At 70.0% G+C, this 55195-nt stretch carries 58 protein-coding genes and 2 pseudogenes; 43 read left to right on the forward strand and 17 right to left on the reverse strand.

The features are described from left to right. Positions 1-936, forward strand: a pseudogene (locus AB0O24_RS04515) (hypothetical protein); the annotation flags it as partial. 17 nt (positions 937-953) lie between these two features. Here AB0O24_RS04515 and AB0O24_RS04520 read toward each other — a convergent pair. The 4 genes from AB0O24_RS04520 to AB0O24_RS04535 all read right to left on the reverse strand — a co-directional run bounded on the left by AB0O24_RS04520 (position 954) and on the right by AB0O24_RS04535 (position 4803). After that, positions 954-1994 (reverse strand): zinc-dependent alcohol dehydrogenase family protein, encoded by a 1041-nt coding sequence (locus AB0O24_RS04520; RefSeq protein ID WP_275796056.1) that lies wholly within the window; start codon positions 1992-1994, stop codon positions 954-956. A gap of 345 nt (positions 1995-2339) precedes the next feature. After that, positions 2340-3719 (reverse strand): adenylosuccinate lyase, encoded by a 1380-nt coding sequence (gene purB, locus AB0O24_RS04525; protein ID WP_307384131.1) that lies wholly within the window; start codon positions 3717-3719, stop codon positions 2340-2342. Positions 3720-3746: 27 nt separating this feature from the next. Beyond that, on the reverse strand, positions 3747-4253 hold the full coding sequence (locus AB0O24_RS04530) for a low molecular weight protein-tyrosine-phosphatase (RefSeq protein ID WP_275799944.1): 507 nt from the start codon (positions 4251-4253) through the stop codon (positions 3747-3749). Between the two features lie 145 nt (positions 4254-4398). Beyond that, positions 4399-4803, reverse strand: coding sequence for a phage holin family protein (locus AB0O24_RS04535; RefSeq protein WP_275799945.1), 405 nt, complete (start codon positions 4801-4803; stop codon positions 4399-4401). Between the two features lie 99 nt (positions 4804-4902). Here AB0O24_RS04535 and AB0O24_RS04540 point away from each other — a divergent pair, with 99 nt between their 5' ends. From AB0O24_RS04540 to AB0O24_RS04565, 6 genes are all read left to right on the forward strand, one after another. After that, positions 4903-5979 carry a histidinol-phosphate transaminase gene (locus tag AB0O24_RS04540; RefSeq protein ID WP_275799946.1) on the forward strand — a complete coding sequence of 359 codons (1077 nt, stop codon included), beginning with the start codon at positions 4903-4905 and terminating at the stop codon, positions 5977-5979. 273 nt (positions 5980-6252) lie between these two features. Further along, positions 6253-7383: a thiamine pyrophosphate-dependent enzyme gene (locus AB0O24_RS04545; protein WP_275800276.1), complete on the forward strand. Its 1131-nt coding sequence runs from the start codon at positions 6253-6255 to the stop codon at positions 7381-7383. Between the two features lie 8 nt (positions 7384-7391). Next, positions 7392-8357 (forward strand): alpha-ketoacid dehydrogenase subunit beta, encoded by a 966-nt coding sequence (locus tag AB0O24_RS04550; protein ID WP_081318543.1) that lies wholly within the window; start codon positions 7392-7394, stop codon positions 8355-8357. Positions 8358-8447: 90 nt separating this feature from the next. Then, on the forward strand, positions 8448-9776 hold the full coding sequence (locus AB0O24_RS04555) for a dihydrolipoamide acetyltransferase family protein (protein WP_275800275.1): 1329 nt from the start codon (positions 8448-8450) through the stop codon (positions 9774-9776). 149 nt (positions 9777-9925) lie between these two features. Continuing rightward, complete coding sequence (locus tag AB0O24_RS04560; RefSeq protein ID WP_275800273.1) at positions 9926-10267, forward strand: helix-turn-helix transcriptional regulator; 342 nt, start codon at positions 9926-9928, stop codon at positions 10265-10267. Then, the gene (locus AB0O24_RS04565) at positions 10257-11486 is read left to right on the forward strand and encodes a HipA domain-containing protein (protein WP_275800272.1); all 1230 of its coding nucleotides are present in this window, start codon (positions 10257-10259) and stop codon (positions 11484-11486) included. Before AB0O24_RS04560 ends, AB0O24_RS04565 begins: the two co-directional genes overlap by 11 nt. Positions 11487-11606: 120 nt before the next feature. On the opposite strand, the gene AB0O24_RS04570 is transcribed toward AB0O24_RS04565, so the two are convergent. Next, complete coding sequence (locus AB0O24_RS04570) at positions 11607-11933, reverse strand: hypothetical protein (protein ID WP_275800271.1); 327 nt, start codon at positions 11931-11933, stop codon at positions 11607-11609. 13 nt (positions 11934-11946) lie between these two features. On the opposite strand from AB0O24_RS04570, the pseudogene AB0O24_RS04575 reads away from it, so the two are divergent. The 15 genes and pseudogenes from AB0O24_RS04575 to rpsN all read left to right on the forward strand — a co-directional run. After that, positions 11947-12186, forward strand: a pseudogene (locus AB0O24_RS04575) (2-oxo acid dehydrogenase subunit E2); the annotation flags it as partial. Between the two features lie 302 nt (positions 12187-12488). Then, positions 12489-13391: a MetQ/NlpA family ABC transporter substrate-binding protein gene (locus AB0O24_RS04580; protein ID WP_275800270.1), complete on the forward strand. Its 903-nt coding sequence runs from the start codon at positions 12489-12491 to the stop codon at positions 13389-13391. Next, positions 13388-14416 (forward strand): methionine ABC transporter ATP-binding protein, encoded by a 1029-nt coding sequence (locus AB0O24_RS04585; protein WP_275800269.1) that lies wholly within the window; start codon positions 13388-13390, stop codon positions 14414-14416. Before AB0O24_RS04580 ends, AB0O24_RS04585 begins: the two co-directional genes overlap by 4 nt. After that, positions 14413-15072: a methionine ABC transporter permease gene (locus AB0O24_RS04590; protein ID WP_275800268.1), complete on the forward strand. Its 660-nt coding sequence runs from the start codon at positions 14413-14415 to the stop codon at positions 15070-15072. Before AB0O24_RS04585 ends, AB0O24_RS04590 begins: the two co-directional genes overlap by 4 nt. Positions 15073-15342: 270 nt before the next feature. After that, positions 15343-16359: a zinc ABC transporter substrate-binding protein gene (locus AB0O24_RS04595; protein ID WP_275800267.1), complete on the forward strand. Its 1017-nt coding sequence runs from the start codon at positions 15343-15345 to the stop codon at positions 16357-16359. Continuing rightward, positions 16356-17171, forward strand: coding sequence for a metal ABC transporter ATP-binding protein (locus AB0O24_RS04600; protein WP_363372887.1), 816 nt, complete (start codon positions 16356-16358; stop codon positions 17169-17171). Before AB0O24_RS04595 ends, AB0O24_RS04600 begins: the two co-directional genes overlap by 4 nt. Further along, the gene (locus AB0O24_RS04605; protein ID WP_275801651.1) at positions 17168-18028 is read left to right on the forward strand and encodes a metal ABC transporter permease; all 861 of its coding nucleotides are present in this window, start codon (positions 17168-17170) and stop codon (positions 18026-18028) included. The genes AB0O24_RS04600 and AB0O24_RS04605 overlap by 4 nt, the downstream gene beginning before the upstream one ends. Positions 18029-18070: 42 nt before the next feature. Further along, complete coding sequence (locus AB0O24_RS04610) at positions 18071-18484, forward strand: transcriptional repressor (RefSeq protein WP_275801652.1); 414 nt, start codon at positions 18071-18073, stop codon at positions 18482-18484. After that, positions 18471-19499: a permease gene (locus AB0O24_RS04615; protein ID WP_058627182.1), complete on the forward strand. Its 1029-nt coding sequence runs from the start codon at positions 18471-18473 to the stop codon at positions 19497-19499. The genes AB0O24_RS04610 and AB0O24_RS04615 overlap by 14 nt, the downstream gene beginning before the upstream one ends. After that, positions 19492-20349 (forward strand): DUF1980 domain-containing protein, encoded by an 858-nt coding sequence (locus tag AB0O24_RS04620; RefSeq protein ID WP_275801653.1) that lies wholly within the window; start codon positions 19492-19494, stop codon positions 20347-20349. The genes AB0O24_RS04615 and AB0O24_RS04620 overlap by 8 nt, the downstream gene beginning before the upstream one ends. Further along, complete coding sequence (locus AB0O24_RS04625) at positions 20339-21769, forward strand: hypothetical protein (protein WP_275801654.1); 1431 nt, start codon at positions 20339-20341, stop codon at positions 21767-21769. The genes AB0O24_RS04620 and AB0O24_RS04625 overlap by 11 nt, the downstream gene beginning before the upstream one ends. After that, positions 21766-22440 (forward strand): DNA-3-methyladenine glycosylase, encoded by a 675-nt coding sequence (locus AB0O24_RS04630; protein ID WP_275801655.1) that lies wholly within the window; start codon positions 21766-21768, stop codon positions 22438-22440. The genes AB0O24_RS04625 and AB0O24_RS04630 overlap by 4 nt, the downstream gene beginning before the upstream one ends. A 327-nt stretch (positions 22441-22767) precedes the next feature. Beyond that, positions 22768-23004, forward strand: coding sequence for a 50S ribosomal protein L28 (gene rpmB / locus AB0O24_RS04635; RefSeq protein WP_013584774.1), 237 nt, complete (start codon positions 22768-22770; stop codon positions 23002-23004). Further along, positions 23004-23174, forward strand: a complete 171-nt coding sequence (gene rpmG, locus AB0O24_RS04640) for a 50S ribosomal protein L33 (protein WP_013584775.1) — start codon at positions 23004-23006, stop codon at positions 23172-23174. The genes rpmB and rpmG overlap by 1 nt, the downstream gene beginning before the upstream one ends. Positions 23175-23178: 4 nt before the next feature. Continuing rightward, positions 23179-23484 carry a 30S ribosomal protein S14 gene (rpsN, locus tag AB0O24_RS04645; RefSeq protein ID WP_022878196.1) on the forward strand — a complete coding sequence of 102 codons (306 nt, stop codon included), beginning with the start codon at positions 23179-23181 and terminating at the stop codon, positions 23482-23484. Between the two features lie 57 nt (positions 23485-23541). Here the strand turns inward: rpsN and AB0O24_RS04650 are convergent, their stop codons facing one another. Then, on the reverse strand, positions 23542-24984 hold the full coding sequence (locus AB0O24_RS04650) for a LuxR family transcriptional regulator (RefSeq protein WP_275801656.1): 1443 nt from the start codon (positions 24982-24984) through the stop codon (positions 23542-23544). Positions 24985-25388: 404 nt separating this feature from the next. Between AB0O24_RS04650 and AB0O24_RS04655 the strand changes: the two genes are divergently transcribed. Both AB0O24_RS04655 and AB0O24_RS04660 read left to right on the forward strand, forming a co-directional pair. Further along, entirely contained in the window at positions 25389-25676 is a 288-nt protein-coding gene (locus AB0O24_RS04655) for an HU family DNA-binding protein (RefSeq protein ID WP_013584778.1), read from the forward strand. A 192-nt stretch (positions 25677-25868) separates the two neighbouring features. After that, positions 25869-27863 carry a cytochrome c oxidase assembly protein gene (locus AB0O24_RS04660; protein ID WP_363372892.1) on the forward strand — a complete coding sequence of 665 codons (1995 nt, stop codon included), beginning with the start codon at positions 25869-25871 and terminating at the stop codon, positions 27861-27863. 32 nt (positions 27864-27895) lie between these two features. On the opposite strand, the gene AB0O24_RS04665 is transcribed toward AB0O24_RS04660, so the two are convergent. Next, on the reverse strand, positions 27896-28975 hold the full coding sequence (locus AB0O24_RS04665; protein ID WP_363372894.1) for a hypothetical protein: 1080 nt from the start codon (positions 28973-28975) through the stop codon (positions 27896-27898). Between the two features lie 9 nt (positions 28976-28984). Beyond that, positions 28985-29836, reverse strand: coding sequence for an NAD(P)/FAD-dependent oxidoreductase (locus AB0O24_RS04670; RefSeq protein ID WP_363372897.1), 852 nt, complete (start codon positions 29834-29836; stop codon positions 28985-28987). Positions 29837-30079: 243 nt separating this feature from the next. Between AB0O24_RS04670 and AB0O24_RS04675 the strand changes: the two genes are divergently transcribed. Genes AB0O24_RS04675 through AB0O24_RS04685 form a run of 3 tightly spaced genes read left to right on the forward strand, consistent with a single transcriptional unit; the run spans position 30080 to position 32910 of the window. After that, the gene (locus tag AB0O24_RS04675) at positions 30080-31075 is read left to right on the forward strand and encodes an Abi family protein (protein WP_275801660.1); all 996 of its coding nucleotides are present in this window, start codon (positions 30080-30082) and stop codon (positions 31073-31075) included. Next, positions 31072-31518: a MerR family transcriptional regulator gene (locus AB0O24_RS04680; protein ID WP_363372900.1), complete on the forward strand. Its 447-nt coding sequence runs from the start codon at positions 31072-31074 to the stop codon at positions 31516-31518. The genes AB0O24_RS04675 and AB0O24_RS04680 overlap by 4 nt, the downstream gene beginning before the upstream one ends. 9 nt (positions 31519-31527) lie before the next feature. Beyond that, positions 31528-32910 (forward strand): DEAD/DEAH box helicase, encoded by a 1383-nt coding sequence (locus AB0O24_RS04685; protein ID WP_058595975.1) that lies wholly within the window; start codon positions 31528-31530, stop codon positions 32908-32910. Here AB0O24_RS04685 and AB0O24_RS04690 read toward each other — a convergent pair. Continuing rightward, a complete protein-coding gene (locus AB0O24_RS04690; protein WP_275801662.1) occupies positions 32898-33554 on the reverse strand; it encodes a biliverdin-producing heme oxygenase in 657 nt (218 codons plus the stop codon). The genes AB0O24_RS04685 and AB0O24_RS04690 overlap by 13 nt on opposite strands. A gap of 206 nt (positions 33555-33760) precedes the next feature. On the opposite strand from AB0O24_RS04690, the gene AB0O24_RS04695 reads away from it, so the two are divergent. The 5 genes from AB0O24_RS04695 (at position 33761) to AB0O24_RS04715 (ending at position 39082) form a co-directional block, all read left to right on the forward strand. Further along, entirely contained in the window at positions 33761-35032 is a 1272-nt protein-coding gene (locus AB0O24_RS04695) for a serine hydrolase domain-containing protein (protein ID WP_363372903.1), read from the forward strand. Positions 35033-35039: 7 nt separating this feature from the next. Further along, complete coding sequence (locus tag AB0O24_RS04700; RefSeq protein WP_363372906.1) at positions 35040-35948, forward strand: EamA family transporter; 909 nt, start codon at positions 35040-35042, stop codon at positions 35946-35948. Positions 35949-36049: 101 nt separating this feature from the next. Further along, a complete protein-coding gene (locus AB0O24_RS04705; RefSeq protein WP_363372909.1) occupies positions 36050-36391 on the forward strand; it encodes a DUF3140 domain-containing protein in 342 nt (113 codons plus the stop codon). A gap of 96 nt (positions 36392-36487) precedes the next feature. Then, positions 36488-37486, forward strand: a complete 999-nt coding sequence (corA, locus tag AB0O24_RS04710; protein WP_275801666.1) for a magnesium/cobalt transporter CorA — start codon at positions 36488-36490, stop codon at positions 37484-37486. Between the two features lie 114 nt (positions 37487-37600). Further along, a complete protein-coding gene (locus tag AB0O24_RS04715) occupies positions 37601-39082 on the forward strand; it encodes an amino acid permease (RefSeq protein WP_363373170.1) in 1482 nt (493 codons plus the stop codon). A gap of 190 nt (positions 39083-39272) precedes the next feature. Here AB0O24_RS04715 and AB0O24_RS04720 read toward each other — a convergent pair whose 3' ends face one another. Both AB0O24_RS04720 and AB0O24_RS04725 read right to left on the reverse strand, forming a co-directional pair. Further along, on the reverse strand, positions 39273-40448 hold the full coding sequence (locus tag AB0O24_RS04720; protein ID WP_275801667.1) for a 4-hydroxybenzoate 3-monooxygenase: 1176 nt from the start codon (positions 40446-40448) through the stop codon (positions 39273-39275). A 200-nt stretch (positions 40449-40648) separates the two neighbouring features. Next, on the reverse strand, positions 40649-41401 hold the full coding sequence (locus AB0O24_RS04725) for an IclR family transcriptional regulator (RefSeq protein WP_275801668.1): 753 nt from the start codon (positions 41399-41401) through the stop codon (positions 40649-40651). Positions 41402-41491: 90 nt separating this feature from the next. Between AB0O24_RS04725 and pcaH the strand changes: the two genes are divergently transcribed. The 6 genes from pcaH (at position 41492) to AB0O24_RS04755 (ending at position 46437) form a co-directional block, all read left to right on the forward strand. Continuing rightward, positions 41492-42301: a protocatechuate 3,4-dioxygenase subunit beta gene (gene pcaH, locus AB0O24_RS04730; RefSeq protein WP_363372914.1), complete on the forward strand. Its 810-nt coding sequence runs from the start codon at positions 41492-41494 to the stop codon at positions 42299-42301. Positions 42302-42371: 70 nt separating this feature from the next. Next, on the forward strand, positions 42372-42932 hold the full coding sequence (gene pcaG / locus AB0O24_RS04735; RefSeq protein WP_275801670.1) for a protocatechuate 3,4-dioxygenase subunit alpha: 561 nt from the start codon (positions 42372-42374) through the stop codon (positions 42930-42932). Positions 42933-42939: 7 nt separating this feature from the next. Then, on the forward strand, positions 42940-44310 hold the full coding sequence (locus AB0O24_RS04740; RefSeq protein ID WP_363372917.1) for a lyase family protein: 1371 nt from the start codon (positions 42940-42942) through the stop codon (positions 44308-44310). Continuing rightward, a complete protein-coding gene (locus AB0O24_RS04745) occupies positions 44307-45089 on the forward strand; it encodes an alpha/beta fold hydrolase (RefSeq protein ID WP_275801672.1) in 783 nt (260 codons plus the stop codon). The genes AB0O24_RS04740 and AB0O24_RS04745 overlap by 4 nt, the downstream gene beginning before the upstream one ends. Continuing rightward, the gene (pcaC, locus tag AB0O24_RS04750; protein WP_363372921.1) at positions 45089-45469 is read left to right on the forward strand and encodes a 4-carboxymuconolactone decarboxylase; all 381 of its coding nucleotides are present in this window, start codon (positions 45089-45091) and stop codon (positions 45467-45469) included. The genes AB0O24_RS04745 and pcaC overlap by 1 nt, the downstream gene beginning before the upstream one ends. Positions 45470-45999: 530 nt before the next feature. After that, positions 46000-46437, forward strand: a complete 438-nt coding sequence (locus tag AB0O24_RS04755) for a GNAT family N-acetyltransferase (protein WP_363372924.1) — start codon at positions 46000-46002, stop codon at positions 46435-46437. A gap of 76 nt (positions 46438-46513) precedes the next feature. Here AB0O24_RS04755 and AB0O24_RS04760 read toward each other — a convergent pair whose 3' ends face one another. Then, on the reverse strand, positions 46514-47830 hold the full coding sequence (locus AB0O24_RS04760; protein ID WP_363372927.1) for a cytochrome P450: 1317 nt from the start codon (positions 47828-47830) through the stop codon (positions 46514-46516). 392 nt (positions 47831-48222) lie between these two features. Here AB0O24_RS04760 and AB0O24_RS04765 point away from each other — a divergent pair, with 392 nt between their 5' ends. The 3 genes from AB0O24_RS04765 (at position 48223) to AB0O24_RS04775 (ending at position 49447) form a co-directional block, all read left to right on the forward strand. Further along, positions 48223-48612: an ester cyclase gene (locus tag AB0O24_RS04765; protein ID WP_275801677.1), complete on the forward strand. Its 390-nt coding sequence runs from the start codon at positions 48223-48225 to the stop codon at positions 48610-48612. 101 nt (positions 48613-48713) lie between these two features. Next, positions 48714-49010 (forward strand): hypothetical protein, encoded by a 297-nt coding sequence (locus AB0O24_RS04770; protein ID WP_275801678.1) that lies wholly within the window; start codon positions 48714-48716, stop codon positions 49008-49010. Beyond that, positions 49010-49447, forward strand: coding sequence for a BLUF domain-containing protein (locus tag AB0O24_RS04775; RefSeq protein WP_275801679.1), 438 nt, complete (start codon positions 49010-49012; stop codon positions 49445-49447). The genes AB0O24_RS04770 and AB0O24_RS04775 overlap by 1 nt, the downstream gene beginning before the upstream one ends. A 1-nt stretch (position 49448) precedes the next feature. Here AB0O24_RS04775 and AB0O24_RS04780 read toward each other — a convergent pair whose 3' ends face one another. Then, on the reverse strand, positions 49449-50537 hold the full coding sequence (locus AB0O24_RS04780; protein WP_363372932.1) for a Gfo/Idh/MocA family oxidoreductase: 1089 nt from the start codon (positions 50535-50537) through the stop codon (positions 49449-49451). Beyond that, positions 50510-51217 carry a ThuA domain-containing protein gene (locus AB0O24_RS04785; RefSeq protein WP_363372935.1) on the reverse strand — a complete coding sequence of 236 codons (708 nt, stop codon included), beginning with the start codon at positions 51215-51217 and terminating at the stop codon, positions 50510-50512. The genes AB0O24_RS04780 and AB0O24_RS04785 overlap by 28 nt, the downstream gene beginning before the upstream one ends. A 99-nt stretch (positions 51218-51316) precedes the next feature. Here AB0O24_RS04785 and AB0O24_RS04790 point away from each other — a divergent pair, with 99 nt between their 5' ends. Further along, positions 51317-52303 carry a LacI family DNA-binding transcriptional regulator gene (locus AB0O24_RS04790; protein WP_363372938.1) on the forward strand — a complete coding sequence of 329 codons (987 nt, stop codon included), beginning with the start codon at positions 51317-51319 and terminating at the stop codon, positions 52301-52303. A gap of 212 nt (positions 52304-52515) precedes the next feature. Next, positions 52516-53148, forward strand: coding sequence for a Pr6Pr family membrane protein (locus AB0O24_RS04795; RefSeq protein WP_363372941.1), 633 nt, complete (start codon positions 52516-52518; stop codon positions 53146-53148). Between the two features lie 169 nt (positions 53149-53317). On the opposite strand, the gene AB0O24_RS04800 is transcribed toward AB0O24_RS04795, so the two are convergent. The 3 genes from AB0O24_RS04800 to AB0O24_RS04810 form a co-directional block, all read right to left on the reverse strand. After that, on the reverse strand, positions 53318-53893 hold the full coding sequence (locus tag AB0O24_RS04800; RefSeq protein WP_363372944.1) for a YdeI/OmpD-associated family protein: 576 nt from the start codon (positions 53891-53893) through the stop codon (positions 53318-53320). A 169-nt stretch (positions 53894-54062) separates the two neighbouring features. Continuing rightward, positions 54063-54293: a hypothetical protein gene (locus AB0O24_RS04805; protein ID WP_275801685.1), complete on the reverse strand. Its 231-nt coding sequence runs from the start codon at positions 54291-54293 to the stop codon at positions 54063-54065. A gap of 2 nt (positions 54294-54295) precedes the next feature. Then, positions 54296-54913 (reverse strand): hypothetical protein, encoded by a 618-nt coding sequence (locus AB0O24_RS04810; protein WP_363372947.1) that lies wholly within the window; start codon positions 54911-54913, stop codon positions 54296-54298. Positions 54914-55195 lie beyond the last annotated feature (282 nt).

Below are 55195 nucleotides of genomic sequence, written 5' to 3' on the forward strand. Positions count from 1 at the left end.
AACAACGGTGTCAAGGTGCTGTTGTCGAATGGGTCGGGATTCTCGAGTTCCACGTGGTTGACTGGTTACGGTAAGCCGGACTGGGCGGGTGTCGGCGACTTCAACGGTGATGGGAAGTCGGATCTCGCCTGGTACGAGGCGTGGAACAACAACGGTGTCAAGGTGCTGTTGTCGAATGGGTCGGGATTCTCGAGTTCCACGTGGTTGACTGGTTACGGTAAGCCGGACTGGGCGGGTGTCGGTGACTTCAACGGTGATGGGAAGTCTGATCTCGCCTGGTATGAGGCGTGGAACCATAACGGCGCGGCCCAAGTATTGCTGTCGACGTCGACGGGTTTCTCGGGGGCGGAGTGGCTGAAGGGCTACGGGAAGCCCGATTGGGCGAATGGCGCAGCGGTCGTTTCGTCTTCAGCTGATCCACGGGTCCAGGGCAGGCCAGCTATCGGTACTACTCTGACGGTCGCGTCGTCCGGCTGGTACCCGGGCACCGTGTCGCTGCGGTACCAGTGGCTACGGAACGGCCAGAGTATCCCGGGCGCGACGGCGGCGAGCTACCCGGTGGTGGACGCGGACGCACAGAAGTCGATCTCGGTCACCGTCACGGCGGAGTCGCCGGGATTGATAGCCGTCTCTCGCACGAGTGCGCCCGTCTCGGTGCCCGCACGGACATTCGCATCCACACCGACTCCGACCATCTCGGGAACGGTGAAGGTCGGCGCAACCCTCTCTGCGAAGACGGGGACGTGGTCTCCGAGGGCCTCGTTCGCATATCAGTGGTTGCGAGACGGCAAGACTGTCCGCGGCGCGACGTCGAAGTCGTACACGCTTGTGGCAGCGGACGCCGGATCCAGGATCACGGTCCGCGTCACGGGGACACGTACTGGCTACGCCGCCGTGACGAAGACGAGCGCAGCGACCTCGATCGTCAAGCGATGACCGCTGGGTCGCGCGGGTCAGTCCCGCCGCGGATCGATCATCGTCATGCCCGCCGGTGAGGCCGTGTCCATGCCGGGGAGCAGGGTCGCCGCCTCGCGCAGCCCGATGACGCGCTCGATCAGGTCGTGCGGGCGCAGCGCACCGCTCTCGATCAGCGAGAGCATCTCGGGATAGTCGACCGCTGCCATGCCGTGGCTGCCCAGGAGGTCGAGCTCCCACGCGATGACGCGCGCCATCGGCATCGGGGTCATCCCGTCGGCCGTGGGCAGCAGCCCGATCTGCACGTGGCGTCCCCGCCGGCGCAGGCTCAGCACCGCGTCGCGCGAGGTCTGAGCGCTGCCGACCGCGTCGACGGCGACGTGGCTCCCGCCGCCGGTGATCTCGTGCACCACGGCGGCGATGTCGGACCCGTCGGCGAGAAGCGTGTGCTCGGCGCCGAGGCGAGCGGCCGCCTCGAGAGCCGCGGGCGTGCGATCGACGACGATCACGCGCGCGCCGAGGGCGACCCCGATCATCACCGCGCTGAGGCCCACCCCGCCGGCCCCGACGACCGTGATCCACTCGCCCGCCTGTACGCGGGCGCGGCCGGTCAGGGCGCGGTACGCCGTGGCGAAGCGGCATCCGAGCGCCGCAGCCGCCTCGAAAGAGACGCCGTCGGGGATCCGCACGACGTTCGTGTCGGCCGCGCGCAGGACGACCCGCTCGGCGAACGAGCCCCACTGCGTGAACCCGGGCTGCTGCTGGTCGGGGCACACCTGCGCGTCGCCCGCGAGGCACCACTCGCACGCCCCGCAGCCCATCACGAACGGCACGGTGACGCGGTCGCCGACGCTCCACCGCTGAACGCCCGCGCCGACCTCGACGATGACGCCCGCCAGCTCGTGCCCGGGAACGTGGGGGAGCGAGACGTCGTCATGCCCGACCCACGCGTGCCAGTCGCTCTTGCAGAGCCCGGTCGCGTGCACCTCGACCACGACCCCGCCGTCCGGAGCGGTCGGGGCCTCGACGTCGCGCACCTCGAGGGGTGCGGCCAGGGCGTCCATGATCATCGCGCGCATGGCATCCATTCTTCCGCCCTCGCTCGGGGCGGCCGCCTTCTGTGGCCGTGACCGTGTGGCGGCGTGCGAAACTCCTGAAAAGTCACGGCCCGTGAGGCTCGGCCCGCAGAAGTCCGCGGGCCTGCGCGCACCGCCGGTCGATCTCTCAGGAGTTTCGCACCGGCCGGGGCGGTGGCAGGGTCGTCGCCGGGCTGTGTGTCTTGAGGGACGGGCGGCCGTGCGCGGCGTGCAGACCTCCTGAGAAGCGGCCCGCGACGGCCCCGCGGCTCGCCAGTTGCCGGTCCACGCCCCGGTTTCTCAGGAGTTTCGCACCGAGGCGCGCCTCGGCGCGATGCGCCGGTCGAGTCAGAGAGAGTCGACCACCCGCGACGCCAGGCCCGCGTAGGCGGCGGGGGTCAGGGCGAGCAGGCGCTCCTTCGCGGCATCCCCGATGTCGAGGCCGCGCACGAACTCGGCCAGCTCGGGGGCGCCGACGCGGCGACCGCGCGTGAGGTCCTTCAGCAGCGCGTACGGGTCGGTGATCGTCGAGCGACCGGCGGCGATCTCGGCGCGCACCACGGTCTGGATCGCCTCGGCGAGCACCTCCCAGTTCACGTCGAGGTCGGCCAGCAGCACGTCCTCGGCGAGCGAGATCTCGGTGAGGCCGCGCTGCAGGTTGTCGAGCGCGAGCAGCGAGTGGCCGAACGCGACGCCGATGTTGCGTTGCGTCGTCGAGTCGGTCAGGTCGCGCTGCATCCGGCTCGTCACGAGGGTGGATGCCAGGGTGCTGAACAGTCCACCGGCGATCTCGAGGTTCGCCTCGGCGTTCTCGAAGCGGATCGGGTTGATCTTGTGCGGCATCGTCGACGAGCCGGTGGCTCCCGCGACGGGGATCTGCGTGAAGTACCCGAGCGAGATGTAGGTCCAGATGTCGGTGGCGAGGTTGTGCAGGATGCCACCCGCGTGGCGCGCGCGGTCGTAGAGCTCGACCTGCCAGTCGTGCGACTCGATCTGCGTCGTGACGGGGTTGAACCCGAGACCGAGCGACTCGATGAACTCGCGGGTCAGGGCGGGCCAGTCGACGTCGGGCTCGGCGGCGACGTGCGCCGACCAGGTGCCGGTCGCGCCGGAGAACTTCGCGAGGTACTCCCCGGCATCCAGCTGACGGATGACGCGCTCGAGGCGCCACGCGAACACGCCGATCTCTTTGCCCATCGTCGTGGGCGTCGCGGGCTGGCCGTGCGTGCGCGAGAGCATCGCGGCGTCGCGGTGCTTCACCGCGAGCTCGGCGAGGGCCACGGTGACGGCGCGGAGCTTTGGCAGCCACACACGCTCGACGGCCCGCTTCACGGTCAGGGCGTAGGCGGTGGAGTTGATGTCTTCGCTCGTGCACGCGAAGTGCGTGAGCTCGGCCAGGGCGGTGAGTCCGAGGCTGTCGAGGCGGTCGCGCACGAGGTACTCGACGGCCTTGACGTCGTGGCGCGTCACCGCCTCTTTCTCTTTGAGCCAGGCGATCTCGTCGGCGCCGAACTCCTCGTACAGGGCACGGAGCTTCGCCCGGTCGGCGTCGGACACCGGCGAGGTACCGAACAGCGAACGGTCGGTGAGGGCCAGGAGCCACTCGACCTCGACCTCGACGCGGGCGCGGTTCAGGCCCGCCTCCGACAGATAGTCGCCGATTTCTGCGACGGTGCCGAAGTACCGGCCGTCGAGCGGGCTGAGGGGCTGCGGAGGCAGAGCGGACACGGGTCTCCCGGGGGTCGCGCGAAGGGGTCAGCCCGCGGAACGGATGGCGGGCTCGAGCTGCCGGAACAGGGCGCGGCAGGCACTCTCGATCATACCGAGCACCTCGTCGAACATCGGGGGGCCGGCGTAGTACGGGTCGGGGACGTCGAGGGTCTCGGCATCCGGAACGAACGACTGCAGCAGGGCGATCTTGTCGGCGGCGTCGTCGTCGCGGGCCCAGCCGCGCAGGACGCGTTCGTGGCTGCGGTCGAGCGCGACGACCAGGTCGTTGCGCTCGAAATCGGCGTACTGGAACTGCCGCGCGCGATGCGCCGCGCCGTCGTACCCCAGACGCTCCAGAGCTGCGAGGGTGCGGTGGTCGGCGCGTTCGCCGACGTGCCAGTCGCCGGTACCGGCCGACGACGAGGCGACACGCGGGCCGAGGCCCGAGGAATCGGCGAGATGACGGAAGACCACATCGGCCATGGGGGAGCGACAGATGTTGCCGCTGCACACGAACACGACGCGGAAGGGCGCGTCGGCACTCGCGGTCATCCCTCCATCATGGCGCTGAAGCGCCGCGACCGCACGCGCCGATTCCTCCGGGGGAGGCTGAGCTCGTCGAAGCCTCCGGGGGATTCGCGTCCCGGTCCCTTCGACGGGCTCAGGGACCTCGGCGGTGCGAGGCGGACTCACCGCGTCAGCGTCGTGAACGTTCGTCTCGACGCGGACGCAGGATGCCGCCGAGCACGGCGTTGATGATGCCGATCAGCAGTGCCGCCACGACCGTCAACCAGAACTCGCCCGTGCGCAGACCCCAGTTCCAGTTCGCGGTGATGACGGCGGTCAGCCACAGCAGGAAGCCGTTGATCACGAGCGAGATGAGCCCGAGCGTGAGGATGTACAGCGGGATCGCGACGATCTTGACGACGGTCCCGACGATCGTGTTCACCAGGGCGAAGATGAGCCCCACGAGCAGCAGGGTGAGGGCGACCTGCAGCCACTCTCCGGGCGCGAAGGGGATCAGCCGCACCTGCAGGGCGGGCAGCAGCGTGACGATCCAGATGGCGAAGGCGTTGACGGCGACGCGGACGACGAAGCGCATGCCCCCACCCTGGCACGGGGCGTCACCTCTCGTCAGGGGCTTGCGGCGGATGCCACGGGGGACTGACGCGCGACAGGCCCCCGCGATTAGGCTCGCGGGGTGAGTGAAGAGCCGGTCCTCCCCCGAATCCGCCCCGAGATCGCCGCCCTGCCGGCGTACCGTCAGGGCCGTCAGGCCAGCGCCGACGCGTTCAAGCTGTCGAGCAACGAGAACCCCTTCGACCCGCTCCCCGGTGTTCTCGAGGCCATCCAGGGGGCGTCCGGCATCAACCGGTATCCGGATGCCACGGCCGCCCGCCTCCGCGAACGTCTCGCCGCGCGCCACGGCGTCTCGCCCGACGACGTGCACATCGGTGCCGGTAGCGTGTCTCTGCTCGCGCAGCTGCTTCTCGCGACCTCGGGACCGGGCGACGAGGTCGTTTACGCCTGGCGCTCGTTCGAGGCCTACCCCTCGCTCGTCGCCGTCGCCGGAGCCACGAGCGTGCAGGTGCCCTTGACCGAGGACTTCCGCCACGACCTGCCCGCGATGGCCGCGGCCATCACCGAGCGCACGCGCCTGGTCATCGTGTGCAGCCCGAACAACCCCACGGGCCCCACCGTCACCCACGACGACTTCGCCGCGTTCGTCGAGGCCGTGCCCGCCGATGTGCTGATCGTGCTCGACGAGGCGTACGCCGAGTTCGTGACCGACCCCTCCTCGGTCGAGGGCGACCGCGTGCGCGCGATCATCGCCCGACCGAACATCGTCGTGCTCCGCACCTTCAGCAAGGCCTACGGTCTGGCGGGCCTCCGCGTCGGCTACGCGATCGGGCACACGCGGGTTCTCGACGCCGCGCGCAGCACCGCGATCCCGCTGTCGGTCACGGCCGCGGCCGAAGAGGCCGCGCTCGCGAGCCTCGCCGCCGAGTCCGAGCTCCTGGAGCGCGTCCGCGTCATCGCCGAGCGCCGCGACCGTCTCGTCGCCCGCCTCCGCGATGCCGGGTGGCCGGTGCCCGACGCCCAGGGCAACTTCGTGTGGCTCCCCGCGGGAGACCGCGCGCTCGAGGTCGCCACGGCGTTCGAGGAGGCCGGTCTCGTGGTGCGTCCCTTCGCCGGCGACGGCGTGCGGATCTCGATCGGCGAAGAGGAGTCGCTCGACCGCATCGTCGAGGTGGCAGCCGCCACGGCTCCGCGCTGACCCCCCGGCGGCACAGGTCCCTGAGCTTGTCGAAGGGCCCGGTACCCGCGGTGCTCCGGTGGCTTCGACAAGCTCAGCCACCTCGCGGAAGGTCCGCGTCCCCGAGCTCGTAGAGGCGACGCGGGGGCTCCGGCGGTCCGCGGGAGGTCCCTGAGCTTGTCGAAGGGACCGGGCCCACGACCGCGCCGCTTTGTGGATGATGGATGCCGAATCCCGGCATCCATTGTTCACCTCATGCGGTCCCCGGCATAGGGCGAGCATTAGCGTGGGAGCATGACCCCGCTCGACGACCCCGCTCTCGTGCGCGTTCTGGCAGCCGACGGCACGATGGCGCCCACGCCCGCGGCCGAGCGCTACCTGCCGCTCATCGACGCGCTGACCGACGCCGAAATCGAGACGTTCTACCGCGACATGGTCTCGATCCGCGCGTTCGACGTGCAGGCCACCAACCTGCAGCGCCAGGGCCAGCTCGCCCTGTGGCCGCCGTCCTTCGGTCAGGAGGCCGCCCAGGTCGGCTCCGCGCGTGCGGCTCGCACGCAGGACCACATCTTCCCCTCGTACCGCGAGCACGTGGTCACCCGCATCCGTGGCGTCGACCCGCTCGACATCATCCGACTGATGCGCGGCCTCACGCACGGCGGCTGGGATCCGTCCGACCCCAAGAACGGCAACACCCACATCTACACGCTCGTGCTCGGTGCGCAGACGCTGCACGCGACGGGCCTCGGCATGGGGCTGGTGTTCGACGGAAAGTGCGGCACCGGAGACCCCGAGCGCGACGAAGCGGTCATCGTCTACTACGGCGACGGCGCGTCCAGCCAGGGCGACGTGCACGAGGCCATGGTCTTCGCCGCGAGCTTCCAGACCCCCGAGGTCTTCTTCCTCCAGAACAACCAGTGGGCCATCTCCGTCCCGGTCGCCACGCAGTCGCGCTCGCCGCTGTACAAGCGCGGTGAGGGATACGGCATCCCGAGCGTCCAGGTCGACGGCAACGACGTGCTCGCCAGCTACGCCGTGTCGAAGCTCGCCCTCGACGAGGCCCGTGCCGGCGGCGGCCCCCGCGCGATCGAGGCGATGACGTACCGCATGGGCGCGCACACCACGAGCGACGACCCGACCAAGTACCGGACCTCCGACGAGGAGCAGTCGTGGGGCCGTCGCGATCCGATCGCCCGCATGCGCGCGTTCCTCGAGGCCCGCGGTGCGTCGCAGCAGTTCTTCGACGACGCGGATGCCGAGGGTGCCGCGCTCGCCGACGACGTGCGTGTGCGCACGAACGAGCTCGGCACGATCCCCCGCGCGCACATGTTCGAGAGCGTGTACTCCGAGGCGCACGCGCTGATCCAGGAGGAGCAGCGCTGGCTCGACGACTACGAGGCGTCGATGGAAGGGGGCGCGCAGTGACCGAGAACATGCCGATCAGCCGCGCGCTGAACGCGGGTCTCCGCCGCGCGCTCGAGACCGACGACCGCGTCCTGCTCATGGGCGAGGACATCGGCCCGCTCGGCGGCGTCTTCCGCGTGACCGAGGGTCTGCAGAAGGACTTCGGACCCCGCCGCGTCATCGACTCGCCCCTCGCCGAGTCCGGCATCGTCGGGACCGCGATCGGCCTCGCGATGGGCGGGTTCAAGCCCGTGCTCGAGATCCAGTTCGACGGCTTCGTCTTCCCGGCCTTCGACCAGATCACCTCGCAGCTCGCGAAGATCACGAACCGTCACGAGGGTGGCGTGCGCATGCCCGTCGTCATCCGCATCCCGTACGGCGGGCACATCGGCGCGGTCGAGCACCACCAGGAGAGCCCCGAGGCGTACTTCACGCACACGGCCGGTCTGCGCGTGGTCAGCCCCTCGAACGCGAACGACGCGTACTGGATGATGCAGCAGGCCATCGCCTCGCCCGATCCGGTCATCTTCCTCGAGCCGAAGGCGAAGTACTGGCAGAAGGGCGAGGTCGACCTCGACGCCCCCGCCCTGCCGCTGCACGCGAGCCGCATCGTCCGGCGCGGCACCGACGTGACCCTCGTGGGCCACGGCGCCATGGTCACGACCCTCCTGCAGGCGGCCGCGCTCGCCGAGAGCGAGGGCACGAGCTGCGAGGTCATCGACCTGCGTTCGCTGTCTCCCGTCGACTACGGTCCTCTGCTCGATTCGATCCGCCGCACGGGCCGCATGGTCTACGCGCAAGAGGCGCCGGGCTTCACCTCGCTCGGTTCCGAGATCGCCGCGACCGTGATGGAGAAGGCGTTCTTCGCGCTCGAGGCGCCCGTGCTGCGCGTGTCGGGCTTCGATGTGCCCTTCCCGCCCGCGAAGCTCGAGGGCACCTACCTGCCCGACGCCGACCGCATCCTCGAGGCCGTCGACCGGTCTCTCGCTTACTGACACCCTCCCGGCCGTGAGGCCCTCCCGCCGCCGGATCATTCCGTTGCGGCACCGCCGGTGGCAAGCTGGCTCCCGAGCAAAGGACACACCGTGACCGAGCAGACCTTCGTTCTCCCCGACGTCGGAGAGGGCCTCACCGAGGCCGAGATCGTGCAGTGGCGCGTCGCCCCCGGCGACACCGTCGCGGTCAACGACGTGATCGTCGAGATCGAGACGGCGAAGTCGCTCGTCGAGTTGCCCTCGCCCTACGCGGGCACGGTCGGCGAGCTCCTCGCCTCCGAGGGGGCCACGGTCGAGGTCGGTGCCCCGATCATCACGATCGGATCGACGGATGCCGGCACCCCGACGCCCGCGGAGCCCGTCACCGTTCCCGAGCCCAGCGACCCCGGCGGGGCCGTGCTCGTGGGATACGGCACGGGTGGCGCGGTGTCGTCACGCCGGCGCAAGCCCGCCGAACGTCCGGTGAAGGCATCCGTCGGAGTGGTCGCCAAGCCCCCGATCCGCAAGCTCGCGCGCGACCTCGGCGTCGACCTCTCGGCCGTGACGCCGAGCGGTCCCGCCGGCGAGGTGACGCGCGACGACGTCGTGAAGCACGCCGAGCAGGCGAGCGTCTTCCGCAACATCGAGACGCCCGCGTGGGGAGAGGTGCGTGAGGAGACGATCCCGGTCCCCGCTCCCGCGGCGCCCGCGCCCGTGGCATCCGTCCCCGCCGCCGATGCCCGCGAGGAGTCGATCCCCGTCCGCGGCGTCCGCAAAGCCACCGCGAACGCGATGACCTCGAGCGCGTACTCGGCCCCGCACGTGTCGGTGTGGGTCGATGTCGACGCCTCGCGCACGATGGAGCTCGTCAAGCGTCTCAAGGCCTCGCCAGACTTCGCCGACGTGAAGATCTCGCCGCTGCTGATCATGGCCCGCGCGGTGATCTGGGCTCTGCGCCGCACGCCGATGATCAACGCCGCCTGGGTCGACACCGAGGACGGCGCGCAGATCTCGGTGCGCCACTACGTCAACCTCGGCATCGCTGCCGCCACCCCCCGCGGCCTCCTCGTGCCGAACATCAAGGACGCGCAGGCGATGAACACCCGCGAGCTCGCGAAGGCGCTCGAGAACCTCACCCTGACGGCCCGCGAAGGCAAGACGAGCCCCGCCGATCAGGTCGGCGGCACCTTCACGATCACGAACATCGGCGTGTTCGGAGTGGATGCCGGCACCCCGATCCTCAACCCCGGCGAGGCCGGCATCATCGCCCTCGGCGCGATCCGACAGAAGCCGTGGGTCGTCGACGGCGAGGTACGCCCCCGCTGGGTGACCACGGTGTCGGGCTCGTTCGATCACCGCGTGGTCGACGGCGACGGGATCTCGCGGTTCATCGCGGATGTGGCATCCGTTCTGGAGGAGCCGGCGCTGCTGCTCGACTGAGGCTCGGATCGGGCCGGGCCCCGGCAGTTCCTCCGCGTCGAGCACGGCGTGGCCCGGTCGCGTGATGTGCAAACGAGACTGGAATCTGATCTGGTCCTACAATAAAGTTCGTATTAAAGCGTTTAATACTCACTTTAATGAGGTCAGTCATGGCGAAGCGCACGGTTCCCCTTCGACCACACGTGCGAGACGCGCTGGCGGTGTGGGGCCAGGTGATCCGTCAGGGGCGGATCGACCGCGGGTGGAGCCTCGCCGAATTGGCTGCGCGTGCCAATGTCTCCGACCGCACTGTCGCTGCGGCGGAGGCGGGGAGCCCGGGGACCGCCGTCGGGACGATGGTCGATCTCGCCGACCTCGTGGGCATTCCGCTCTTCGGTCTCGAGGACCGCGCGGAGATCGCCTTACGACGCCGTCGCGGCGAGGAGATGCTGGCGCTGCTCCCGCAACGCGTGCGGAGGCCGCTCAACGAGGTCGCGGACGATGACTTCTGACGAGTTGTACGTGTGGACATGGCTTCCGGGTCACGCCGATCCCGTCGTCGCCGGTCGCATCGAGCAGGATGGTCCGCTCCTGCGGTTCATCTACGGCGCGAACTACCGGAGGCGACCCGATGCGATCAGTCTTTACGCCCCGGAACTTCCGCTCGTTCCTGGTCTGCAGGATCCGCGGGAAGGCCTGACCATCGCCGGTGTCCTTCGCGACGGCAGCCCCGATCGGTGGGGGCGCGGCGTCATCGAGCGTCGGCGCGGGGTCGCACCGAACTCGTTGTCGGAACTCGACTACATGATCGATTCGAGCTCCAACCGGTTCGGGGCACTCGACTTCCAGCGGTCGCGTGAGGAGTACGTTCCGCGCGATGATTCCGCCACCCTCGATGAGCTGCACGACGCTGCTCAGCGCCTCGACCACGGCGAAGACCTCTCCCCGTCGCTGGATGCTGCCCTCATTCACGGGACGAGCCTCGGCGGTGCACGCCCCAAGGCATCACTCACCGACGAAAACGGCGAGGAGTGGCTCGCCAAGTTCTCTTCGTCTGACGATCGGGTTTTCTCGGTCGTGAACGCGGAGGCTGCGATGTTGGAACTCGCTCGTCGGGCCGGATTGGACGTGCCCGCCACCAAGGTGGTCCGGTCCCTGGGTAAGGAGGTGCTTCTCGTCAAGCGGTTCGATCGCGACGGGCACGGCGGCCGACGCCACGTGGTGTCCGGGCTCACCATGGCGCAGACGGATGAGATGTATGCGCGTTATGTCTCGTATCCGCAGATTCTCGACGTCTTGCGTGAGTACGCGACGGATGCGACGCGACCGGGTCCGGAACTCTTCCGTCGTATCGCGTTCAACATCGCCATCAGCAACAACGACGATCACGCCCGCAACCATGCGGCGTTTTGGGACGGCAGTCATCTCGAGCTCACACCCGTGTATGACCTGGCGCCGGGAAACAGGTCCGGCGACTCGTTCGCTCAGGCGATGGCTTACGGGCGAGGGGATGACGCTGCGCGGGTCTCGAACTTCGGCGCGCTGATCGCTGAGTCGGAGATCTACGGTCTGCGTGCGCATGAGGCGCGCGACATCGTGGACGGACTGGTCGAGAGGATCCGGGCTAACTGGGCGGATGCCGCTGACGCGGCGCGTTTGACCCGTGCTGACCGCGAGTCCCTCGAAGCGCGGCAGCTGCTGCCGCGAGCCGCGTTCTTCGATCTCGGGTGAGCGCTTCGGCTATGGATCAGGAGGGCTGAGAACCGCCATCCCTCCCTCGGAGTACTCGACGCCGCTCCCACGTCCGCCCTGGACGTTTTGTCGCAGCTGGGCTGATCCTTGGTGTGTCTTTCACTGTCGACTGTTTCCTGCGGATGGTTCTCTCCAGGTCCGCGATCTTGTGAGCGACCGCATCGACGTACTTGCCCACCCGTTGCGGACTGTCATGAAGACGGAGGTACCGCCGGTTCCCCCTCCGCGAAGCGCGGAGGGCCGGAACTCGTAGTCGACGACGACGTACGGACGGGTGAGAGCGATGTTCGACTCGGCGAGCAGCCTATTTGAAGCGCTCAGTTGTCGGAGCTGGCCGGCGGCGATAACTCGTGCGATCACGGCGGCGACCGCGGCGACCACGGTACCCACGCCTTGAACGGTTGCCCAGAACACCGTGTCGGTCATTCTCCGTTCTATCAACATCGGCGTCTTCGGAGTGGATGCCGGCACCCCGATCATCAACCCCGGTGAGGCCGGCATCATCGCCCTGGGTGCCATCCGGCAGAAGCCGTGGCTCGTCGACGGCGAGGTGCGCTCGCGCTGGGTGACCACGGTGTCGGGCTCGTTCGATCACCGCGTGGCCGACGGCGACGGGATCTCGCGGTTCATCGCCGACGTGGCGTCCGTCTTGGAGGAGCCCGCGCTGCTGCTCGACTGAGTTCTCCTCGAGCCGTCGGGGGATGCCGTGTCGCGGCGTGCCCGAGATCACACGATCGTGTTGAGATCACGCGTTCGCGCGCGGCCGGTGCGCGTGCGCTCGTGCGGATCGTGCGATCTCGGCGGGGGCGAGGTGCTCGCCGGGCAGCGGGATACCCGCGCACGGCCACTCGGACCGTTCCATCGGCCTCGGCCTGCCACAGGGGCGGCCGGGGTGCCGATTCGATTACCCCGGATGACGACTGGTTACGGGTCCTAACGGTTCGACTTTGGTATCCGTCCTGCGCTTGTTTACGTAGAGCTATGACTTCACGCACCACCTCACGCCTGGCCACGATCCTCGGCGCTTCCACCGCAGCCCTTCTCCTCGCCCTCACCGGGTGCGCCGGAGGAGCGGCATCCGGAGACGACTCGTCCCGCATCGTCCTCGGTGCCGACGACGGAAATGAGGCGCACTGGACGGTGCTGAAGCAGAAGCTCGCCGACGAGGGCATCGACCTCGAGGTGCGCACGATCAACGACGGCGTGCAGCTCAACCAGGGCGTGCAGGACGGCGAGCTCGACGTGAACCTCTTCCAGCACCTCATCTACCTGTCGCAGTTCAACGTCGAGAACAACGGCACGCTCGTGCCGGTCGGCGCCACCGCCGTGTATCCGCTCGCTCTGTACTCGGAGCAGTACAAAGACGTCAAAGACCTGCCCGAGGGTGCGAAGGTCGCGATCCCGAACAACCCGACCAACCTCGCCCGGGGCCTCCTCAACCTGCAGACGGCGGGGCTGCTCACGCTCAAGGACGGCGGGACCGCCCTGTCGACCCCGGCCGACATCGTCACCTCCAAGGTCGAGCTGCTGCCCGTCGACACGAACCAGACCGTCACCGCGCTCAAGGACGGCAGCGCCCAGGCCGCGATCGTCAACAACACGCAGGCGCAGAAGGGCGGGCTCGGTGACGAGCTCATCATCTTCAAGGAAGACCTGAACAACCCGCAGCTCGCGCCCTACATCAACGCCTTCGTCACACGCGACGACAAGAAGGACGACCCGCGCTGGGCGAAGCTCGTCGAGGCGTACCACTCGCCCGAGGTCGAGGCCGCGGTCACCGAGCTCAACCAGGGCAACCTGCAGTTCAAGGCCGACTGGACCGCCGCGCAGCTGCAGGACGAGCTGACGAGCCTCGAAGACGCCCTCAAGGCCCAGAAGGGATGACGTCGGTCATCGAGCTGCGGGGCGTCACGAAGAGCTTCCGCACCGATCGCCGCTCCTCCACGACCGCCGTCGACGACGTCTCGGTGAGCGTGGAGGAGGGGTCGATCGTCGGCGTCATCGGCTACTCCGGCGCCGGCAAGTCCACTCTGGTGCGCCTGCTGAACGGCCTCGAGAAGCCCACCTCGGGAACCGTCGAGGTGCTGGGGGTGAACGTGGGGGATGCCAGCGAGGCGACGCTGCGCGACCTGCGGCGCCGCGTCGGCATGATCTTCCAGCAGTTCAACCTGTTCTCCTCGCGCACGGTCGCGGCCAATGTCGCCTACCCGCTCAAGGTCGCGGGGTGGAAGAAGGCCGACCGCGACAAGCGCGTCGCCGAGCTGCTCGACTTCGTCGGCATCGGCGACAAGGCGAAGCAGTACCCCCGGCGCCTGTCGGGCGGGCAGAAGCAGCGCGTCGGCATCGCGCGCGCGATCGCGACGAATCCGCGGATCCTCCTCGCCGACGAGGCGACGAGCGCCCTCGATCCGCAGACCACGGCCGAGATGCTCGACCTGCTGCGCGAGATCAACCGGCGCCTGGGCATCACGATCGTGGTCATCACGCACCAGATCTCGATCGTGCACGAGCTGTGCGACCAGGTCATCGTCATGGACGGCGGACGCGTGGTCGACAGCGGCGACACGTACCGCGTCTTCGCGCACCCGCGGGCGGAGCTGACCAAACGCTTCGTCGCCGCGGTGACGCAGGGCGTGCCGTCGGGCGAGGCGCTGGCGGCGCTCGCCGCGGGCGGCGGAGACCTGATCAGCGTCGAGGTCAACGAGTTCACCAGCGAAGACGTGTCCGAGGTGTTCCACCGCCACGGCGCGCGCCACTCCGTGGTCTACGGCGGCGTCACCGACGTGCTCGGCAAGCAGCTCGGCACCCTGACCTACCGCGTGCACACCGACAGCCTGGATGCCATCGTCACCGAGCTCCGCTCCCACACCGACGTCGTGGTGCCGAACGCCGAGGAGGCCCGCGCATGAACAAGTGGGACACCCTGACGCCGGTGCTGCTGCAGTCGATCGGCGAGACCGTCTACATGGTCGCGGTGTCGCTGCTCATCTCGGGCATCGCGGGACTCGCCATCGGCGCCCTGCTCTACGCCACCCGCCCCGGCAACCTGTTCGAGAACCGTGTCGTCTTCTTCGTCGCGAACCTCGTGATCAACCTCATCCGCCCCATCCCGTTCATCATCTTCCTCACCGCCGTGGCCCCGGTCACGCGCGCGGTGACGGGGACGACCCTGGGGACGGATGCCGCGATCGTGCCGATCACGATCATGGCGACCGTCGTGATCGCCCGCGTCGTCGAGCAGAACCTCGTCGCGGTCGATCCCGGCACCGTCGAGGCCGCGCGGGCCGTGGGCGCGCGCCGCATCGGCGTGCTCTTCGGCGTGGTGATCCCCGAGGCGCTCGCGCCGCTCATCCTCGGCTACACGTTCATGTTCATCGCCGTCGTCGACATGTCGGCGATGGCGGGCTACATCGGCGGCGGCGGACTCGGCAACTTCGCGATCATCTACGGCTACCAGCAGTTCAACGCTCAAGCGACGTGGGTCACGGTCGCGATCATCGTGGTGATCGTGCAGGCGGGTCAGCTGGTCGGCAACGCGCTCGCGCACCGCATCCTGCGGCGTTGAACCGAGCCGGGTCGTGCCCGCTTGCACGTCTCGGTCCGCCCGCGAGCGGGGTGCCCGGCGCGCCCGTGCCGTCGTGCGGATCTTGCCCCCCATAAACGCTCTCCGCTCACGGAAACGCGTGCACAGCGTGTTTCTGTGAGCGGAGAGCGTTTATAGGGGTGTGCGAGCGGCCGCGGCAGCGCTGGCCCGCCCGGCGCCTCATCCTGGGAAGCTCTTATGGCCTCCGAGCTGAGTTTGAGAACGGTTATCACTCGCTTTAGAGTGGATGCCATGACCCGACGCCTGCTCGCCCCCCTCGCCCTCGGCGCGGCCTCCGTGCTCGCCCTCGCCGGCTGCGCCGGCGCGTCTCCCTCGGCCGGCTCGACCGCGAGTGCCGACGGCAAGGTGACCGTCGTGGCATCCACCGACGTCTACGGCTCGATCGCCGAGGCGGTCGGCGGCGACTTCGTCGACGTGACCTCGATCATCACCTCGCCGACGCAGGACCCGCACGAGTACGAGGCGAGCGCGCAAGACCAGCTGACGCTGAAGAACGCCGGCCTCGTGATCGAGAACGGCGCGGGATACGACTCCTTCATGGAGGGCCTCATCCAGGCGAGCGGCACCGCGGCGCCCGTCATCACCGCGGTCGAGTTCAACCACGACTACCCCGGCGCCGAGTCGCACGATGACGCGAGCCCAGCCCCGAGCGAGAGCGCCGACGACCACGCGCACGCCGAGGGCGAGACCCACGCCGAAGACGACGGCCACGACCACATCGAGGGCTTCAACGAGCACGTCTGGTACGACCCGCACACGGTCGAAGGCCTCACCGAGGCGATCGCCGAGGAGCTCGGCAAGCTGTCGCCCGAGCACTCGGCGGACTTCACCGCCAACGCCGAGGCCTTCACCCAGCAGATCGCCGGTCTCGAGGACTCGCTCGACGCGATCAAGGCGAAGGATGCCGGAGCGAAGATCTTCGTGACCGAGCCGGTGCCCGTGTACCTGACCACGGCGGCCGGTCTCGACAACGCCACGCCGAACGAATTCAGCGAGTCGGTCGAAGAGGGGCAGGACGTGCCGCCCGCGACCCTGCTCGAGTCGCTGCAGCTCCTCGACTCCGGCCAGATCAAGGTCATGATCGTGAACCCGCAGACCGGTGGCGCCGAGGTCACGAAGGTCCAGGACGAAGCCAAGGCCAAGAACATCCCCGTGATCGAGTTCACGGAAACGCTCCCCGAGGGTCAGACTTACATCTCGTGGATGCAGAGCAACATCACGGCCCTGAGCGACGCGCTCGCGGCGTGAGCGCAGCGGCACCGCTGCGCATCCGCGGCGCCGCCCTCGAGAGAGGCGGCCGTGAGCTGTGGGCCGGGCTCGACCTCGAGGTCGAGCCCGGCGAGCTCGTCGCCGTGCTCGGGCCGAGCGGCTCGGGCAAGACCACGCTGCTTCGCGCGATCCTCGGCCTCGAGCGGTTGAGCGAGGGATCCATCGAGGCGCTCGGCGAACCGGTGCGCCGCGCCGGAAACCGCCGCATCGGCTACATCCCGCAGCAGCGACCCCTGCCGCGCGAGACGCCTCTGCGCGGGCGCGACATCGTGGGTCTCGGGGTCGACGGCCATCGCTTCGGCCTGCCGCTCTCGCGCAAGAAGGACCGCGCGCGCATCGACGAACTCCTCGACGCCGTGGGAGCCACCGCCTTCGGCGACCGCCCCGTCGGTCTGCTGTCGGGCGGCGAGCAGCAGCGACTCCGCGTGGGCCAGGCGCTCGCCGATGATCCCGCTCTCCTGCTCTGCGACGAGCCGCTCACCAGCCTCGACCTCGCGAACCAACAGGCCGTCGTCCGCCTCATCGACCGGCACCGCCGCGAGCGCGATGCCGCCGTGCTGCTGGTCACCCACGACATCAACCCTGTGCTCTCGCGCGTCGATCGCATCCTCTACATCGCGAACGGCCGCTTCACCCTCGGCACCCCCGACGAGGTGCTCACCACCGAGACCCTGTCGGCCCTCTACGGTGCCCCCGTCTTCGTGGTGCGCGCCGGCGGGCAGCTCATCGTCGTCGGAGCTCCGGATGCCGATGAGGCCCACCACCATCACCACGACGAGGACGACGCATGAACTGGTCGGACGTCGGCAACGCCCTCTTCGGCGGGGTAAGCCAGTACGGCGAGATCCTCGAGCTGGTGCAGAACTCCGTCTACGCGGGGGCCGTCCTCGGCCTCGTCGGCGGACTCATCGGGGTCTTCGTCATGCAGCGCGACATGGCCTTCGCCGTCCACGGCATCAGCGAGCTCTCGTTCGCGGGGGCGGCCGTCGCTCTGCTGATCGGCGTCGATGTGGTCTCCGGCTCGATCGTCGGCTCTCTGATCGCCGCGGCGCTGATCGGCGTGCTGGGTGCCCGTGCGCGCGACCGGAACTCGATCATCGGCGTGCTCATGCCGTTCGGCCTGGGTGTCGGCATCCTGTGCCTGTCGCTCTACAACGGACGCAGCGCCACGCGGTTCAGCCTGCTGACCGGGCAGATCGTCTCCGTCCAGAGCGGACAGCTCGGGTGGCTCGTGGCGATCGGGGCGATCGTGCTGGTCGCGCTGCTGCTGGTCTGGCGTCCGTTGCGCTTCGATTCCCTCGACCCGCAGTCCGCTGCCGCCCGCGGGGTGAACACCACCGCAGTGTCGTTGGTGTTCATGCTGCTGCTCGGGCTCATCGTCGCCGTCGCCGTGCACATCATCGGCGCCCTGCTCGTGATGGCGTTGCTCGTCACCCCGGCCGCTGCCGCGATGCGCGTGTCGTCCGGCCCCCTCTCGGTGCCGCTGCTGGCAGCGCTGTTCGGCTTCGTGTCCGCGGTGGGCGGCGTCCTCCTCGCGGTGGCGGGAACCCTGCCGGTGAGCCCCTACATCACGACCATCTCGTTCGCGATCTACCTCGTGTGCCGGGTCATCGGCGCGCGCCGCGATCGCACCACCAGGGCCGTGTAGGCGCCCAGCCGATTCACCGACGACCTGGCTAAACTCGGGGCCATGGTCCAGCGCAACACGTGGCAGCGAGAGCGGGTGCGCGAAGCCCTCGCCGGTGCGGGAGGCTTCGTCAGCGCCCAGACGCTGCACGCGACGCTGCGCGACGAGAACACCGGCATCGGCCTGGCCACCGTGTACCGGGCGCTCGCCGGACTCGCGGCCCAGGGCGACGCCGACTCGCTGCAGAGCCCCGAGGGCGAGAACCTCTTCCGCGCGTGCGAGACCCGCGGACACCACCACCACCTGATCTGCCGCTCGTGCGGCGTCGCGGTCGAGATCGAGGCCGACGCCGTCGAGGAGTGGGCCCAGCGCACCGCCGCGCAGCACGGCTTCACCGAGGCCGAGCACGTGGTCGACATCTTCGGCATCTGCGCCGACTGCGCGCAGGCGCGCGCCCGCGAGCGTGGCGACGACTAGTCGCACCGCGACGCCGTCGCCGCAGCGCACCGGCGCCTCCCGCACCCTCGTCGCCCTCGGCCTGGGTGTCGTGGTCATCGCGGCGCTGTTCCTCATCGACGCGTTCGCACCGACTTTCTTCGCGCAGCCGCTGCCCACGCGCGCGCAGGACGGGCTGACCCTCGCCCTCAGCGTGCTGATCGAGTCGCTGCCCTTCGTCGTGCTCGGCGTGGTGCTGTCGATCATCGTGCAGGTGTGGGTACCGCCAGGGACGATCGAGAGATGGATGCCGCGCGCGCCGTGGGCGCGCCGAGCGGTGCTGTCGCTGCTGGGCATGTTCATCCCCGTCTGTGAGTGCGGCAACGTGCCCTTCGCGCGGGGGCTGCTCATGCGCGGCTTCGGCGTTTCCGACACCCTGACGTTCCTCGTCGCCGCTCCGATCGTGAACCCGATCGTGATCATCAGCACGCACGCGGCGTTCGGCTTCAGCGACGGCATCCTCGTCGCGCGCCTGATCGGCGGGTTCCTCGTCGCGAACCTGATCGGCTGGCTGTACAGCCGGCATCCCGATCCCGACAAGCTGCTCACCGAGCGCTTCCTCGAAACGTGCGAGATCGTCGTGCAGGAGCGCGGCGACCGCGGGAGGCGCACGCTCGCGCAGTTCGTCGTCGAGCTGCGGTCGGTGATGCCGGCCCTCATCATCGGCTCGTTGCTGGCGGGCGCGGTCCAGGTGCTCGTCCCCCGGAGCGCTCTGCTGGCGATCGGTTCCGACCCGGCCCTGTCGATCGCCGCGATGATGGCGCTGGCGATCGTCGTGTCGTTGTGCTCGAACGTCGACGCGTTCTTCGCGCTGTCATTCGCCTCGACGTTCACACCGGGCTCGATCGTGGCCTTCCTCGTCGTGGGGCCGATCATCGACCTCAAGATGATGGCGCTGCTGCGCACCACCTTCTCGACGCGCGTCCTGGTGGGGATGACGGTGGTCGTCGTGCTCTTCGCGTTCTCGCTCGGAACGGTGGTGAATCTCCTTGTCTAAGACCGGTGCCCTCGCGACACGCTGGCTGGGAGTGGGTCTCACGGCCTGCCTGTCGATCACGACGATCACGCTGTGGCTCACGGGGCGGATGTCGCTCTACATCAACCCCGACTCCGCCTGGTTCGCCGTCGGGATGTCGGTCGTCGCGCTGATCGGCGCGATCGCGTCGTTCGCCCTCCCGCTCGGGGCCGAGGCCGATCACGGGCACGACCACGAGCACGGTCACGCTCCCGCGGCCGCCTCGGCGCGCCGCGAAGCCTTCGCCCACGCCGACCACGAGCACTCCGACCCGGCCGACGCCCACGACCACGCCGCGCACGAGCACCTCGCGGCCCGTCCACGCCTGACGCCGGCGGGAATCGCCGCGTTCACCGGGGGCGTGCTGGCCTCGACCGCCGTCGTCGCCGTGCTGCTCACGCCCGCGGCCTCGCTCTCGACCGAGCTCGCGGTCTCGCGAGACGTGGGGGCGGCGCCCCTGTTCGCCGGTTCCGACGTGATCACCCTGGCCGCGTCCGGCGACACCTCGAAGTTCGGCGTCGGCGACTGGTCGGCGGTCTTCGCCCACGCGACGAATCCCGAGACCTTCGACGGCAAACCCGTCACCCTGACCGGCTTCATCACCCCCGGCGGTGACGGGGCGAGCTTCGACCTCACGCGACTCGTCATCACGCACTGCGTCATCGACGCCCAGACCGCGCGTCTGCCGATCGCGGCGACCGGGGACGCCCCGGCGAGCGGGCAGTGGGTGACGGTGACCGGGACGGTGCGTTCGAGCGGTGACGGCAAGCTCGAGGTGCACGCCGACCAGGTGGCCGCGATCGACGAGCCGGCGGACCCCTATGAGTACTGACACCCGGCGCCGGGGCGGCGCGGACTCTCGTCGCGCGCGGGCGCGCCGACGCCAGGGTCGCGGTTACCTCGCCGCGTTCGGCGTGGTGCTGCTGACCCTCGTGCTCGTGGGCGGGGTGGGCGGCGTCGTCGCCGTCGCGCAGGGACCCCGCGTCACGGACGTGCAGGTCGATCCGGCCGCCGGCATCGCGGCATCCGGATCCCGCGTCATCCTCACCACGACCCAGTCGCTCGAGAAAGTGGATCCCTCGCAGGTCGAGGTGGAGCCGGCGACGCCGTTTACCGTCGACACCTCGGGGCGCAGCGTCGGCATCCGCTTCACGCTGCCGCTGCGCGACGACTCCGACTACCGCGTCACCGTGAACGACGTGAAGGGTCTCGGCGCGGGGCCGGGAGCGACCCTCACCGAGACGTTCCGAACGCCGGCCCTGCAGGCCTACCTGATGCAGCGCGGGACGCCCGAGGGCGACACGATCTTCCGCACCGACCTCGAGGGCAAGACCGGGCTTCCGGTGTTCACCGATCCGCACATCGAGGACTTCCGGACGACGGCGAACCACCTCGTCATCTCCACACGCGACAACGACACCGCTCGCGTGATCGTGACCGATCTCGACGGGAAGAACCCGCGCGACGTGACCCTGCCCGGCCCCGGCTTCGTCTCGAACCTGCAGTCGGCGGATCGCGGAGAGCGCTTCGGGTTCACCTTCTCGGATGCCACTCTCGGCGCCGCGGGCGGACGCGAGAGTCGGCTCTTCACGGCCTCGGCCGCGACCGAGGACGCCCCGGTCGAGGTCGGTCTCAACGGGGGTGACGTGCGCATCGCCGACTGGCGTTTCGTGCCCGACACCGACAGCATGCTCGTGCTGACGTTCGACTCGCGGCTCCTCCTGACCGACGCGGTGGGCGGGAACGCTGCGCCGCTGGGCAGCGCGGTGGCCATCGACGGCATCGCGCGCGGGTCGTCGGTGGCGATCGTCGAACGCCTCGAAGGAGTGCGCGAGATCAACCTCACGGACGGCTCGGAGGAAGCCCTCGTCGACCCGGTCGACCCTCCGGGCAGAACGGGCCGCGCGACGCCCGTCCCCGGTCTCGACGCGGGAACCGTGCGGTCGTTCGCGGACATCGGGTCGGACGGCGCCTACCGCTCGACCATCGTCGGGCACGTCAGCAGCGACGGGACGGTGCGCCAGCTCCTCGACGTGCCGGGAACCGACACGGTCCTGCAGACGTGCGTCTCGCCGAGCGGGCGGTACGCCGCGGTCCTGGTCGCCCCCGGCGCCGTGAACAACCCCTTCGACCGCTACCAGCTGCCCCTCCCCGGAAAGCTGCAGACGCACCTCGTCGAGATCGACACCGGTCAGCAGCTCGTCGCCCTCCAGGGCTTCGACATCTCGTGGTGCCAGGTCCCGCCCGGATGACGCGGTTCGCGACGCGCGACGAGCTCGCGGGGCTCCCGGTCGAGGTCGCTCCGCTGCTCCTCGGTGCGGTGCTCGAGACCGAGGTCGAGGGCGAGCGGGTCGCCGTCCGCCTCACCGAGGTCGAGGCGTATCACGGACTCGGCACGGGGGAGCGGCCCGATCCGGGTTCGCACGCGCGGATGGGGCCGACCGCCCGTAACGCCACGATGTGGGGCGAGCCCGGTCATCTGTACGTCTACCTGAGCCACGGCATCCATTCCTGCGTCAACGTCGTCTGCGGACCCGAGGGCGTCGCCGGTGGTGTGCTGCTGCGCGGCGGCGAGGTCGTCGAGGGGGCTCCGGTCGCCGAGAGGCGTCGTGTCGAGCGCCGGGGCGTCGTGCGCGCCGCGCGCGACCTCGCCCGGGGTCCCGGCCGTCTGGGCGATGCGGTGGGCCTGCGGCATCCGCAGCATGACGGGATCGATGCGGTGACCGGTGAGATCCGCGCCGGTGCTCGCGCGCGGCTGCGGTGGCCGGATGAACCGGTCGATGCGATCGCGACCGGCCCCCGCGTCGGGGTGGCGGGTGTCGCCGGCACCGCCGCGTTCCCGTGGCGCTTCTGGATCGAGGGGGATGCCACGGTGTCGACGTTCCGCTGGGGCCGCGGTGCCGCGGAGGCGGCGGGGGAGTGACGGTCCCGGTCCCTTCGACGGGCTCAGGGACCTCCACGGTGCAGGGACCCGCGGTCGGCGCGGGTGCACCGGAGGTGGCTGAGCCTGTCGAAGTCACCGGGAGTCGAAGTGACCCTTCGACCAGCTCAGGGCCTCTCAGCGCTGAAAGGCTGCGTCCGTCAAGGCGACACGCCGTTCGTGCTAGACTGACCCCTTGTCTGCGCGCACTCCAGCACGCAGTTCGCACCCCTCCTCCTGATCCCGGCTCTCCGTCGTGCTCAGACGGGGTGCAGACAAGGGATCTTGGGTGGCACCGTCCGGTGTCACGGTACAGAAGGAGACATCACCATGGCAGCAGTGTGCCAGGTGACTGGAGCGGTTCCCGGCTTCGGTCACAACATCTCGCACTCGCACCGCCGGACGAAGCGCCGCTTCGACCCGAACGTGCAGAAGAAGACCTACTTCGTTCCGTCGCTGGGTCGCAACATCAAGCTCAACGTTTCGGCGAAGGGCATCAAGGTCATCGACGCGCGCGGTATCGAAGCCGTCGTCCGTGACCTGCAGGCGAAGGGCGTGAAGCTGTAATGGCGAAGAAGGCTCAGGACGTCCGTCCGATCATCAAGCTGCGTTCGACCGCCGGCACGGGGTACACCTACGTGACGCGCAAGAACCGCCGCAACAACCCCGACCGCATCGTGCTCAAGAAGTACGACCCTGTGGTCCGCAAGCACGTCGACTTCCGAGAGGAGCGCTAAGCACATGGCTAAGAAGAGCAAGATCGCGCGCAACGAGCAGCGCAAGGTCGTCGTCGAGCGCTACGCCGCGAAGCGCGCCGAGCTGAAGAAGACCCTGGTCGACCCCAACGCGACCGACGAGGCCCGCGAGGCCGCCCGCGTGGGCCTGCAGAAGCTGCCCCGCAACGCCTCGCCCGCGCGTGTGCGCAGCCGCGACGTCATCGACGGCCGCCCCCGTGGTGTCCTCACGAAGTTCGGCGTCTCGCGCGTCCGCTTCCGTGACATGGCCCACCGTGGCGAGCTGCCCGGTGTGACCAAGTCGTCCTGGTAAGCACCAGTACCACCGCGAAGGGCGGGGGTCCCGAAAGGGGCTCCCGTCCTTCGTCGTTCAGAACGTCCGTCGCAGGAGTTCTCCCACCGCCTCCGCGCGCCCGCTGACGCCGAGCTTGGCGTAGATGGAGCGCACCTGGCTCTTCACGGTGTTGAGAGACACGCCCCGCTCGCGGGCGATGTCCGCCAGGTTCCGGTCCGACGAGAGCAGCACCGCCAGCTCCCGCTCGGTCGGGGTGAAGCCGGTGACCTCCGCGGGGTTCAGCGAGGGGGCGGCGACCGAGGGCAGGAAGTCCCGGATGCCGGTGACGACCGGTCCGAGCTCGGGTCGAGCGCTCACCACCTCGTCGAACAGGGCCAGCGTCTCGCCCAGGGGCAGCATGATGAACGGCGTGATCGAGCCCCCAGTCCGGGAGATCAGCAGCAGAGCCGCTTCCATGCTCTGCGCGGCGCGTCGCGCGGACCCGATACGCGCGAAAGCGATCGCGCGACGCAGCAGGGTGGGAGTCAGGGTGCGCAAGCAGTGGTCTGTCTCGTCGGCCACGCACGCCTCGGTCTCGGCGAGCAGTTCGCGGTCGCGCCCGAGGAGGAGGAGCGCCACCGAGCGCTGCATCGGGAAGCAGATCCCGTGTCCGGGCGGAGTCCGTCCGGTGGAGAGAGTCGCCAGAGCCTCGGCGTACTCGCCTCGCGCGACGAGGATGTCGGACCCGATGCACGTCAGGAGGTCGCGGATCATGCGGTGGCTGCGGTGCCGCCGCGAACCGTACGACAGCTGCCAGTTCGCAGCGAGAGCCCCCGAGTAATCGCGCTCGAAGAGACCCCGCACGACGTCGATGGCACGGGCGGAGTAGTCCCAGTACGGGTCGTCCGGCCGGACCTCGCGCAGGATCGTGGAGACCGCCGCGAGACGATCCGACTGCATCCACGCCGCCGCCACGAGGGACTCCGCGAGCAGGACGAGGTAGTCGATCTCGTCGTCTGGCCAGGCGTTGTCGGCGAAGAGCGCTTGAGCGGCGGCCCTGTCGTTCTCGCTGCTCTCGTACTCGCCGTTGAGGGCATGGCCCAGGGCGAGAACGGCGTGGGCGCGGTATCGGACCGGGGCGGTGTCGGCGAAGAGCAGAGCCTCGGCGCCGTACTGTGCGCCGATCTGCGGCCAGCCGATGGCGCAGCAGTACTCGCCGGCGGCGGCGAGCAGATGCGCGCGCGCGTCGTCGGACAGGGTGGCTTCGCGGGTGAGACGGGTGTCGACGAAGTACCGATCGATGAGCGCGAGCCCCTCGGAGAGGGCGTCTCGCCGCGCCCGCGACACCAGGACGGCGGCGAGGGTCAGGGCCGCCGTGTCGGTCCAGACGCGAGGAAGCGGGGGCGGCGGTGCTTCGGCCAAGAGGGCGAGGTGGCGCTGTTCCGGAATCCCGTGCCCGGGGGCCAACCGGGCCGCGGTCGTGACGACCGCCGCGTGGAAGGCGGCCCGGGCGTCGATGGATCTCTGCGTGTTCGGCATCGCGCCCCTCTCCCGACGGGAGTCGGAGAGGGCGCCCGGACCCTCCGATGGTGCGAGGCACATGACCCGTCGAGCCCCCAACATACGAAAGGCGCTCACCCAGATCTCACTCGTAGCCGGGGATATACCGCTCTCATTCACGTCCGGGGTCACCCGTATCGTCGAGCCGCTTCGCCCGCCTCGTTCGCCCGGGGCGGTGTGGGGACGTGCGTGCTCTCTCACCGGGGCCGGGTCGGGCCCGTTTCGGGCGACACGCCGGTGCATTCGAGGGGGAAATCCCTCAAAATCCCCGTAATTCCGCGGTTCGGTTGATACTGTCGAGGCGGTCTCCCGACCACCGAGGAGAATTCCTCCTCGTCCGATGTAACGAGAGGCGACGACAACGTCGCCTGGAGGACAACCACATGGCTGACAAGTCCATCACCAAGACCGAGCTCGTCGCGAGCATCGCCAGCGCGACCGGGCAGAGCCAGTCCGCCGTGTCGGGCGTGCTCGACTCCCTCTTCTCCACCGTCTCCGAGGCGGTCGCCAAGGGCAGCAAGGTTTCGATCCCCGGCTGGATCGCCTTCGAGCAGGTCGCCACGTCCGCTCGCACGGGCCGCAACCCGCAGACCGGTGAGGAGATCTCGATCCCCGCCGGCAAGCGCGTCAAGGTCACCGCGGGCTCGAAGCTCAAGGCTGCCGTCAAGTAAGACGTCGCCGCACCGCACAGAGGGGGATGCCGAGAGGCATCCCCCTCTGTCTTCGTCCGGCGCGGGTCCATTCGGCGCAAGAGCGCCCGGCGCGAGACCGTTCGACCCGGAATCGTTCGACATCGTCCTTCGTCGACGACGGGAACGGCCGCTCCGCGTCTCCCCGTGCGCGCGCCGACGTAGTCTGGGTGGGTGAACGCCCGTGCCCTCCGTGTGGCGGGACCCGTCATCCTCGTCGCGGTCTCGCTGATCGCCGTCGTCGCGGGCCTCGCCTACGGCGGAGGCGCCGCCGCGCCCCTGCTGGCAGACCCCGGCCCGGTGGTGCGATGGGGACTGCCGCTCGCCACGCTCGTGGTCAACCTGTCGGCGGCGACGATGGTCGGCTCCCTGGTGCTCGCGCTGTTCGCCCTGAAGGCCGGGGAGCGCCCCTTCGAGCTCGCCCTCGACACGGCCTCGATCGGTGCCGCGATCTTCACCGTCGCCTCGGCCGCGACCGGCTACCTGACCTTCCTCAACATCATCAACGCGAAGCCGACGCTCGACCCGCTCTTCGGACAGCAGCTCGGCCGCTTCCTCGTCGAGAGCGAGATCGGCCCCGCGTGGCTCATCACCACGATCGCCGGTGCGGTGCTGACCGTGCTGACCTTCGCCGTGCGGTCCTGGATTCCGACGATGATCGTCGCGATCCTCGCGCTGGCGTCGCTCGTCCCGATGGGCACGCAGGGCCACGCCGGCACCGAGGCCAGCCACACGGCGGCCGTGACCTCGCTCGTGCTGCACATCATCGCCGCCGCCGTCTGGCTGGGCGGGCTGGTGCTGCTCGTCGTCGTGCGACCCGCCATGTCGCGGACGCAGCTGCAGACCACGCTGCTGCGGTACTCGTCGATCGCCCTCGCGGCTTTCGTGGTCGTGGCCGTCTCGGGCACGGTGCGCGCCTCGATCGGCTTGCTGGGCTGGGAGAACCTGTTCTCGCCTTACGGCATCCTGGTCCTCGTCAAGGTCGCGGCGCTGCTCGCGATGGGCCTACTGGGGGCGTGGTACCGCCGCCGCCTGATCGCGCGCATGGCCGACGAGCAGGGCTCCCGGCGCTTCTGGGCGATCATCGTCGTCGAGCTCGTCTTCATGGGGATCGCGAGCGGGGCTGCCGCCGCGCTCGCCCGCACCCCTCCTCCGATCGCTCCACCGCTGGTGGGCCAGACTCCCGCCGAGATCCTCACGGGCTCGCCGTTGCCGCCCGAGCTGACGATCGAACGCTGGTTCACCAGCTGGGACATCGACCTGCTCTGGGCCTTCGTCGTCGCTTTCGGACTGTTCTTCTACCTCGCCGGCGTGTGGCGTCTGCGCCGCCGCGGCGACAGCTGGCCGATCTACCGGACGGTGCTGTGGTGCCTCGGCATGCTCGCGGTGTTCTGGATCACCTCGGGGCCGGTGAACGTCTACCAGGACTACCTGTTCAGCATGCACATGATCGGGCACATGCTGCTGTCGATGGCGATCCCGCTCATGCTGGTGTCGGGGGCGCCGGTGACCCTCGCAGCCCGCGCGATCCGCAAGCGCGACGACGGCACTCGCGGTGGCCGCGAGTGGATCCTCTGGGCCGTGCACAATCCGGTCGCCAAGGTGCTCACGAACCCCTACGTCGCCGCCGGACTGTTCATCGGTTCGCTCTGGGCCTTCTACTACACCGATCTGTTCCGCTGGTCCCTCTACGATCACCTCGGGCACATCTGGATGGTCGCCCACTTCCTCATCACGGGCTACCTGTTCGTGCTGAGCCTCATCGGGATTGACCCGGTCCCGTATCGTCTGCCCTACCCGATGCGGCTCCTCGTGCTCATCGCGATCATGGCCATGCACGCGTTCTTCGGCATCGCGATCATGATGAACTCCGGCTTGATGGTCGCCGAGTGGTTCGGGGCCATGGGGCGCACGTGGGGGCCGACACCCCTCGAGGACCAGTACGCCGGCGGTGGCGTGGCGTGGTCGGTCGGCGAGATCCCGACCCTGATCCTCGCGATCACCGTCGCGATCCAGTGGAGTCGCAGCGACGAGCGCCAGCAACGTCGACGCGACCGCCACGTCGACCGCGTCGGCGACCTCGAGCTCGACGCCTACAACGAAGAGCTCGCGCGGCTCGCGGCGCGCGACGCCCGGGCGGCCGAGCGCGACGCCGCCCGTCGCAGCTGACGGACGCCCCCCTCACTCGCGGGCGGCGCCGTTCAGTCGGAGCTGCCGCTGACGAGGATGGATGCCGTGCCGTCGGGGAGCACCGTGATCTTGCCGTCGACGCTGAAGGGGACGTCCTCGTCGACGTTGCGGATCGAGCCGTCGAAGATCGAGCGGATGTCGACGTCGATGTGCGCGACGGCCCCGGTGGACGGGATGCGCCAGCCCGCGCCGTCGGGGACGATCGTCACCTTCGGCTGCTGGGCGATCGACCACGAGGGCGCCCCCTCGATGCGATTGCGCACCGTGTAGCCGAAGGGGCACCCGGTCGGCTGCAGCACCTTCTGCTCGGCGCAGGTCGTGAGGAAGTCCTCGACGCGCTGCTGCACGACCGAGATGAACTCTTCGGTGGGTTCGGCCTGCACATCGACGGGAACACCCGTCAGGGGCGCGTCCGCCAGCACCGCGACACCCGGGGTCGCCGAGATCGCGGTATCGACCGCCACCGAGTACAGACCGGGCGAGAACACCAGGAGGGGGACGGCGGCCGAGGGATCGGCATCCGCTCCGTCGACCGAGACCTGCCGCTTGTCGACCTCGAAACCATTGACCTCGAATCGCATCGAGCCGCGGACCGAGAGATCGACGACGGCGAGGGGACTCGTCGCGAAGCGCCAGCGTGGCAGGAACCCGGTCTCGCCGTCGCTCTTCACCGCGAAGGTCGTGCGGCCGTCGTGGGTGCCCGCGCGATACGCGACGCTCACCCGCGTGATGTCGCCGTCGACCGTCTCGTCGACGACCTGGGCGTCGGAGAGCGCGCCCAGAGCGTCGGGCCGGAGCAGCGCCTCGGAGGCCGTCGACGGGAGGCCAGCCGCCTCGAGCTCCGCGGCGTCGATCGCGACCCCGGGGACGGCGAGCGCTTCGGCCGCGCGGTGATCCTCGAGCAGCTCGAGGTAGTGCCGGACGAAGGCCCGCGGGCTGTACACCTCGCGGTACAGGGCACCCGCGCCGGCGGCCAGCGCGAGGACCAGCAGCACGCCGACGACCCCGAGCGCGGTCAGCTCGAGGGCGAGACGCGGGCGCGCAAAGCGGACACCCTCGGGCGTCGCGGGGCCCCCGCCTGCGTTGTCCACATACCCAGTCTAAGAATGGGACGCCACCCGCACCTGTGCGTCCGCCTGCACGACCGCGACGGCGGCCAGCTGGCCTGCGGCGATCGCGTTCGCGAGCGACGCCATCGGCCCCGCGAAGTGATCGGGCTGCGCCATGTCGCCCACCGCGTAGACGCCGTCGACGCTCGTGCGTCCGAAGGGGTCGACGCGGACGGCTCCCGACTCCTGCCGTTCCAGCCCGAGCTGGTCTGCGAACGGTGCGCGCTGGCGAGAGACGGGCGTCACGAAGGCTCCGGCGACATCCTCGGTCGTGCCGTCGTCGAGGTGCAGTCGCAGCCCCGCCGGGAAATCGCCCACCTCCCGCACCCGAACCGGGTCGAGAACGACGATCTCGGATGCCACGGGCTCGAGCATCGCGGCGAGCATCCCCGCGTGCCCGGTGCCGTTGAGCACCGCGACGCGCTGGCCGGCGAACTCGTGGCCGTGGCAGAACGGGCAGTTCGCGACGCGGTCGCCCCAGCGGTCGGCGAGCCCGGGGATCGGCGGCAGATCGTCGGCGAGTCCGGTCGCGAGGATCACGGCTCGGGTCCGCACCGGCGCGCCGGCGACCGTGACCACCAGGTTCGCGTCGACCCGAGTGATCTCGGTGGCCGCGGCATCCTGGATCCGGACCGTCTCGTACGCGGCGATCTCCGCGCGTCCGAGTCGGCGGAGCTCGGCCGGGTCGCGCCCGTCGTTGGTGAGCAGGTTGTGGGCGTGCGGCACCGTCCCGTTGCGGTACTCGCCGGAGTCGAGCAGCAGGGTCCGCCGGTGCATGCGCCCGAGGGTGAGTACCGCCTGCAGCCCGGCGGGGCCGCCTCCGATGATGATCGCGTCGTACACGATGAACTCCTTCGCTTGCGTTCGAGACCATCGTGTGACTTCATGTCGACATGAAGTCAAGGCCACTCTTTTCGCATAAATAGACGAATGTCGAGCAAGCGTTCGCGGAGCCCTCGGCGGGGCGCGCCCCGGACATATGATCGAAGCTCGCCGCCCGAGGGGAGGTGGGACGTGCTATCGTCAAAGCATCACGATCAGCCCGCTCGCCTCACGGCTCGGGCTGATTTTCTTTTGCGGGGATTGATGCGGTACGGCAAACCCTGGCTGCCGCTGAGCGACCAGATCGACAAGCTGGAGCGTCGCGGCGTCGGCATCGACGATCGAGCACGCGCAGAACGCCTGCTGTGCGAGGTGGGCTACTACCGGCTGACGGGATACCTGCATCCGTTCCGGGCGGTCGATCCCGCGATCGGATACCTTCCCGGAACCCACATTTCCCACGCGGCGGCCCTCATCGACTTCGACCGACGACTGCGCCTGCTCGTCCTCGATGCCCTCGAACGCATCGAGGTGTCTCTACGAATGCGAGTCGGGTACGTCTTGGGTGAGGTTTCCGCCTTCGCCCATCGAGACGCATCGACGTTCATGCCCGACTTCACCCGTCGGCCCGAGCATGTGGCTGACAGGACCATCACGACGTTGCTCCCGCCGGAGATCTCGATGAGCAAGCACGACCTGTGGCTGCTGAAAGTAGCCGAACGGCAGAGTCGCTCGAGCGAGAACTTCGTGCAGCACTTCCGAGAGAAGTACGCGAACCAGATGCCGATCTGGGCGCTGACCGAGATTCTCGAGCTCGGTCAGCTCGTCACGCTCTATCGGGGTCTGAACACGCGGCTATCGCAGGCCATCGCCGACGCGTACGAGGTTCCGACGAAAAAGCTCTTCCTCAGCTGGTTGGCCACACTCAACTACGTCCGGAATGTCGCGGCGCACCACGCACGTCTGTACAACCGCAAACTCGTGACAGCGCCCAAGCGTCCCACGCCATCGCGCGTACCTCTTCTCGCTCATCTGAGTGAGAGCGCCCTACCGAAGGAGTTCGGGCTCTACAGTGCGTTGGCTGTGGTGCAGTACCTTCTGCTCGTTGTAGATCCGCTGTCGTCATGGGGCGCCGATCTCGGGGGCCTTCTGCGCGAGTTCCCCTCCGCCGGACCCGTCTCTGTCCGCTCCCTCGGCGTCCCCGATGGATGGGAGAGACTGCCCCTCTGGACAGCTACGAGGGAGGTGGCAGCGCAATGACCTCCGCGGGGGAGTCAATCGGGGAGGCCGCGGCGCGATTCGGGCTCGACACGCACGTGCTGCGCTACTGGGAGGACGAGGGGCTGTTGCATCCGGATCGGGATGCCGGCGGCCGACGCCGCTACTCGGACGACGACAGCGTCCGGATCGCGATCATCCTGCGCAACAAGGCCGCGGGAATGTCGCTCGAGCAGATCCGCATACTGGTCGAGCGGGACGCGCCGGATCGGCACCGCGTGCTCGAGGAGCACATCGCCGAGCTCGATCGTCGTGCCGCCGACATCGCGGAGGCGAGGGCGATGACCGAGCATGCGCTGCGATGTCGGTCGCACGACATCACGCAGTGCCCGCGCTTCCGCAGCCATGTCGCCGACGTCCTGTCGGGCGAGGCGCAGTGGCTGCTTGTCCACACCGAGCCGCCCCGCGAACGTCCCGCGAACTAGCATGAATCGGTGACCACCCCGCCTCTTTCCGCCGAGCAGCAGGCGCTGTTCCGGCTGATCGAAGACACGCGGGAGCACGTCTTCGTGACCGGGCGCGCGGGGACGGGCAAGTCGACTCTGCTGCAGCACCTCGCGTGGAACACGCAGAAGCAGATCGCCGTGTGCGCGCCGACGGGCGTGGCGGCGCTCAACGTCGAGGGGCAGACGATCCACTCGCTGTTCCGTCTGCCGATCGGCCTGATCGCGAACGGCGACATCGACCAGAACGACGCGACCCGCAAGATCCTCAACGCGATCGACACGCTCGTGATCGACGAGATCTCGATGGTGAACGCCGACCTCATGGATGCCATCGACCGCTCGCTCCGTCAGGCGCGCGGCCGGCGCGCCGAGCCGTTCGGCGGCACCCAGATCGTCATGTTCGGCGACCCGTACCAGCTCGCCCCCGTCCCCCCGCGCGGTGACGAGGCGCGCTACATCCGCGACCACTACCGCTCGTTCTGGTTCTTCGACGCGAAGGTGTGGTCCGGCGAAGCGGCGAGCGACGGGCTGATCGACATCGGGCGCCACGGGGCCGACCTGCACGTCAACGAGCTCGTCGAGATCCACCGGCAGTCCGACCCGGGCTTCAAGACCCTGCTCAACGCGGTGCGCTACGGACGCGTGACGGCCGAGATGGCCGGCATCCTGAACACCGCCGGAGCCCGCACGCCCCCGCACCCGGCCGACGGCGAGCACCCGATCATCACGCTGGCGACGCGCAACGATCGCGTCAACAGCATCAACCGGCGCCATCTCGAGGAGCTCGTGGGGCGCACACAGACCGCGAACGCCGAGATCTCGGGCGACTTCGGACGCGGTGAGGCGAACTATCCCGCCGAGATGGAACTCACGCTCAAGGTGGGGGCGCAGGTGATGTTCCTCCGCAACGACTCCGCGCAGTTCGGCGAGGCGCCGCGGTGGGTCAACGGCACGATCGGCACGGTGACGCGCATCGCGGGCGACAGCGTGCGGGTCGAGGTCGACGGCATCCAGCACGATGTCGAACCCGCCGTGTGGGAGAGGTACCGCTACGCGTACGACCCGGGGACGAAGAACCTCTCGCGCGAGATCGTCGCGGAGTTCACGCAGTTCCCGCTCCGGCTCGCGTGGGCCGTCACGATCCACAAGTCGCAGGGCAAGACGTACGACCGCGCGGTCGTCGACCTGGGTGCCGGCGCCTTCGCACCCGGGCAGACCTACGTCGCACTCAGCCGGTTGACGTCTCTCGACGGTCTCTACCTGTCACGGCCGCTGCGCCCGAGTGACATCCGCGTCGACGAGGACGTGCGCCGCTTCATGAAGCAGGCGTGGCTCGGACGCCAGCAGGGCGATCGTGCTCAGGCGACCTGAGCCGCCTTGGCTCGCGCGAGGTCGGCGAACAGCTCGGTGTTGAACCGGTACGCCACCAGTACCTCGTCGATGACGCGCGCCTTCTCGTCGTCATCCCACGGGACCGCGTCGAGCTGCTCGCGGTAGACGTTCTTGAACGCTCTCGGGTCGGCGATGTCGCCGAACAGGAAGAACCCGATCCCGTTGGTGTCGAATCCGAAGCGGCGCTGCATGAGGCGACCGATGAACGGTCCGCCCGACAGGTCGCCGAGGTAGCGCGTGTAGTGGTGAGCGACGAAGCCCCCCGGCCAGGTCGCGGCGACGCGGCGGATCCGCGACACGTACGCCTGCGTGGTGGGCAGGGGGCTGATCTGCCCGCGCCAGTCGGAGCCGAGGAGGAACGCGAGGTCGGCCTCCAGGGCGGGCAGGCGGGTGAGCTTGTCGCTGAGGAACACGGATGCCACCGGGTCGTGGCGCATGTGCTCGCCCGCCGTCTCGAGGGCCTCGTAGATGAACCACTGCTGCGCGATGAGGGCGATGTAGTCGTCGCGGGAGCCGGTGCCGTTGAGGAGGTCGGTCATGAAGCCGTCGCACTCGCTCGTCGAATGCGCGCTGGTGGAACAGCGCTCGCGCAGAGCGGCGGAGAACGGGACGACGGCGTTCATGGGGACATCATACGCACAGGGTTAGGTGAACCTAACCCCCGATTTCCTGTGGTTTCGCCGCTGATCGACGCACCGCCGAGCGCTCGCGGCGAGATGTGATGCAGACGTGACGCCGCCCGGGCGCAAGCGGCAAGTCGCTTCGGGCGGCGTGTGTTTGAATTCTTGGAGCGCGCGATTCGTCGCGCGCGGATTCCAGGGGGTTCGATATGGGGACATGGCGTCGGTCTGCTGCGGCCGCGATCGCCGGCGCGAGCGTCCTCGCGGTGATCCTGAGCGGGTGCACCGCCGAGAACTCCGTGTCCATCGACGTCCCCGCCCAGGTCGACGCGCCGTTGCCCGACCAGACGGTCACCGAGCTGCGCGACGCCGTCACGACCGCCATGGCGGCGACCGGGTCGAGCGGCGCCATCGTCGGCGTGTGGGCGCCCTGGAGCGGGAGCTGGGTGTCGGGCGTGGGCACGCAGGGACCGGGCGGCGCCGAGGTCTCGGCCGACCTGGACTTCCGTGCCGCCGATGTCACCGGCGCGATGACCTGCGACGTGCTCTACGAGCTCGCCGCCGACGGCACGGTCAAGCTCGACGACCCGGTGACGACGTGGGTCAGCAACCTCCCCGGGTACGACGACATCACCCTGCGCATGCTCTGCAACGGCACCTCGGGGCTCGGCTCCTACTCGTCCGTGCTGCAGGGGACCGAGCTGAACAACCCCGACCGGGCGTGGAACCCGCGGGAGCTGCTCGCGTACGGCATCGCGAGCCCTCGTCTGAACCCTCCGGGGGCGGCGTTCGCCGACTCGGACACGAACTACCTGATCGCCGGGCTCGCCGCCGAGCGCGCGACCGGTGAGACGCTCTCGGACCTCATCCGCGAGCGCGTCGCCGAACCCCTCGGGCTGTCGAACACGAGCCTGCCGGGGTCGGCCGCTGCCGCGCCCTCGTCGACCGCCCTCGAGGGGTTCCGCTCGCAGCAGCTCCCCGAGGGCGGATGGACCTGCGATCAGCCCCAGGACGTCACCGTGACCTCGTCGAGCTTCGGCGGCGCCGCCGCGGGAGCCGTGACCGACATCACCGACCTCGGCCGCTATACGCAGGCACTCGCCGCCGGCTCCCTGCTGCCCGAGGGGAGCGACAGGTTCTCGTCGCCCCTCCCCGTGAGCGCCGACGACCCGACGTGGTTCACCGCGGCGGGCGGCGCGTACCAGGCCGGTTCGCTCATCGGACAGTTCGGTGCGACGGCGGGTTACATGGTCGGCTCCTTCGCCGACCCCACGACCGGCATGGCCGTCTCGGTCGTGCTGAACAACTCGGCCGGTAACCCCAAGACGGCCGCGTGGCTCAGCTGGGAGCTCGCGGCGATCGCATCGAAGGCTCCGGCGGCTTCGGGGCAGACCGCCCCCGAGGCGGGACTGCCCTGGACGGCCCAGCAGATGCGTGACGGCATCGTCGGCAACGCCATCTGCACCGTCCCCGCACAGTGACGGCGGAATGAGGGCGGCCGGCGGGCCGCGGTCGGCCGCGGCGCTGGTGCTGATCGGGCTCGCGTGCCAGGAGGTCGGTGCCTCGTTCGCCGTCATGCTGTTCCCGCAGACGGGGCCGCTCGGCATCGTGATGCTGCGCCTGCTGTTCTCGGCGACGCTCCTGCTGATCATCGCCCGACCGCGGTGGCGCGGTCACTCGCCGGCGCACTGGCGCGAGGTCGTGGCCTTCGGTCTCGTCCTCGCCACGATGAACGGACTGTTCTACCTCGCGCTCGAGCGACTCCCGCTGGGCGTGACCGTGACCATCGAGGTGCTCGGCCCCCTCGCGCTCTCGATCGTCACGGCGACGGGCGTGGCGCGCTGGCTCTGGGCGGGACTCGCGCTCGCCGGCGTCGTGGCGCTGGGCGCGGGCGGGTGGGACCGGCTCGATCCTCTGGGCGTGCTGTTCGCGCTCGGCGCGGCCGTGAGCTGGGCGCTGTATATCCTCGCGTCGGCGCGCGTCGGGCGAGCCTTTCCCCGCCTCGACGGCCTCGCGCTCGCGATGGCCATCGGGGCGATCGCGGCCCTGCCGTTCGGGATCGCGCAGGCCGGCGAGGTGCTCCTGCGCCTCGACATCCTCGCCCTCGGCGCCGCCGTCGCCGTGCTGTCGTCGACCGTGCCCTATGCGCTCGAGCTCATCGCTCTCCGACGCCTGCCGGCTTCGGCCTTCGCGATCCTCATGAGCCTCGGCCCCGCGACGGCCTCGACGGCGGGATTCCTCCTGCTCGGTCAGCACCTCTCGTGGCTCGAGGTGGGCGGCATCGCCCTGGTCATCGCGGCGAGCATCGGAGCCGTGACGGCGGCCGCCCGGCACGCGCCCGGTGCGCGGCATCCGGGATCCGACCCGAACGAGCCGCTGAGCGAGCCCGTCGGCTGAGCCCCCTCGGCTGCGCCCTGTCGGCTGTGTCGCGGATGCCACGTGCCACGGGGTCGCGCAAGGGGTCCGGCGGCACGCGGTTCGACGGTCAGCATGGGCGTATGAGCGAACGCAGCGATGACGACGAACAGACCCGCGCCGAGTTCGGGGAGGCCGTGAACATGACGGCCGGTGAGCTGTCGGATTGGCTCGACACCGACGAGTCCCGCAGCGTCGGGCAGAAGAAGGACGGCGGGGAGTCGACCGGGCACGAGAGCGGTCGGCACATCGTGCGCATCCTCAGAAAGAAGAAGGCCGACCTCACCGACGCCGACATCGCGCACATGCGGAAAGTGGTCGGGTACGTCAAGCGGCACGGAGCCCAGCGCCCGAAGGGCGACATCACCGACACCGATTGGCGGTACTCGTTGATGAACTGGGGTCACGACCCGAAGAAGGACTGATCCCGCGGCCCCGGCGATGACCGGGGCGCTATGACTCCCGTCTGAGTCGGCGCACCACGTCATCGCCCGTCCACCTGCGGGGCGTAGAACTGATACATGCCCATCATCGACAGCGCCGTGTACGTCGACGGCCACCGCATCGAGAACCCCGCCAGCCTCGACCAGACATTCGAGTACATGGAGGCTCACGGCGGGATGGCCTGGATCGGGCTGTTGCGCCCCTCGCCCGAAGAGCTCGAACGCGTCGCGGCGGAGTTCTCGCTGCACCCCCTCGCGGTCGAGGACGCGCTGGCCGGGCACCAGCGCTCGAAGCTCGAGCGGTACGGCGGCAATCTCTTCGCCGTCCTGCGCCCCGCCCGGTACATCGACGAGACCGAGACCGTCGAGTTCGGCGAGCTGCACGTGTTCGTCGGCGAGGACTACGTCGTGACCGTGCGCCACGCCGAGGTGCCCGACCTGGCGCGCGTGCGGCATCGGCTGGAGGAACAGCCCGAACTGCTCGCCCGCGGCCCCGAGGCGGTGCTCTACGCGATCCTCGACGAGGTCGTCGACCAGTACGACCCCGTCGCGCGCGGGCTGCAGAACGACGTCGACGAGATCGAGGACCAACTCTTCGGAACCGGCGGCGCGGAGCTGACGCAGCGCATCTACGAGCTTGCTCGCGAGGTCATCCACTTCCAGCGTGCGACCGAACCCCTGCGCGACATGCTCCAGGCGCTGCTGCGCGGTGCCGAGAAGTACGGCGTCGACATCGAACTGCAGCGGTCGCTGCGCGACGTCCTCGACCACGTCCTGCGCCAGTGCGACAAGCTGACGTCGATGCGCTCGATCCTCGACAACGCCCTGACGGTCAACGCGACGCTCGTCACGCAGCGGCAGACCGAGACGTCACTCGAGCAGAACGAGCAGGTGAAGAAGATCTCGGGGTGGGCGGCGATCCTCTTCGGGCCCTCGCTGATCGGCGGGATCTATGGCATGAACTTCAAGAACATGCCCGAGCTCAACTGGGAGTTCGGCTACCCGATGGCGCTCGTGCTCATGGTGCTCGTCTCGGCGGGGCTGTGGCTGACGTTCAAGGTGAAGAAGTGGCTGTGAGCCGCGGCATCCGGAATCCCGACACTCGGCGCGCTTGCTGGACAGGGGCTGCGTGAAACGAATGATGGGTACGTGAACGACTCCACCCCCCGTGCCGGCGACGCTGCCGAGCAGATCCACACCTCGACCGTTCAGCTCGAGGACGCCGGGTACCACAAGCGGCTGACGTCGCGTCAGGTGCAGATGATCGCGATCGGCGGGGCCATCGGAACCGGTCTCTTCCTCGGTGCCGGCGGGCGCCTCGCTCAGGCCGGACCCGCGATCGTGCTCTCGTACGCGGTCTGCGGGCTCTTCGCGTTCTTCATCCTCCGGGCGCTCGGCGAGCTCGTGCTGCACCGCCCGACCTCGGGCTCGTTCGTCTCGTACGCCCGCGAGTTCTTCGGCGAGAAGGCGGCGTTCGTCTCGGGCTGGTTCTACTGGATCAACTGGGCGACGACGACCATGGTCGACATCACCGCCGCCGCGCTCTACATGAACTTCTTCGGCAAGTACGTGCCCTGGATCGCCGCGGTGCCGCAGTGGGCCTGGGCGCTCGCCGCGCTCGTCACGGTGCTCGCGGTCAACCTCGTGTCGGTGAAGGTGTTCGGCGAGCTGGAGTTCTGGTTCGCGCTCATCAAGGTCACGGCGCTCGTCGCGTTCCTGCTCGTGGGCATCTACTTCGTCGTGTTCGGCACCCCCAACGGCGCCCCCGTCGGGTTCTCGCTCATCGCCGACAACGGAGGCTTCTTCCCCAACGGCATCCTGCCCGCGATCATCCTGATGCAGGGCGTCGTGTTCGCGTATGCCTCGATCGAGCTCGTCGGAACCGCGGCGGGCGAGACGAAGAACCCCGAGAAGGTCATGCCGCGGGCGATCAACTCGGTCATCTTCCGCGTCGCGATCTTCTACGTCGGCTCGGTGCTCCTGCTCGCGCTGCTGCTGCCGTACACCGCGTACTCGAAGGACGAGAGCCCCTTCGTGACCTTCTTCGCCTCGATCGGGGTTCCGGGCGTCGACGTGATCATGAACCTCGTCGTGCTCACCGCCGCCCTGTCGTCGCTGAACGCGGGGCTGTACTCGACCGGTCGCATCCTGCGCTCGATGGCGGTGGCGGGATCCGCGCCGAAGTTCGCGTCTCGCATGAACAAGGCCGGCGTCCCCTACGGCGGCATCGCGATCACCGCGGTCGTGGCCCTGTTCGGTGTCGTGATCAACTACGTCAACCCCAGCGACGCGTTCGAGACGGTGCTGAACGTCGCCGCCGTCGGCATCCTGGTCACCTGGGCGACCATCATGCTCTGCCAGATGAAGTTCAAGCGCTTGGCCGATCGCGGGGAGCTGGTCCGCCCGACCTTCCGGCTGTTCTGGGCGCCCTACACGGGATACGCGACGCTGGTGTTCCTCGCGGTCGTGCTGGTGCTGGTGTTCATCGACTCGCCCGCGACGCTGGTCGTCGCGATCGTCGCGAGCCTGCTCATCACGGCCGGATGGTTCGCGTGCCGAAAGCGCATCGCCGAGCTCGCCGCCGAGCGCGAGGGCTACACGGGGACGGTGCCGGTGGTGCCGAGCCCCTTCCCCCAGCCGCGCGACAAGAACGCACGCGGCAAGAAGGACTGAGCCCCTCGCGGGGGTGACGCGGCGCTCGGGCTCCGGCTCGGGCGCCGCGCTCGTGCGGGGCTCGGGTCCGCGCGGGGCGGGGATGCCGGCAGCCCCACCGTCGAGTGTCCAGAACACGCCGTTATTCCGGGGGTGGTTACGGCGTGTCTTGGACACTCAACGGGCGGGAGCGCCGCGATGCGGCGGCGAGTCAGGCGTCGAAGGGCCAGCCGCAGTACGCCTCGGCGAGGTAGGCGCGGCCGTGCTCCGATTCCACGACGGTGCGCAGCTCGCCGAGCTGGCGGCGGCGGTCGAAGTCGGTGGCATCCGGAGCCACGTGGAGGAGGCTCGTCATCCACCACGAGAAGTGCTGAGCCTTCCAGATGCGCCGGCTCGCGGTCTCGGGGTAGGCGTCGAGCAGCCGCTCGTCGCCCTCGAGCAGCAGGGCGCCGAGGGCGGCGGCGAGCAGGCGCACGTCGGCGATCGCGAGGTTCATGCCCTTCGCGCCGGTGGGCGGGACGGTGTGAGCGGCGTCGCCCACGAGCGCGACGCGACCGCGGCGGAGCTCGTGCGCGACGAAGCTGCGGAAGCGCAGGACGTCGCGCTGGAAGATCGGGCCCTGCTTCAGGGTCGTACCGGGGACCCGCTTCTGCAGCTCGTCCCACAGCTGCTCCTCGCTGAACGCCGCGGTGTCGGTCTCGGGGTCGCACTGGAAGTACATCCGCTGCACCGTGTCGGAGCGCTGGCTGACGAGCGCGAAACCGTCGGGGGAGTTGCTGTAGATCAGCTCCTCGCTCGACGGTGGGGCTTCGCACAGGATGCCGAACCAGGCGAAGGGGTACTCGCGGAAGTACCCGCCGGTGCTCGACCCGGTCACGGTGGCACGGGCGACGCTGCGCGAGCCGTCGGACCCGACGACGAAATCGGCCTCGATCTCGAGGGGGTTCCCTTCGGCATCGCGCGCGATCACCCGCGGACGCTCGCCGTTCTCGATGCCTTCCGCGGTGACGCCGAAGCGCAGATCCTGCCCCGCGGAGAGGCGCGCGGCGATGAGATCCTTCAGCACCTCGTGCTGCGGATAGAGCCACACCGCACGGCCCACGGTCGCGGCGAAGTCGATGCGGTGCCCCTCGCCCTCGAAGCGCAGCTCGATGCCGTCGTGGCGGTGGCCGACCGTGCGTGCGCGTGAGGCTTCGCCGATCGTGTCGAGCAGCTCGACGGTGCCCTGTTCCAGGATGCCGGCACGGATCGTGCTCTCGATCTCGTCGCGCGAGCGCTGGTCGATGACGACCGAGGCGATCCCCGCCTCATCGAGCAGGTGCGACAGCAGGAGGCCGGCGGGGCCGGCGCCGACGATGGCGACACGGGTGCGGACGGTGGTGGTCATGGCGTCTCCTTCGACGGTGGCTGTGTCGATGGTGGCCTCGCGGTCGTCGTGCGACGGCGCGACTCTCGTTGAACGGGATGTGGGTCTCAGTGGTTCATTTGTAGGACCGGTCGGGGTCGGGAGTGCCGCACGCGTCACTTTGGACACCACCCGCCCCAGCGATCATGCAGATGGACGTGCCTCGTTCGCGTCGGACCTCCTCAGCGGCGATAACCCAGCGTGCGCTCGATGTCGCGGGAGGCACGGTGCAGCTCGACCAGGGCGAACTGCGTCTCGGCGTCGCGCGGGAGCACGACGGAGAGAGCGGCGATGACGGCTCCGGTCTCGTCGCGCACGGGCACGGCGACGCCGGTGGACACCTCATCGACGTACCCGGGGGCGATCACGCGGCCCAGTGTGCGGATCTCGGCGAGCGTGCGCCGGAGCGCCGCCGGGTCGACGATCGTCTCGGGGGTGACGCGGGGGAGAGGGCCGGCGAGCACCCGCTCCTGGAGGTCGCGCGGGGCGAAGGCCAGCAGCACGAGGCCGGACGACGAGGCGTGCACGGGAAGTCGCCCCGCGACGCGTGTGATGTTGGCGCCCGAGTCGGGAGCGCTCAGGCGCTCGAGGAACAGCGCCTCGTCGTGCTCGAGGATCGCGAGCTGCGTGTGCTCGCGCACGCGTTGCTGCACGCGCTCCATGTAGGGCAGCGCCGCCTGGCGCAACCGGAGCGCGTGCGATGACCGCGTCGCCAATTCCCACAGGCGCATCCCCACGCGTACACGTCGCTCATCGTCGCGCTCGAGGAGGCCGGCATCCACCAGCTCGTTCACGATCCGGTGCGCCGACGAGCTCGGCAACCCCGCACGTCGGCCGATGTCGGCGGTCGTCTGCGCGGTGCGGGTGGGCGTGAAGGTCTCGAGGATCCGCACCAGCCGGTCGGTGACCGAGTCGCCCGAGGGGGAGTTCGCCATGAGCTCAGGATGCCACGATTCCCATTGAGCGGGAACAGGTCGCCGTCCCGCAGGTCGGTGACGGACGATGGTCTGGTCGAAGGAGACCCCATGACGCACACCCCCGCCGCGGCGCCCGAAACGCTGCTCGCCGCTCCCGACCAGGCCACGCAGGACCAGATCGTCGCCGAGATGCGCACCCGTCACGCCGAGCTCGATGCGCTCGAGGCGGCAGGAGAGCGGGTCGCCGCGACCGCCCACGACTTCCCCGCCTACCGCTCGAGCGTGCTGCGGCACCCCACCAAGAACCCGAAGCTCGTCGATCCCGAGACGATCGAGCTGTTCTCGCCCGCGTTCGGACAGCGCGACGTCGCCGCGATCGAGTCCGACCTCACCCTGCAGCACGCCGGCGAGCCGCTCGGCGAGCGCATGAGCGTGCAAGGGCGTCTGCTCGACTCGTGGGGGCGACCGATCGCGAACCAGCTCATCGAGATCTGGCAGGCCAACTCGGCGGGTCGCTACATCCACCAGCGCGATCAGCACCCCGCCCCCCTCGACCCCAACTTCACCGGGGCGGGCCGTGCGATCACGAACGAGAACGGCGAGTACCGCTTCACCACGATCAAGCCCGGCCCCTACCCGTGGAAGAACCACCGCAACGCCTGGCGCCCCGCGCATATCCACTTCTCGGTGTTCGGCTCGTCGTTCACGCAGCGCCTGGTGACGCAGATGTACTTCCCCGGGGATCCGCTGTTCGCGCTCGACCCGATCTACAACAGCATCCACCGGCAGAAGGATCGCGACGCCCTCGTCGGCGTCTACGACCACGACCTCACTTCGCCCGAGTGGGCGACGGGCTACCGGTTCGACATCGTCGTCGACGGCCCCGACCAGACGTACTTCGAGCCAGAGGACGAGTGACATGACGACGACATCGACGAACGGCTCGGTTCCTGAGCCTGTCGAAGAACGAGCAGGAGGGCGACGAGTGATGAGCACCCCCGCCAAGACCCACCGCGCCACCCCCGGCCAGACCGTGGGCCCGTTCTTTGCGTACGGCCTCGAGTACCCGAAGCAGCACGAGGTCGTGTTCCCGCACTCGCCGGGGGCGATCGTGCTGGGCGGCACCGTGTTCGACGGGGCGGGAGCGCCTGTCCCCGACGCGCTGGTCGAGATCTTCGGGGCGGATGCCGACGGCTCGGTGCCGCGGGCGCGCGGCGCGTTCCGCCGCGACGACCACACGTTCACCGGTTTCGGGCGCGCGTTCACGAACGACGAGGGGCACTTCGAGTTCTGGACGCGCGAGCCCGGTGGCATCCAGGGCCGTCCCGGCTTCTACGCGGCGATCGTGTTCGCGCGGGGTCTGCCCGACAAGCTCCACACGCGCATCTACGTCCCCGGCGACGACGCGGCGCTCGCCGCGGACCCGCTGCTGTCTTCGCTTGACGCGGGCGAGCGCGCTAGCCTCGTGGCGACGCGAACGCCCGACGGGAACCTCCACCACGACATCCGGTTGCAGGGCGAGAAGGAGACGGTCTTCCTTGCCTTCTGATCCCCCCGTGCCCATCGATCTCGGGCTGCTGTCGCCCGTGACCGTGGGGCACGACACGTTGGTGTCGGACTCGTTCGTGCTGAGTGCGCTCGTGCGCGCGGAATGCGCTCTCGTCGCCGCGTACGAGGAGGTGGGCGTCGCCCCGCGCGAGGCCCGTCGCGACATCGACCACGCGTTCGGCATCGACGAGAAATACGGCAAACCGGCCGCGGGTCTCGACGTCGACCGTCTCATCGCGGAGTCGGTGAGCGGGGGCAACCCCGTGATCCCGCTCGTGGGCATGCTGAAGGCGCAGGTGCCGGCCGAGCATCGGGCGTGGATCCACCGCGGGGCGACCAGCCAGGACATCCTCGACACGGCCCTCATGATCGTCGCGCGGCGGGCGATGGACCAGGTGCGCTCGTCGCTGCGGATCGCGGGCGAATGGGCGCGCCACCTCGCCGTCGCTCACGTCGACGACGTCTCGGCCGCACGCACCCTCACCCAGCACGCCGTCCCCACCACCGTGGGCGCTCGCGCCGCGACCTGGGCGCGCGGCATCGAGCGGGCGTCGCGTCGGCTCGAGACCCTGGAGTACCCCGCGCAACTCGGCGGAGCGGGCGGCACGCTCGCATCGTTCGTCGAGATCACCGGCTCGAAGGACATCGCCGCGGGGCTCCCCGCCGCCTTCGCGCGGGCACTCGATCTCGACGTCCCCGACGCGCCGTGGCACGTGACGCGCTGGCCGATCACCGAGCTGGGCGATGCGCTCGTGCAGGCCATCGACGCCCTCGGCAAGGTCGCGGGCGATGTGGCGACGCTCAGCCGCACCGAGATCGGCGAGGTGTCGGAGGGCGTGGGCGGCGGGTCGTCGGCGATGCCGCAGAAGCAGAACCCCGCCGAGGCGGTGCTCATCCGCTCCGCCGCCCTGCGCGCGCCGCAGCTCGGCGCGACGCTGCACCTCGCGGCATCCCTCGCCGTCGACGAACGCCCCGACGGCGCGTGGCACGCCGAGTGGCCGACCCTGCGCGAGCTGCTGCGGCTCGCGCTCGGCACGACGCGGCATGCGGCCTCGATGCTCGCGCACCTGCGGGTCGATGCCGCGGCGGCGCAGAGCAACGCCGACCTGACCGGGGGGCGCCTCGTGAGCGAGCGTCTGCGTGGCGTTCTCGTGCCGCTCATCGGGACCGATCGCTTCGCGGAGCTGCTCGCGGGAGACGCCGACCTCGGCGATGCCCTGCGGGCGATGCCCGAGGCCGCGGGTCTCGACGTCGACGAGCTGCTGGGCCCGCGCGCGTACGTGGGCCTGGCGCCGTGGTTCGCGGCGGGGGCCGAGGCCGAAACACGTCGCCGAGACCGCACGGGATCGGCCGCACATCGAGACGAGGGAGAGCAATGAGTGCAGTTTCGCTGATTTCGTTGACGGCGCCGGTCGGGCCGGAGGGCGCGCCGGTCGTCGTGCTGGGGCCGTCGCTGGGCACATCGACGATCGTCTGGGACGACGTCGTTCCGCTCTTGGTCGACGAGTACCGCGTCGTCGGCTGGGACCTGCCGGGTCATGGCGCGGGGCCGATCACCCATGAGGCCTTCACCGTCGGCGACCTCGCGGATGCCGTGGCGGCTGCCGTCCCTGACGACACGTTCTTCTACGCCGGTGTCTCCCTCGGAGCGGCGACCGGACTGGAGCTGGCGCGACGGCACGGTGACCGGGTGCGTGCCGCCGCGATCGTGGCATCCGGAGCGCAGCTCAGCGACCCCGAGGCGTGGCACGACCGCGCTGCACAGGTGCGAGCGCAAAGCACCTCGAGCCTCATCAGCGCCTCCGCCCAGCGCTGGTTCGCTCCCGGCTCGATCGAACGACGCCCCGAGCTGACCGGGCGCCTGCTGCACGCGCTGCAGGATGCCGACGACGACAGCTACGCCCGCTGCTGCGAGGCGCTCGCCGGGTACGACGTGCGTTCCTCTCTCGGCGAGATCACCGTGCCCGTCCTCGCAGCGTGGGGTGCGGCTGACGCTATCGCGCCCGAGACCAAGGCCGCCGAGATCGCCGAGGGTGTGAAGGACGGCCGCACGGCCCGGATCGACGATGCCGGACATCTGCCGCCCGCCGAGCAGCCCGAGGCTGTTGCCGCGCTTTTGCGCTCGTTCTTCGCGTCGACCTCGGGGGAGGGCTTCTGATGGCCACCGACCAGGAACGCTACGACCAGGGCATGACGGTGCGCCGCGAGGTGCTCTCGGACGCGCACGTCGACCGCGCGACCGCGGCCGCGACCGACCTCACCGCCGACTGGCAGGACTTCATCACGCGCGTGGCCTGGGGCGACATCTGGTCGCGACCCGGGCTCGACCGGCGCTCGCGCTCGGTCGCGGTGCTGTCGTCGCTCATCGCGCACGGGCATCATGAGGAGCTCGCGATGCACCTGCGCGCCGCGCTGCGCAACGGCCTGACCGTCGATGAGATCCGCGAGGTCATCCTGCAGTCGGCGATCTACTCCGGGGTGCCGGCGGCGAACACGGCGTTCCGCATCGCGTCGGAGGTGTTCGAGGAGCGGGCGTGAGGTGAGGCGCTGCGGCCGGCTGGCCCATGTCCCACTGTGTGCGATCGGAGCACGTCCCCGCTGCACGTTCTGGGACTCCATCGGGCGCAATCCCGGATAAGGGCGCGAGGATGGCGGCCGGGCGGCGGTATCCGTGACGAACGCCCGCGACGATGGGCACGGCAGTGGGTCCGTGCGGCTCTCCCGGCCCGCCGACCGAAGTTCGCGCGCGCGACGACGGCCTCTGAAGCATCCCTGGGGGCGCACTCGCCTACGAATGCATCGCTCTACACATGTGGATAACTCTGTGGAGAGGTGTGCGAAACCCCGCCCGTGGTGTGCAAACCTTCTGTGGAAAACTCAGGAACCGAGGGAAGCTTCGAAACTACACGGGTGTCATTTCTGCGGGGAGTTCACGAGCTGCCCTCCGCCCGCGGCCATCCCACCGAGCTGCGGGGCACTCCGGCGGGCGCGGGCTCGCTGGTGGCTGTTGCAGCCGATTCGAGGTGGGCGCGACAAGGTGCACGGCGACGCCGCTATGGTCGTGGACCATGACGGATCACCCCGTGCCGCCCGCCGTCGAGACCGCGACCCTCGCCGATGTCGACGCGCTGCTGGCATTCTGGGCGATCGCGGGCGAGAACGACGCACGGCCGAGCGACTCGGCTCCCGTGGTCGAGGCGCTCCTGCGTCGGGATCCCGACGCGGTGCTCGTCGTCAGGTCGGAGGGCCGGATCATCGGCACCGTCATCGCGGGCTGGGACGGGTGGCGCGCCCACCTCTATCGCCTCGCCGTGCACCCCGATTACCGCCGTCAGGGCCTCGCCCGAGTCCTCCTCGATGCGGCCGAGGCCCGTCTTCGCACGCTCGGCGCCGGACGCTTCGACGCGATGGTGCTCGAGGGCAACGACCTGGGCGCGTCCGCGTGGGCGGCTCGCGGGTATGCGCCCCAGCCCGAGTGGCGGCGGTGGGTGCGTTCCGCGCGCTGAGCCCGCGGCATCCGTATTCCGAGAACAGGAGATCGTGCCGAAACCGGTCCACGGCCGGTAGCCGCAGCCTCGCTGCTCAGCTCGTGCGACCGACGTGGAACGGGCAGGCCGACGGCGCGTCCGCGCGGCGTACGCGCCCGCCGGAGCGCGGCTTGGTCGGCATCCGTCGTCTGTTCACCTCGAGTCCGTGGCCCGAGATGCGCAGACGCGGGTCGCTAAGGACGGCGATGGATGCCGCGAGCCCGGCGATCGCGAGTTTCTCGCCCGGGCAGCGGTGACCGGTCGGCACCTCGCCGCCGCCATGCGGGACCAAGGCGTGCAGCGCTTCGTAGTCGTCGACGCCGACGAAACGCGCCGGGTCGAACGTGGACGGTCGCTCCCATTCGCGGGCGTCGGTGTCGGTGCCGAGGATGTCGAGGACGACGCGTCCGCCCGCCGACACCCGCTCCCCGTCGAGCTCGACGTCGGTCTTCGCCCACGCCGGCAGCATCGGGACGAAGGGGGCGGTTCGGCGGATCTCCTGCGCGAACGCCGTGGCGAGCTCGCCGACGACGAGCGACCCGCGCTCGGCGGTCTCGGCCGCGATGCGCTCGCGCCACTCGGGACGGTCGTGCAGCTCCTTCGCGGCGAAGGCGACGAAGCGCGAGACCGCGATCATCGGGCGGAAGCTGTTCTGCAGCTCGATGCCCGCAAGTTTCGCAGGCAGCAGTCCGCCGGAGCGGTCGCGGTGCCACGCCCACGCGTGCAGCGCCGTGCCCTCGGCGGGGTCGAGGGTTCCGGCCCGCACGGCGTCGATCAGCTCGCCGGCGTGGCGGTCCGACCATCGGCGGTTGATCAGGGCGAGCGCAAACTCGGGCGAGTACGGCACGCCGAACCCGTCGACGATCTGCGCCTGCCGCCTCGCCCACCGCGTCTGTGCCGCCGCGGTGCCCGGAATGCCGGCCCACCGCATGATCGAGCGGCCCAGGGCTCCCACCGCGGCGTCGTACGCCGAGCGCTCGCCGCCGGCGACCCAGGCGTCGAGCTCGCCCTGCCACTGCCTCTCGAGCTCGGGGAGGAGCCGCTGCACCTCGTCGTCGTCGTAGAGCACGTCGACGAACGTGGCCTTGCGGTGGCGATGCTCCTCGCCGTCGAGGCTGTGCACCGAGCCGTGGCCGAAGAGAGACTCCTGGATGAAGGCCGGCATCGCGCCGTGGCGGCGGGTCAGCGACTCGTCGTAGAAGAGCCGCACGCCCTCTTCGCCGCGGACGAACAGCGCCTCGCGGCCGAGCAGCCGGAACGGAACGGCCCGCGCCCCGCGGTCGGCCCGGCGCCACAGGTGCGCGCCGAAGCCGTAGCCGCGGACCAGGAGCGAGAGCGAGTCGTCACGAAGCAGGGCGAGGGGGGATGCCATGCCCCCACGTTTCCACCGCGGTGTCGAGCGGCCGAGGGGGCGGCGCACGCCGAGACGTTGTGGTACTCGCGGCGGTGGGTCGTGGCATCCGGTCCGGCGAACGGCGGGCGTGACGCCCGCCGGGTACGCGACCAGAGCGGGGACTCGGGGTGGGTGGGGGATCGGGGTGCCTCGCGGAGTCATCGGCCTGTCGTCGAGCGTGATTCGCCTGACGGCTCGGGTGGTCGGGTGGGGGCGGGTGTGCCGTCGTGCGGAGTGCGGGGGCGACTCGCCGCGGCCGGATGCCGTAGGGCGGCGTGTCGGGAACGAACTCCGCCTAATGGCCCGGCGCCGACAGCACGCCCCGGCGTCGACGGCACACCCGCCGAGCAGCCCCGCCGGATAATGGAACGGTGGAGGCCGGGGAGACGCGTGACTGGTTCGCCGACTTCCTCGACGCCCAGAACCGCCGTGATCTCGAGGCGGTCCGGGGCTTTCTCGACCCCGGTATGCGTCGCGCCCACCTCCCGGCCGGGGCCGAGGCCTGGATCGCCGACTACGCCGAACTGCTGCACGCCTTCCCCGACTGGCAGTGGAGGCGGATTCAGCTGATCGTCGAGGACGACCGTCTCGCGGTACACGTGCGGGGTTCCGGGACGCACACGGGCACATACCGGCACCTCTCGGCCACGCGCCGCCGCGTGAACATCGCCGCGTTCGCGATCTACCGCCTGTCGCACGGTCGCATCGTCGAGGCATCCGGTACTGACGATGCCGAACAGATCCGCGCGTTGCTCGTCTGAGATCGGACGGTTTCGGGCGCCGCTGTCAAGGAGCAGGTTCCCGGCACGCGAGCCGATACGGTCGGAGCCTGCGGATTCGCCGTGGGCAGAGGAGCGCGGAGATGACGTACACGGATCGTCCCGGGGCCGGTGTGGTCTGGGCCCGAGTCGAAGAGGGCTTTCACGTGGGCAGCCGCAACGGTGCCTTTCTGGGATACCTCGACCGCGAAGCCGACGGCAGTTACCTGGCGTACGACGGCCGTTCCCGCCTGGTCGGCCGCTTCCCGACCCTCGTCGCGGGGATGGCGGCGATCACCTCGGCACCGGTCGAGACGCGCATGTCCGCCCCACGGGATGAAGAGATCGTCTTGCACCAGGTGCGGACGGACCGCGGACTCCCCGGATCGGTCGTGCGGTGATGGCAGAGCCCCTGCGATCGGTGACGTACTCCAGCGCCGCGGTGTCGGCCTTCGGCGCGAAAGAGCTGGCCGACCTGCTGTCGTCGAGCCGGGCCGCGAACCTCGCGCGCGACCTGTCGGGCATGCTGCTGTTCCGGGGCAACAGGTTCCTCCAGGTACTCGAGGGCCCCGAGTCCCTCGTGCGAGAGCTCATCGACCGGATCCGCCGCGACCCGCGGCACCGCGACATGCGGATCCTCGTCGACGAGGAGATCGACGAGCGACGCTTCGCCGACTGGACGATGGGGTACGAGACCCTGAACGTTCCGCAGAAGGCGGCGCCCGAGGGCTTCCGCGACTCCTTCGACGACCTCGACTCCGACGACGACACGGTCACGGCGCGCGCGCTGCGCGAGCTGACGGTGTGGTTCCGCGCGCGCAGCGCGAACCCGCGCTGAGTCACCCCGCGCGCCACCGCTCCTCATCCGTGAACGGGACGACGGACGGCGGCACCGGCCGCGTCTCGATGTCGACGCGCGTGCCGGTGCGGGCAGACTCCTGCAGGGCCGTCATCACCTCGAGCACGTGCAGCGCGATGTCGGCATCGGTTCGATCCGAGCCCGTCCGGACGCGATCCAGGATGCCGATCCCGCGACCCGCGTGCTCGTATCCGGCCCGCTCGGTCACGGCGTGCCATTCGTCGTGACGGCCCGTACGCACGCGCACGTCGCCGTCGAAGAGGTTGGGGTCGGGAACCGACAGGGTGCCCGTCTCGCCGTAGACCTCGATCGGGGCCGCGTCGCTGACCGGTGCGTCGAAGCTGAAAGTCACGGTCGACACCGCGCCGCCGACGTGTTCGAGGACGCCCGACACGTGGGTGTCGACCTCGACGGGGATGACCTCGCCCGCCCGCGGTCCGCTCGCGATGGTCCGCGCGTCCCGCGGTCGCGACGACGCCCCCGAGACGCGTGCGACCGGTCCGAGCAGGTGGAACAGCGTCGTCAGGTAGTACGGCCCCATGTCGAGGAGCGGCCCGCCGCCCTCGCGGTAGTAGAAATCGGGGTGCGGATGCCACGCCTCATGGCCCGCGGATACCCAGGTCGCCGTGGCCGCCACCGGTCGCCTGATGGCACCGGCCTCGAGAGCGGCGCGCGCGGTCTGCACGCCCGTGCCGAGCACCGTGTCGGGGGCGCAGCCGAGCCACGCACCGCCGCGCGCCTCCACGACCCGGCGGGCGTCCGCGAGGGTCGCTGCGAGCGGCTTCTCCCCGAAGACGTCCTTGCCCGCTGCCAGGGCGGCCGAGGCAATCTCGGCGTGCGCGGCGGGGACAGTGAGGTTCACGACCGTCTGCACCGCCGGGTCGGCGACGAGATCGGCGACGCTGAGGGCTCGGCATCCGTCGATCCCGTTCGCCACTTCCTCGGCGCGCGCGTGGTCGAGGTCGGCGGTCGCGACGATCCGCACGTCGGGGTGCTCGCCGAGGGTGGCGAGGTACTGCGCCGAGATGACGCCGAGGCCGACTATTCCGATACCGTGCGGCTGGCCCACAGCAGTCCCCTTTCGATGATGGTGCGCACCGACGGCTCCCGCAGGACGTCGGGGGTGTGCCCCGGAGTGGCGACGAAGACGCGCCCCGCTCCCCATTCGCGGGTCCAGACGGCCGGCGACACGATCGGGCGATGCCACGGGTGATACGGCTGCACGGGGTGCGTGGTCGTGGCGAGGACGTCGTTCAGATCGTCGGTCAGCACCCAGTACTGCTCGGTGTCGAGGTCGAAGTCGCTCAGTCCGGTGGTGATCTCGTGACTGCGGCCGAGGTCGGTGATCTCGACGCGGTACGGGAGGTAGTTGTCTTCCTCGGTGCCCGGTCGCTCGTCGGGATGCCGACCCGGGTGCGTCGCGAACTGCCCGCCGACGAGCTGCAGATAGTCCGACGACGCGCGGTACGAGTCGGCGATGCCCCCGTGCCATCCGGCCAGTCCCGCGCCGTTCGCGACGGCGGTGCGCAGCCCGGCGAGAGCCTCGCGAGAGATCTCCGACATCGTGACGCACTGCAGCACGAGGTCGGTCGCGGCCATCTCGTCGGCGTCGGCGTACACCTCGTTCGACTCGCTGACGCGGACGTCGAAGCCGTTGTCGCGCAGGAACGGCAGGAACAGCTCGGTCGCCTCGACCGGATGGTGGCCGTCCCACCCTCCGCGCACGACCAGCGCTCGTCGATGGCTCATGCGTCCTCCTCGTCGTGGATGGATGCCACCCTCCCACGGCCCTCGCGGCGGGACACGAAGCTTTGCGCAAAAGTCCGCGGCATCCGGCACACTGGGACCGTGTCCCGCCCCACGCTCGCCCAGGTCGCGGACGCCGCGGGCGTGAGTATCGCGACGGTGTCGCGGGTGCTGCGCGAGCGCGGCGAGATCTCGCCGACCACGCGTGCCCGTGTGCGGGACGCGGCTGCCGCGCTCGGATACGGCGGAGGCGGACAGGGGCGTCCGCGCGCGGGGACCGCTCGGCTCATCGACCTCGTGATGGGGCGGTACGACGGTCCGTACAGCGAAGAGGTGGTCGTCGGCGCGCGCAAGGCCGCGACGCGTCTCGGGTACGACCTCGTCCTGACCGCCGAGCGGGACGACCCCGCCGATGACTGGCCCGCGCGCATCGCCGCGCGTGGCTCGGGCGGGGTCGTGCTGGGCTTGAACGTCCCGACGGCCCGCCAGTTCGCGCTGCTCGAGGCCGCGGCGATCCCGCTCGTGCTGTTCGAGCCCTCGTCGGAGTCGCGCGTTCCGCTCCCGAACGTCCGCACGACCGACCGCGCGGGCGGCGCGGACGCCGCGCGGCACCTGATCGACCGTGGCGCGCGTCGCTTCGTCGTGGTCGACGGCGCTCCCTCGTACCGGTGGGGTCGGGCGCGCGTCGAGGGCTTCGGCGCGGCGCTCGCGGAGATCGTTCCGGATGCCGTGCTCCGCCGCGTCGCGACCGGGTGGAGCGCCAGCGGCGCCCGGCGTGTGGTCCGCGCGGCCCTGACAGAACTGCCCGGTGACGGCTCCGTCGGTGTCTTCGCGTGTTCGGACGAGATGGCTGCCGGCGTGTACGCGGCGGCAGCCGATCTGGGGTTCCGTATCCCGGACGACGTGCTCGTCGTGGGCTTCGACGACGTCCGCGGCGCGCGCTGGCTCCGCCCGGCGCTGACCACGGTGCGTCAGCCGATCCGCGAGATGGCCGCGGCCGCGGTGGAACTGCTCGTGCAGCCGCCGGCGGGGGAGCCGACGACGATCGAGCTGCCGACGCGGCTGATCGTGCGGGGGTCGACGGGGTGAGGCGCGGTCGCAGCGGTCGCGGACGGTCTCGCGTCCGGGGGTGCCGTGGACGCGCAGGTGGACCTGGGCACGCCCCGGTCGCCGCGGGCATCCGTGTGACGGGCGGAGGACGGGGGTGCGCCGGAGGATCCCGTGGGGCGATTCATCCTCCGCTCGTCCCTGGACCTCCGCGCGTCACGCGCCGCCGCGCCGTCGCGCGCTAGGGTCGCGGAGTGACCTCGCGCCGTGCTCGTGCGATCACGCGGCTCGTCGCCGCGGCCATCGCGCTCATCGTCGTGCTGATCGCGTACGGACTGCGCTTCGCCGTCGGCGACGGCAATCCCTTCGACTTCTTCGGATACTTCACGAATCAGACGAGCAGTCTGACCGCTCTCGTGCTGATCGCGGTGGCGCTTCATCAGCTGCGTGGGGGTAGGGTTCCCGAGGCTCTGGCTGTCGCCTGGGGCGTCGGGACCGCCTGCCTCGTCGTCGTGGCGATCGTCTACAACACCCTCGTGCCCGGAACGGGATCGGCCCCGCCCTGGGTCAGCGCCATCCTCCACATCGTGTTCCCGGTGTTCGTCGTGGTCGACTTCGCCTCGGCCCCCGATCGTCCGCGCCTGCGCTGGAGAGCGCTCTGGTGGGTGCTCCCGTACCCGTGCCTCTGGCTCGCTGTCGTGCTCGTGCGCGGGCAGACGGACGGCTGGGTGCCCTACGGATTCCTCCTGCCCGAGCGCGGCCCGGTCTCGCTCGCGGCGCACGTGATCGGCATCCTGGCTCTCCTGATGCTCGCGGCGGCGGGCGTGTGGGGGCTGAGCCGGTGGCGGGTTCGAGCTCACCCGCCCGAGCCGGTTTCGCGCGCCTGATATTCTTCACGCCGCATTCGCGGGTGGTCACTGCGCGTGGCTCGACTCGGTGTCGGATCGTGCCGGTCCGGACGCTGGGGTGGGTGCGGCCGCACCGGGGCAAGGCGTGGTCGGATCACCCCTCAGGGTCCACCGCACGGGCGGGCCACGCGTCTTCTGCCTCCCCCGCTCAGTGCGTCGGATCTGCCGAGGCCGCCAGCCGGGCCACGTGACGGGCGATGCGCGTGGCGCGCAGGGTGTCGCTCGTCGCCGTGACGACAGGGTGCAGCACGGAGTAGCGCTCCGACTTGTTCAACGCCTCGAAAGCGCGAGCGGCCGCGGGATCGGCATCCAGGGCCGCCCGCAGGTCGGGCGGAACCTCGATCGTGGCGGACCCCGCGTAGGCGCGGTCCCAGCGGCCGTCGGCCTGGGCACAGGAGATCTCCTCCGCACCGCGCGGACGCATGCGCCCCGCTTCAATCAGGCGGGCCACGATGTCGACGTTCCGCGTGGACCACATCGACCGGGTGCGCCGTGGGGTGAAGTGCTGGCGGAAGGTCGCGGCATCCCGGGACTGCTTGCGCCCGTCGATCCATCCGCTGCAGAGCGCCTCGTCGAGGGCCTCGGCGTAGGTGAGCGAGGTGGGCTCGGTGGTGCCCTTCTTCGCCAGGACGAGCCAGACACCGTCGCTCGTGCTCTCGTTCGCGTCGAGCCACGCACGCCAGTGCGCGGCGTCGGTGACGGTGAGTTCGGGTGGGTCGGCCACGGGCGCCTCCTCGTGCGGGGTGTGTGAGGAGGGTAGTGCGGGGGTCCGACATCACGCCGCGGCGGGGCACGATGTACCCGCGATCACCTTTGGCGGGCGCTCAAGTCGCTCGAGAATCGTTTGAACGCGAAACGGCCCCGCCCGGTGCGGGCGGGGCCGAATCATCGCGTCAGTGCTGCCCGGGTGTCCTGCCGGTGAGCTTCGCCGCCTCGCGGTCGTTGGCGGACCAGACGTAGGCGACGACGCCGAGGACCGCGGCGGGCGCGAGGGCGGACAGCAAGAACAGCCCGATCCCCGCCCACAGCCCCTCGTTCGCGAACGTGGGGCTCACGGCGAAACCGATGCCGACGAGGACGAGAGTCGCGACGAGAAGCAGCCGGTTGCGATGCGTGCGGGTCATGGTTATCCCCCTCCGGGGTGCGAGACAGGTCGGCAGATTACCTGGCTGTACGCCGGTCCGGTAGGCCCGTCGGTGAAGTACACCCACAGTTCGTCATTACCGGGGCAGAACCCGTTGCCCGCGACGTACTCGTTGGCGATGGTCACCGCGAAACCCGCCACGATCCCCATCGGCGGGCTGAGCAGCCCGATGGCGGCCACGAGGCCGTAGGCCGTACCGTTCTTGATCGCGCGCTGGTCTGCGTTGTTGAAGGAGATGTATGTGCCCTCCCCGTCGCTACCGACCGCAAGATACGGAGAGATGGTGCCCGGTGCCGGCGGGACGACGAGACCGAAGTCGCCTTCGGCAAAGTGGTAGACGTTGACCGTTCGTCCCGCGTCGTCGATCCTGACGTCGAACGGGATGCCCGCCTCCTGGAACGCGGCGTGGGCCTCGCGAACCTGCTCCGTCGTGATGGTCGGGGCGGTGGTGTCCGCGACGGCCGATGCGGGTACAGGTTCGGTGTCCGAGGCTGTGGCCGGGGCCGCTGCCAGCGTCGACAGAGTGAGGGCGGCGGCCGCCGCCGCAGCTGCTGACCACCCCAGCTTCCGCTTCGTCGGTGTGATGACCGTGTTACGCATGTGAGCTTCCTCGCTTTCCATGGTTCGTGTTTCTCACGGCTTCGACGTTTCACCTCTCCAGGGAGAACATCTCGTGAGCTCAGGAAGCGTCCAGGGAATATCCATCGGGCATGCACGAGATGTCCCCCAGACGGGGGACGAACGTTTGCGCACGAGTATTCGGAGGGGTAGCCTCCGGCCTCCGCCCTCATGACCGCTGGGGGTGCCGCGGAGATGTTCGAGGCGGCCCAAGGCTTCGATTCACGGCAACACGAAAGCCGCTTCGCAGCGCGCGGAGCCTCG

This window comes from Microbacterium sp. NPDC086615 (assembly GCF_040686055.1).
GTDB lineage: Bacteria > Actinomycetota > Actinomycetes > Actinomycetales > Microbacteriaceae > Microbacterium.

Bases quoted from the DNA above. Each gene is read 5' to 3' on its own strand.
- AB0O24_RS04520 (WP_275796056.1), bottom strand. From the start codon at position 1,994: ATGCGCGCGATGATCATGGACGCCCTGGCCGCACCCCTCGAGGTGCGC.
- AB0O24_RS04530 (WP_275799944.1), bottom strand. From the start codon at position 4,253: ATGACCGCGAGTGCCGACGCGCCCTTCCGCGTCGTGTTCGTGTGCAGC.
- AB0O24_RS04535 (WP_275799945.1), bottom strand. From the start codon at position 4,803: ATGCGCTTCGTCGTCCGCGTCGCCGTCAACGCCTTCGCCATCTGGATC.
- AB0O24_RS04545 (WP_275800276.1), top strand. From the start codon at position 6,253: ATGACCCCGCTCGACGACCCCGCTCTCGTGCGCGTTCTGGCAGCCGAC.
- AB0O24_RS04550 (WP_081318543.1), top strand. From the start codon at position 7,392: ATGCCGATCAGCCGCGCGCTGAACGCGGGTCTCCGCCGCGCGCTCGAG.
- AB0O24_RS04560 (WP_275800273.1), top strand. From the start codon at position 9,926: ATGGCGAAGCGCACGGTTCCCCTTCGACCACACGTGCGAGACGCGCTG.
- AB0O24_RS04565 (WP_275800272.1), top strand. From the start codon at position 10,257: ATGACTTCTGACGAGTTGTACGTGTGGACATGGCTTCCGGGTCACGCC.
- AB0O24_RS04570 (WP_275800271.1), bottom strand. From the start codon at position 11,933: ATGACCGACACGGTGTTCTGGGCAACCGTTCAAGGCGTGGGTACCGTG.
- AB0O24_RS04580 (WP_275800270.1), top strand. From the start codon at position 12,489: ATGACTTCACGCACCACCTCACGCCTGGCCACGATCCTCGGCGCTTCC.
- AB0O24_RS04585 (WP_275800269.1), top strand. From the start codon at position 13,388: ATGACGTCGGTCATCGAGCTGCGGGGCGTCACGAAGAGCTTCCGCACC.
- AB0O24_RS04590 (WP_275800268.1), top strand. From the start codon at position 14,413: ATGAACAAGTGGGACACCCTGACGCCGGTGCTGCTGCAGTCGATCGGC.
- AB0O24_RS04595 (WP_275800267.1), top strand. From the start codon at position 15,343: ATGACCCGACGCCTGCTCGCCCCCCTCGCCCTCGGCGCGGCCTCCGTG.
- AB0O24_RS04605 (WP_275801651.1), top strand. From the start codon at position 17,168: ATGAACTGGTCGGACGTCGGCAACGCCCTCTTCGGCGGGGTAAGCCAG.
- AB0O24_RS04610 (WP_275801652.1), top strand. From the start codon at position 18,071: ATGGTCCAGCGCAACACGTGGCAGCGAGAGCGGGTGCGCGAAGCCCTC.
- AB0O24_RS04625 (WP_275801654.1), top strand. From the start codon at position 20,339: ATGAGTACTGACACCCGGCGCCGGGGCGGCGCGGACTCTCGTCGCGCG.
- AB0O24_RS04630 (WP_275801655.1), top strand. From the start codon at position 21,766: ATGACGCGGTTCGCGACGCGCGACGAGCTCGCGGGGCTCCCGGTCGAG.
- rpmB (WP_013584774.1), top strand. From the start codon at position 22,768: ATGGCAGCAGTGTGCCAGGTGACTGGAGCGGTTCCCGGCTTCGGTCAC.
- rpmG (WP_013584775.1), top strand. From the start codon at position 23,004: ATGGCGAAGAAGGCTCAGGACGTCCGTCCGATCATCAAGCTGCGTTCG.
- rpsN (WP_022878196.1), top strand. From the start codon at position 23,179: ATGGCTAAGAAGAGCAAGATCGCGCGCAACGAGCAGCGCAAGGTCGTC.
- AB0O24_RS04650 (WP_275801656.1), bottom strand. From the start codon at position 24,984: ATGCCGAACACGCAGAGATCCATCGACGCCCGGGCCGCCTTCCACGCG.
- AB0O24_RS04655 (WP_013584778.1), top strand. From the start codon at position 25,389: ATGGCTGACAAGTCCATCACCAAGACCGAGCTCGTCGCGAGCATCGCC.
- AB0O24_RS04675 (WP_275801660.1), top strand. From the start codon at position 30,080: ATGCGGTACGGCAAACCCTGGCTGCCGCTGAGCGACCAGATCGACAAG.
- AB0O24_RS04680 (WP_363372900.1), top strand. From the start codon at position 31,072: ATGACCTCCGCGGGGGAGTCAATCGGGGAGGCCGCGGCGCGATTCGGG.
- AB0O24_RS04690 (WP_275801662.1), bottom strand. From the start codon at position 33,554: ATGAACGCCGTCGTCCCGTTCTCCGCCGCTCTGCGCGAGCGCTGTTCC.
- AB0O24_RS04695 (WP_363372903.1), top strand. From the start codon at position 33,761: ATGGGGACATGGCGTCGGTCTGCTGCGGCCGCGATCGCCGGCGCGAGC.
- AB0O24_RS04700 (WP_363372906.1), top strand. From the start codon at position 35,040: ATGAGGGCGGCCGGCGGGCCGCGGTCGGCCGCGGCGCTGGTGCTGATC.
- AB0O24_RS04705 (WP_363372909.1), top strand. From the start codon at position 36,050: ATGAGCGAACGCAGCGATGACGACGAACAGACCCGCGCCGAGTTCGGG.
- corA (WP_275801666.1), top strand. From the start codon at position 36,488: ATGCCCATCATCGACAGCGCCGTGTACGTCGACGGCCACCGCATCGAG.
- AB0O24_RS04720 (WP_275801667.1), bottom strand. From the start codon at position 40,448: ATGACCACCACCGTCCGCACCCGTGTCGCCATCGTCGGCGCCGGCCCC.
- AB0O24_RS04725 (WP_275801668.1), bottom strand. From the start codon at position 41,401: ATGGCGAACTCCCCCTCGGGCGACTCGGTCACCGACCGGCTGGTGCGG.
- pcaH (WP_363372914.1), top strand. From the start codon at position 41,492: ATGACGCACACCCCCGCCGCGGCGCCCGAAACGCTGCTCGCCGCTCCC.
- pcaG (WP_275801670.1), top strand. From the start codon at position 42,372: ATGAGCACCCCCGCCAAGACCCACCGCGCCACCCCCGGCCAGACCGTG.
- AB0O24_RS04745 (WP_275801672.1), top strand. From the start codon at position 44,307: ATGAGTGCAGTTTCGCTGATTTCGTTGACGGCGCCGGTCGGGCCGGAG.
- pcaC (WP_363372921.1), top strand. From the start codon at position 45,089: ATGGCCACCGACCAGGAACGCTACGACCAGGGCATGACGGTGCGCCGC.
- AB0O24_RS04755 (WP_363372924.1), top strand. From the start codon at position 46,000: ATGACGGATCACCCCGTGCCGCCCGCCGTCGAGACCGCGACCCTCGCC.
- AB0O24_RS04760 (WP_363372927.1), bottom strand. From the start codon at position 47,830: ATGGCATCCCCCCTCGCCCTGCTTCGTGACGACTCGCTCTCGCTCCTG.
- AB0O24_RS04770 (WP_275801678.1), top strand. From the start codon at position 48,714: ATGACGTACACGGATCGTCCCGGGGCCGGTGTGGTCTGGGCCCGAGTC.
- AB0O24_RS04775 (WP_275801679.1), top strand. From the start codon at position 49,010: ATGGCAGAGCCCCTGCGATCGGTGACGTACTCCAGCGCCGCGGTGTCG.
- AB0O24_RS04785 (WP_363372935.1), bottom strand. From the start codon at position 51,217: ATGAGCCATCGACGAGCGCTGGTCGTGCGCGGAGGGTGGGACGGCCAC.
- AB0O24_RS04805 (WP_275801685.1), bottom strand. From the start codon at position 54,293: ATGACCCGCACGCATCGCAACCGGCTGCTTCTCGTCGCGACTCTCGTC.
- AB0O24_RS04810 (WP_363372947.1), bottom strand. From the start codon at position 54,913: ATGCGTAACACGGTCATCACACCGACGAAGCGGAAGCTGGGGTGGTCA.